The 57,671-nt window shown below is 36.8% G+C and carries 50 protein-coding genes and 1 tRNA gene (1 of these 51 running past the window's edge); 17 read left to right on the forward strand and 34 right to left on the reverse strand.

Annotated features, from left to right (window positions below; translation table 11 throughout):
- Positions 1 to 419: 419 nt before the first annotated feature.
- From J5V48_RS03915 to J5V48_RS03945, 7 genes are all read right to left on the reverse strand, one after another.
- Positions 420 to 2,258, reverse strand: a complete 1,839-nt coding sequence (locus J5V48_RS03915; protein WP_219937257.1) for an ABC transporter ATP-binding protein — start codon at positions 2,256 to 2,258, stop codon at positions 420 to 422.
- Positions 2,259 to 2,261: 3 nt separating this feature from the next.
- Complete coding sequence (locus J5V48_RS03920) at positions 2,262 to 3,203, reverse strand: DUF2333 family protein (protein ID WP_219937258.1); 942 nt, start codon at positions 3,201 to 3,203, stop codon at positions 2,262 to 2,264.
- Positions 3,204 to 3,555: 352 nt separating this feature from the next.
- On the reverse strand, positions 3,556 to 4,752 hold the full coding sequence (locus tag J5V48_RS03925) for an amino acid aminotransferase (protein WP_219937259.1): 1,197 nt from the start codon (positions 4,750 to 4,752) through the stop codon (positions 3,556 to 3,558).
- 99 nt (positions 4,753 to 4,851) lie between these two features.
- Positions 4,852 to 6,240 (reverse strand): MATE family efflux transporter, encoded by a 1,389-nt coding sequence (locus tag J5V48_RS03930; protein ID WP_219937260.1) that lies wholly within the window; start codon positions 6,238 to 6,240, stop codon positions 4,852 to 4,854.
- 158 nt (positions 6,241 to 6,398) lie between these two features.
- Positions 6,399 to 7,118, reverse strand: a complete 720-nt coding sequence (locus tag J5V48_RS03935; RefSeq protein ID WP_219937261.1) for an amino acid ABC transporter ATP-binding protein — start codon at positions 7,116 to 7,118, stop codon at positions 6,399 to 6,401.
- Positions 7,118 to 7,807 carry an amino acid ABC transporter permease gene (locus J5V48_RS03940; protein WP_219937262.1) on the reverse strand — a complete coding sequence of 230 codons (690 nt, stop codon included), beginning with the start codon at positions 7,805 to 7,807 and terminating at the stop codon, positions 7,118 to 7,120. Before J5V48_RS03940 ends, J5V48_RS03935 begins: the two co-directional genes overlap by 1 nt.
- Positions 7,808 to 7,863: 56 nt before the next feature.
- Entirely contained in the window at positions 7,864 to 8,598 is a 735-nt protein-coding gene (locus tag J5V48_RS03945) for a basic amino acid ABC transporter substrate-binding protein (protein WP_219937263.1), read from the reverse strand.
- Between the two features lie 194 nt (positions 8,599 to 8,792).
- Here J5V48_RS03945 and J5V48_RS03950 point away from each other — a divergent pair, with 194 nt between their 5' ends.
- Together J5V48_RS03950 and J5V48_RS03955 are read left to right on the forward strand one after the other, a co-directional pair.
- Positions 8,793 to 9,407: an HAD family hydrolase gene (locus J5V48_RS03950; RefSeq protein WP_219937264.1), complete on the forward strand. Its 615-nt coding sequence runs from the start codon at positions 8,793 to 8,795 to the stop codon at positions 9,405 to 9,407.
- A gap of 53 nt (positions 9,408 to 9,460) precedes the next feature.
- Entirely contained in the window at positions 9,461 to 9,676 is a 216-nt protein-coding gene (locus tag J5V48_RS03955; protein ID WP_219937265.1) for a hypothetical protein, read from the forward strand.
- 131 nt (positions 9,677 to 9,807) lie between these two features.
- Here the strand turns inward: J5V48_RS03955 and J5V48_RS03960 are convergent, their stop codons facing one another.
- From J5V48_RS03960 to malE, 4 genes are all read right to left on the reverse strand, one after another.
- Positions 9,808 to 10,959: an ABC transporter ATP-binding protein gene (locus J5V48_RS03960; protein ID WP_219937266.1), complete on the reverse strand. Its 1,152-nt coding sequence runs from the start codon at positions 10,957 to 10,959 to the stop codon at positions 9,808 to 9,810.
- A 41-nt stretch (positions 10,960 to 11,000) separates the two neighbouring features.
- Entirely contained in the window at positions 11,001 to 12,239 is a 1,239-nt protein-coding gene (gene malG, locus J5V48_RS10015) for a maltose ABC transporter permease MalG (protein WP_336244984.1), read from the reverse strand.
- A gap of 10 nt (positions 12,240 to 12,249) precedes the next feature.
- Positions 12,250 to 13,917: a maltose ABC transporter permease MalF gene (gene malF, locus J5V48_RS03970; protein ID WP_219937267.1), complete on the reverse strand. Its 1,668-nt coding sequence runs from the start codon at positions 13,915 to 13,917 to the stop codon at positions 12,250 to 12,252.
- A gap of 72 nt (positions 13,918 to 13,989) precedes the next feature.
- Complete coding sequence (gene malE / locus J5V48_RS03975) at positions 13,990 to 15,174, reverse strand: maltose/maltodextrin ABC transporter substrate-binding protein MalE (protein WP_219937268.1); 1,185 nt, start codon at positions 15,172 to 15,174, stop codon at positions 13,990 to 13,992.
- Positions 15,175 to 15,525: 351 nt separating this feature from the next.
- On the opposite strand from malE, the gene J5V48_RS03980 reads away from it, so the two are divergent.
- Positions 15,526 to 15,999, forward strand: coding sequence for an aminoacyl-tRNA deacylase (locus tag J5V48_RS03980; protein ID WP_219937269.1), 474 nt, complete (start codon positions 15,526 to 15,528; stop codon positions 15,997 to 15,999).
- Positions 16,000 to 16,308: 309 nt separating this feature from the next.
- On the opposite strand, the gene J5V48_RS03985 is transcribed toward J5V48_RS03980, so the two are convergent.
- From J5V48_RS03985 to J5V48_RS04040, 12 genes are all read right to left on the reverse strand, one after another.
- Positions 16,309 to 17,913, reverse strand: a complete 1,605-nt coding sequence (locus J5V48_RS03985) for a methyl-accepting chemotaxis protein (RefSeq protein ID WP_219937270.1) — start codon at positions 17,911 to 17,913, stop codon at positions 16,309 to 16,311.
- Positions 17,914 to 18,190: 277 nt separating this feature from the next.
- Entirely contained in the window at positions 18,191 to 18,640 is a 450-nt protein-coding gene (locus J5V48_RS03990; protein ID WP_219937271.1) for a metal-dependent transcriptional regulator, read from the reverse strand.
- Positions 18,641 to 18,649: 9 nt separating this feature from the next.
- Entirely contained in the window at positions 18,650 to 19,093 is a 444-nt protein-coding gene (locus J5V48_RS03995) for a transcriptional repressor (protein ID WP_219937272.1), read from the reverse strand.
- Positions 19,094 to 19,171: 78 nt separating this feature from the next.
- On the reverse strand, positions 19,172 to 19,618 hold the full coding sequence (locus J5V48_RS04000; RefSeq protein ID WP_219937273.1) for a hypothetical protein: 447 nt from the start codon (positions 19,616 to 19,618) through the stop codon (positions 19,172 to 19,174).
- Positions 19,611 to 20,678 carry a quinolinate synthase gene (nadA, locus tag J5V48_RS04005; protein WP_255557710.1) on the reverse strand — a complete coding sequence of 356 codons (1,068 nt, stop codon included), beginning with the start codon at positions 20,676 to 20,678 and terminating at the stop codon, positions 19,611 to 19,613. The genes J5V48_RS04000 and nadA overlap by 8 nt, the downstream gene beginning before the upstream one ends.
- A 1-nt stretch (position 20,679) precedes the next feature.
- Positions 20,680 to 21,210 (reverse strand): hypothetical protein, encoded by a 531-nt coding sequence (locus J5V48_RS04010; protein WP_219937274.1) that lies wholly within the window; start codon positions 21,208 to 21,210, stop codon positions 20,680 to 20,682.
- A 3-nt stretch (positions 21,211 to 21,213) separates the two neighbouring features.
- Positions 21,214 to 23,823, reverse strand: coding sequence for a hypothetical protein (locus J5V48_RS04015; RefSeq protein ID WP_219937275.1), 2,610 nt, complete (start codon positions 23,821 to 23,823; stop codon positions 21,214 to 21,216).
- Between the two features lie 124 nt (positions 23,824 to 23,947).
- Positions 23,948 to 25,642 carry a carbon starvation CstA family protein gene (locus J5V48_RS04020; protein WP_219937276.1) on the reverse strand — a complete coding sequence of 565 codons (1,695 nt, stop codon included), beginning with the start codon at positions 25,640 to 25,642 and terminating at the stop codon, positions 23,948 to 23,950.
- Between the two features lie 428 nt (positions 25,643 to 26,070).
- A tRNA-Val gene (locus tag J5V48_RS04025) sits at positions 26,071 to 26,148 on the reverse strand.
- Positions 26,149 to 26,274: 126 nt separating this feature from the next.
- Entirely contained in the window at positions 26,275 to 27,621 is a 1,347-nt protein-coding gene (gene bioA / locus J5V48_RS04030) for an adenosylmethionine--8-amino-7-oxononanoate transaminase (protein WP_219937277.1), read from the reverse strand.
- A complete protein-coding gene (gene bioD, locus J5V48_RS04035; protein ID WP_219937278.1) occupies positions 27,608 to 28,285 on the reverse strand; it encodes a dethiobiotin synthase in 678 nt (225 codons plus the stop codon). The genes bioA and bioD overlap by 14 nt, the downstream gene beginning before the upstream one ends.
- A gap of 40 nt (positions 28,286 to 28,325) precedes the next feature.
- A complete protein-coding gene (locus tag J5V48_RS04040; protein WP_219937279.1) occupies positions 28,326 to 29,222 on the reverse strand; it encodes a flagellin N-terminal helical domain-containing protein in 897 nt (298 codons plus the stop codon).
- 397 nt (positions 29,223 to 29,619) lie between these two features.
- Between J5V48_RS04040 and J5V48_RS04045 the strand changes: the two genes are divergently transcribed.
- The 10 genes from J5V48_RS04045 (at position 29,620) to J5V48_RS04090 (ending at position 40,481) form a co-directional block, all read left to right on the forward strand.
- The gene (locus J5V48_RS04045) at positions 29,620 to 30,096 is read left to right on the forward strand and encodes a hypothetical protein (RefSeq protein ID WP_219937280.1); all 477 of its coding nucleotides are present in this window, start codon (positions 29,620 to 29,622) and stop codon (positions 30,094 to 30,096) included.
- Positions 30,080 to 30,610: a hypothetical protein gene (locus tag J5V48_RS04050; protein WP_219937281.1), complete on the forward strand. Its 531-nt coding sequence runs from the start codon at positions 30,080 to 30,082 to the stop codon at positions 30,608 to 30,610. The genes J5V48_RS04045 and J5V48_RS04050 overlap by 17 nt, the downstream gene beginning before the upstream one ends.
- Positions 30,611 to 30,627: 17 nt before the next feature.
- On the forward strand, positions 30,628 to 32,028 hold the full coding sequence (gene asnS, locus J5V48_RS04055) for an asparagine--tRNA ligase (protein WP_219937282.1): 1,401 nt from the start codon (positions 30,628 to 30,630) through the stop codon (positions 32,026 to 32,028).
- A 334-nt stretch (positions 32,029 to 32,362) separates the two neighbouring features.
- Positions 32,363 to 33,868, forward strand: a complete 1,506-nt coding sequence (locus tag J5V48_RS04060; RefSeq protein WP_219937283.1) for an anthranilate synthase component 1 — start codon at positions 32,363 to 32,365, stop codon at positions 33,866 to 33,868.
- A 1-nt stretch (position 33,869) separates the two neighbouring features.
- On the forward strand, positions 33,870 to 34,469 hold the full coding sequence (locus J5V48_RS04065) for an aminodeoxychorismate/anthranilate synthase component II (RefSeq protein WP_219937284.1): 600 nt from the start codon (positions 33,870 to 33,872) through the stop codon (positions 34,467 to 34,469).
- Between the two features lie 272 nt (positions 34,470 to 34,741).
- Positions 34,742 to 35,761 carry an anthranilate phosphoribosyltransferase gene (gene trpD, locus J5V48_RS04070; RefSeq protein WP_219937285.1) on the forward strand — a complete coding sequence of 340 codons (1,020 nt, stop codon included), beginning with the start codon at positions 34,742 to 34,744 and terminating at the stop codon, positions 35,759 to 35,761.
- Between the two features lie 4 nt (positions 35,762 to 35,765).
- Entirely contained in the window at positions 35,766 to 37,187 is a 1,422-nt protein-coding gene (trpCF, locus tag J5V48_RS04075) for a bifunctional indole-3-glycerol-phosphate synthase TrpC/phosphoribosylanthranilate isomerase TrpF (RefSeq protein ID WP_219937286.1), read from the forward strand.
- 11 nt (positions 37,188 to 37,198) lie between these two features.
- On the forward strand, positions 37,199 to 38,428 hold the full coding sequence (gene trpB, locus J5V48_RS04080; protein WP_219937287.1) for a tryptophan synthase subunit beta: 1,230 nt from the start codon (positions 37,199 to 37,201) through the stop codon (positions 38,426 to 38,428).
- A 10-nt stretch (positions 38,429 to 38,438) separates the two neighbouring features.
- A complete protein-coding gene (trpA, locus tag J5V48_RS04085; protein ID WP_219937288.1) occupies positions 38,439 to 39,254 on the forward strand; it encodes a tryptophan synthase subunit alpha in 816 nt (271 codons plus the stop codon).
- A gap of 54 nt (positions 39,255 to 39,308) precedes the next feature.
- Complete coding sequence (locus J5V48_RS04090; protein WP_219937289.1) at positions 39,309 to 40,481, forward strand: MFS transporter; 1,173 nt, start codon at positions 39,309 to 39,311, stop codon at positions 40,479 to 40,481.
- 51 nt (positions 40,482 to 40,532) lie between these two features.
- On the opposite strand, the gene J5V48_RS04095 is transcribed toward J5V48_RS04090, so the two are convergent.
- From J5V48_RS04095 to J5V48_RS04140, 10 genes are all read right to left on the reverse strand, one after another.
- Entirely contained in the window at positions 40,533 to 41,876 is a 1,344-nt protein-coding gene (locus J5V48_RS04095; RefSeq protein ID WP_219937290.1) for an esterase-like activity of phytase family protein, read from the reverse strand.
- A 77-nt stretch (positions 41,877 to 41,953) separates the two neighbouring features.
- On the reverse strand, positions 41,954 to 42,898 hold the full coding sequence (locus tag J5V48_RS04100) for a hypothetical protein (protein ID WP_219937291.1): 945 nt from the start codon (positions 42,896 to 42,898) through the stop codon (positions 41,954 to 41,956).
- Between the two features lie 323 nt (positions 42,899 to 43,221).
- The gene (serA, locus tag J5V48_RS04105) at positions 43,222 to 44,457 is read right to left on the reverse strand and encodes a phosphoglycerate dehydrogenase (protein WP_219937292.1); all 1,236 of its coding nucleotides are present in this window, start codon (positions 44,455 to 44,457) and stop codon (positions 43,222 to 43,224) included.
- A gap of 62 nt (positions 44,458 to 44,519) precedes the next feature.
- Positions 44,520 to 45,632, reverse strand: a complete 1,113-nt coding sequence (locus J5V48_RS04110; RefSeq protein WP_219937293.1) for a 3-deoxy-7-phosphoheptulonate synthase — start codon at positions 45,630 to 45,632, stop codon at positions 44,520 to 44,522.
- A gap of 267 nt (positions 45,633 to 45,899) precedes the next feature.
- Positions 45,900 to 46,706, reverse strand: a complete 807-nt coding sequence (locus J5V48_RS04115) for an exodeoxyribonuclease III (RefSeq protein ID WP_219937294.1) — start codon at positions 46,704 to 46,706, stop codon at positions 45,900 to 45,902.
- Positions 46,703 to 48,103: a TolC family protein gene (locus J5V48_RS04120; protein WP_219937295.1), complete on the reverse strand. Its 1,401-nt coding sequence runs from the start codon at positions 48,101 to 48,103 to the stop codon at positions 46,703 to 46,705. Before J5V48_RS04120 ends, J5V48_RS04115 begins: the two co-directional genes overlap by 4 nt.
- Positions 48,104 to 48,131: 28 nt before the next feature.
- Positions 48,132 to 49,010 (reverse strand): dTDP-4-dehydrorhamnose reductase, encoded by an 879-nt coding sequence (gene rfbD / locus J5V48_RS04125; protein ID WP_219937296.1) that lies wholly within the window; start codon positions 49,008 to 49,010, stop codon positions 48,132 to 48,134.
- Between the two features lie 8 nt (positions 49,011 to 49,018).
- Positions 49,019 to 50,284, reverse strand: a complete 1,266-nt coding sequence (gene pepT, locus J5V48_RS04130; RefSeq protein WP_219937297.1) for a peptidase T — start codon at positions 50,282 to 50,284, stop codon at positions 49,019 to 49,021.
- 9 nt (positions 50,285 to 50,293) lie between these two features.
- Positions 50,294 to 52,252: a MacB family efflux pump subunit gene (locus J5V48_RS04135; RefSeq protein ID WP_219937298.1), complete on the reverse strand. Its 1,959-nt coding sequence runs from the start codon at positions 52,250 to 52,252 to the stop codon at positions 50,294 to 50,296.
- Positions 52,252 to 53,469, reverse strand: a complete 1,218-nt coding sequence (locus J5V48_RS04140; RefSeq protein ID WP_219937299.1) for an efflux RND transporter periplasmic adaptor subunit — start codon at positions 53,467 to 53,469, stop codon at positions 52,252 to 52,254. Before J5V48_RS04140 ends, J5V48_RS04135 begins: the two co-directional genes overlap by 1 nt.
- 308 nt (positions 53,470 to 53,777) lie before the next feature.
- Here J5V48_RS04140 and J5V48_RS04145 point away from each other — a divergent pair, with 308 nt between their 5' ends.
- Both J5V48_RS04145 and J5V48_RS04150 read left to right on the forward strand, forming a co-directional pair.
- Entirely contained in the window at positions 53,778 to 54,977 is a 1,200-nt protein-coding gene (locus tag J5V48_RS04145; RefSeq protein WP_219937300.1) for a class I SAM-dependent rRNA methyltransferase, read from the forward strand.
- An 8-nt stretch (positions 54,978 to 54,985) separates the two neighbouring features.
- Positions 54,986 to 55,621 carry an MBL fold metallo-hydrolase gene (locus tag J5V48_RS04150; protein WP_219937301.1) on the forward strand — a complete coding sequence of 212 codons (636 nt, stop codon included), beginning with the start codon at positions 54,986 to 54,988 and terminating at the stop codon, positions 55,619 to 55,621.
- A 10-nt stretch (positions 55,622 to 55,631) separates the two neighbouring features.
- On the opposite strand, the gene J5V48_RS04155 is transcribed toward J5V48_RS04150, so the two are convergent.
- Complete coding sequence (locus J5V48_RS04155) at positions 55,632 to 55,958, reverse strand: YcgL domain-containing protein (RefSeq protein ID WP_219937302.1); 327 nt, start codon at positions 55,956 to 55,958, stop codon at positions 55,632 to 55,634.
- A gap of 462 nt (positions 55,959 to 56,420) precedes the next feature.
- On the opposite strand from J5V48_RS04155, the gene minC reads away from it, so the two are divergent.
- Complete coding sequence (gene minC, locus J5V48_RS04160; protein WP_219937303.1) at positions 56,421 to 57,245, forward strand: septum site-determining protein MinC; 825 nt, start codon at positions 56,421 to 56,423, stop codon at positions 57,243 to 57,245.
- 32 nt (positions 57,246 to 57,277) lie between these two features.
- Positions 57,278 to 57,671, forward strand: partial view of a septum site-determining protein MinD gene (gene minD / locus J5V48_RS04165; protein WP_219937304.1) — the start only. Its footprint extends 560 nt past the window's final position; the window shows 394 of its 954 coding nt (coding positions 1–394); it begins with the start codon at positions 57,278 to 57,280; its stop codon lies beyond the right edge, outside the window.

A 57,671-nucleotide genomic window follows, 5' to 3' on the forward strand; every position in this document is an offset into this window, starting at 1 on the left:
TCCCTCTTCCGAGGGCCCACACAGATTGTCCGTACTGATTTTTAAAGATCTGCATTAACGCTTGGTTAATGTTCGTTATCGTTTGTGACAACGGAAATGCATTATAGACTTTTTTTTAAAGCTGTCAAACTTTTTTTTTATATTTTTTTTGAAGCTATATTATATTTATCGTCTCATCAATACGTAAATGGCGTAAATATCATTATTTCACAAGTGTTTTTAAAATAAAACCATTGAACCAGTACATGATATTTTTTTTACAGGCTGTATGAAAAACAAACGATGTACTACATTACAGGAGAAATTCCTAAGCTTGTATAAAGATTCTGAAAAAAAGTTCTTTTACCATTTGAGCAAGGATATGATAAAGATTCTCTTTGAAAATTTGATATTTCATGGAGATGTTTTAAAGCAAAATGTTAGCAGATAAAACCATCTGTCTGCAGATCCCAAAGCTGTTTATACAGGCCCTGCTTTTCAAGAAGCTCACTATGAGATCCGATCTGAACTACTCTTCCATGATCAATCACCACAATAAAGTCCATACTCTTTAGAGTTGACAGTCTGTGGGCTACTGCAATAACAGTTCTGTCTTTCATTATTTTTTCAAGATTTTCCTGAATAATCTTTTCAGATTTAGAATCTAAAGCTGAGGTCGCCTCATCAAGTATGAGAATAGGTGCATTTTTTACCATTACTCTAGCTAAAGCTATTCGCTGTTTCTGTCCACCAGAGAGTTTCACACCTCTATCTCCTACTAATGTGTCAAAGCCGTTGCCACCTCTGTAATCTGAAAGATTTTCAATAAAGGATAATGAATCAGTATCTTTTGCAACCTTTAAAAGCTCACTTTCGTCAAGATCTTCATCACTGCCATATTTGATATTCTGTCCAATGGTTCTGTGCATAAGGCTTGCATCCTGTGTCACCATAGAAAACAGATCACGCAAATCATCCTGTCTGATTTCTCGAATATCAGTTCCATCAATTGAAATTCTTCCGGATTTAACATCAAAGAATCTTAGTAAAAGATTTATTATTGTGGTTTTGCCAGCACCTGATGGACCTACAATACCTACTCTCTGACCTTTTTTAATCTTTAATGAAAAATTCTCAAGAATGTTTGCCTTATCAGCATATGCAAAAGCAACATTCTCAAAAGAAATTGAATCGTTAAAAGTTAGGATCTGTTTTGGAGCATTTGGATCAAGAACACTGATAGGTTTTACAACTGAAGAAATGGCATCATATACCATTCCAAGATTCTCATAGATTGCACCAACCTCAAACATAATCCATCTGGACATATTTATAAGTCTTATTGCAATTGCAATTGCAATTGCAATTGCTCCTGGTGTAACAAGCGTAAATGACCACAGATATAAAGACAGCATAACAAGAGCAATCAGCATTGTGTAATTCATGAGCTGAACGCTTACATCAAACAATGTAAGAACTCTTAAAGCCTTATATTCAGACTGCCTAAATTCATTCATCGCCTCTTTTGCATACTGTTTTTCTCTTCCATGTCCGCCAAAAAGCTTTACAGTAGAAATATTTGTATAACTGTCAACTATGCGGCCAACCATTACAGATCTCTGATCGGATGATACCTTTGAAGCTTTTCTCAAGCGAGGAATAAATACAAATATGGATGCAACATAAAGAGTAAGCCAGATTAAAATAGGAATGCACAATGAAAGATTTGCATTAGCAAGCATCACAAAAATAGTTGCAATATAAACAACTAGATGTACTACCACATCCATAAGTTTCATTACAGCAGTTCTTACAGCCATTGATGTCTGCATAACCTTGTTTGCAAGAGAGCCTGCAAACTGATCGTTGAAAAATGACAGCGACTGATCAAGAAGATGTGTATGCAGCTGATACCTTACAATCATTGCATAATTACTCTGCAGTGTCTGATGAATCAGAAGAGAATGAAAAATAGATGCTATAGGGAGAATTACGCCTGCAGTTAATAGCATGATAAGCAATGAGTTACCATGCTGACTTAAAAAATCATATGGATAAGTTGAAGTTGTCCAGTCAACAATATAACCAAGACTTACAAAGAATAGAGCCTCACCTATTGCTATAAGCGAATTTAAAGATGCTGCTAGAAAGAAAAAGCCATACAGGCCTTTTGAAAAAAACAGTAGAAAACCTGTAAGACTTTTTGGTAGCTGACTTGTTACCTTATAGTTAAAAGGTGAAATCAGATTTTCAAAAAATCTGAATAAATATAAAAGCATGGACTATTTTTCCATGGATGTCATTATGTCGTTAATACGGTTTGATGCAATATCTATATGTCTTGCAATACTTGCTACATGATTTGGAACCATGGTATCACCCTTTTTAGAGCCACCTGCAAAAACATATGTCGGATTAAAATCGCGAATTGAAGTCAGACGCTCTATAGCTGCTGACACATTCTCATTACCGCCTCTTTCAATAACTGATGAATCTACTGCAATAAGACCGCGCAGTACATTCTCAACAACAGAACAGATACCTTTTGCAAAATAGATCTGATTATCAGAATCAAAATGGCCGATATTCACATCATTTAAATTTCCAAGGGCATATTCAAGCATCTGATTGCAGTATTTTAAAATGGCATATACATCATCAGATTTTACATTGTAAATACCTGCATTTTTTGCATTTGTATCTACAGACTGAGCCCAGGAGAGCCAGTTTTTAATACCACTTCTGTATTTGCCCTCAGCATCGTAGATAAACCAAAATCCCCATACATCTGAAGAATAAACAAAATATCTTGAGGTGGCATCAACAAGACGTGAATCTAAAGTATCGTTCTTGCCATAACGTGAAACTGTCTTTGCAATGATATCTGAGGCAGGTCTTGTAGCATAGATAACACCTTTTTGATAATTTGTAGAATTATCAAGGATCTTTGGTACAAACAGAATGTCATTAGGTAACCAGCCGAAAGGAGAATTCAGCTGTTGATCAAGTGCATATGTTAGAGAATTTGCAATCACTATTGCTTTTTCCTGATCTGTGCTTGTCTGTTCAAGTACAGGAGGATCATAAGCTTTAGGACAGGTTGAAGAAATTAAACCTACAACTGTTACATACAGTACATACAAAACTACAAATACAGAAAATATAACAAGACTTAAGAGAAGCTTATTACCTTCTTTTGCTTTTTCCATTATGTTCAGTTTCATATTTTCACCATTTTTTCTCGCCATTCTCATTTATTTTAGCTTTAATATCAAAGCTCTGCCACTACTTGATGAAATTTTTCATAAAAAAGGTGTCGATGCAACAGAAAAAAAAGATCTCACCTAAAGTTAAGGCACTATGAAAATTGAAACAATTTGTAACAATCTAAATGAACTTTCAAAAAATCCAATACTGGTGTAATCGAAGGTCATCTTGTGGTTGGAAATGTTATTGCAAAATACAAAATTATTTTTGCGATTATGATAAACAATAGGTTTTACTATTTTGTTGCAAATATAAAAAAAAGCCCATGACTTAACAAAGACATGAGCTCCTTTTTAGATTATACAAAGATTAGCGCTTTGCTACAGCAGCAATAGCTTCAACAACCTTATCGATGTTGTTAGTATTGATACCAGCAACGCAGATACGGCCAGAAGCAACAGCATAAATACCGAAGTCCTTACGTAATGCCTCAACCTGATCCTTATCAAGACCTGAGAAAGAGAACATACCGTTCTGCTCATTGATGAAATCAAAGTTACCAGCACCAGCTGCCTTTAACTTCTCTGATAATAATGAACGCATCTGCTGAATACGATCGCGCATACCCTTTAATTCATTTTCCCACTTAGCTCTTAAATTCTTGTCAGAAAGAATTGTGGTAACAACCTTTTCACCGTGAGCTGGTGGATTAGAAATAGCTGTACGAACTGCAATCTTAACCTGTGATAATACCTTATCTGCAGCTTCCTTTGATTCGCAAACTACAGTTAAAACACCAACACGCTCGTTGTACAGACCAAAGTTCTTTGAGAATGATGAAGCAATCAGTAATTCCTTGTTGTACTTGGCAATTGTACGAACACCAAAGGCATCCTCTTCAATACCTTTACCGAAGCCCTGGTAAGCAAAGTCAATAAATGGAATTAACTTCTTGTCTGCCAGGAACTTGGCAATCTGCTCCCACTGCTCTTTTGTTGGGTCAATACCAGTTGGGTTGTGGCAGCATGCGTGAAGAAGAACTACATCACCTTCTTTTGCCTGAGACAGAGTTTCTAACATTCTGTCAAAAGCCAGATTGTGGTTTACTCTGTCATAGTATGGATAACGCTCAAACTTCATACCTGCTGAAGTTGCGATCTGGTAGTGGTTTGCCCAAGTTGGATCTGAAATCCAGATTGTGGTAGCTACATTCTGCTGATGTAAAAAGTCAGCGCCAATACGTAAAGCACCGGTACCACCAGGGCAGTGACATGAAATTGCTCTGCCAGATGAAACAAACTCTGAATCCTTACCAAAAATCAGCTCACGGGCTAAAGTACCGTAATCTGCCAGACCTGTGATAGGAAGATATGATTTGGTATCCTCTTTCTCTAACAAAATCTTCTCAGCATCTTTAACTGAGTCTAAAATTACAGTCTTGCCTTCGTTGTTCTGGTAAACACCTACACCTAGGTTAACTTTATTAGGATTTGGATCCTTCTTATAAGCATCTGTTAAACCTAAAATTGGATCTGCAGGAGCAGCTTCGATACGATCAAAAAACATGTTTTCACCTGTTAATTAAAAAATTTGTGACAATATACCACATTTTTTAAATAGATAAAAATTTTATAATTTGCACCAAAATGGAAAATTATGCTGTTTTTATGCAGTTTTAAGCTTTGCATAATTTTTTTTGTAGTATTTTACTGCACGAGAAACCCATGCTTTTGATTTCCATCTTGCAAGCATGATAAGACCTCTTGAGCATTCATCAGCACAAAAACCAATCCAAACACCCAAAAGTCCCATCTGCATGTAAATACCCAAAAAACAGCCAACAGGAACAGATACACCCCACATAGAGAGAATTGCCATATACATTGGAAAACGGGTATCCCCAACAGCTCTTAGAGAGTTGATAATGATGATATTTAATATTCTGCCAACCTCCATTACAACTGAAACGTAAAAGATTGGCTTTGCATATGCAAAAACCTCAGGATCATCTGTAAAGATTGAAAATACAGCAGTACCTAGCCATATAGGAATATTGACAGCAAGTATTGAGGTTATGACAATACCGATTTTTACAGAATGCATAAGCTGTCTGTCAGCCATCTTGAGGTTCATTGAACCAACATGATGTGAAACAAGAATTTCTGTTCCTAATGCTACAGAAATTGAGAACAGCATGATAACACCGCACATCTGAAAATAGATACCCTGTGTTGCAAGTGCAATTGTTCCAAAGGTGCCCACAACTGATGTCATGAAAAGAAACTGCAGCTGCCATGTCAGGTTTTCTCCAGCACCTGGAAGACCTATACTCATGAGCTGAGAGAGAATTTTCTTTTTAAGAACAAAAATATATCTGTAAACAATCTTTACGCCTGTCCTTTTTAGCATTAGATAGTATAAAAAGCCTATAGACAGGAATCTTGAGATTACAACACTTAAAGCTACACCATAGATCCCAAGCTTTGGAGCGCCAAAACTGCCAAACAAGAACAGATAGTTCAAGAAAATAATAAGAATATTACCTGAAACATTGATATACATAGGATCTCTTGTTGCTCCACACCCTCTTAATATAGCTGAGCAGCAAAGATTTACAGCCTCTGCAATAAAACATACAGACAGAATGGACAGGTAAAGTTTTGATGAATCATAAATATCATCTGGAATATTCATGATGTCACATATAATTGATGATCCAAAACAACCAAATGAAGCAATGAGAAATCCAATAACGATATTTATGCCAAGAGACATATGAATTACACGTCTTACAATGGATTTGTTGCCGTTACCTAGAGCCTGAGCTGTTACAACGCATACACCAATATTAATGAAATTGAATATGACAAAGGCAAGCTGGAACATCTGTGAGCCAAGATTTAATTCAGCTACTGCCTTAAGCGATAGCGAGCTGACCATAGCTGTATTTATCACCATAGAAAAAAAGTGCATGCTAAGGTCGATAAAAATAGGCCAGCTTAATGCAAATAGACCTTTTTGCATCATCTGAGACTCATGTGAATTGTATGCCATACAGATATCTCCAATTTCTGAAGAAATTATAAAGGAATTATTTTCAATTGAATATCTGTATATAAAAGAAAATTGCTTTATTAATCAGATAATTAAAAAAGCCAAATCCTGTTTTTTAAGATTCGGCTTTTTAAGATTACACAATTGTAAACAAAAAATTATAGAATTTTCGCCAAAAACTCTTTTGTTCTTTCGTGTTTTGGATTTTCAAACAGCTCTTTTGGAGTGGTATCTTCAAGAATTTTACCCTGATCAACAAACAAGACTCTTGATGCAACCTGCTTTGCAAATCCCATTTCATGAGTAACACACATCATGGTCATACCAGAATGAGCTAAATCCTTCATTACATCCAGTACTTCATTGACCATCTCAGGATCAAGAGCTGATGTAGGCTCATCAAACAGCATTACCTGTGGCTCCATAGCAAGAGCACGTGCAATTGCAACACGTTGCTGCTGACCACCTGACAACTGATCAGGATAAGAGTCTGCCTTAGATTCAAGTCCAACTCTCTTTAAAAGCTCTAATGCCTTTGCATTAGCTTCCTCTTTTGACATCTTTCTTACATTGACAGGAGCAATGGTTATATTTTCAAGAACTGTCATATGAGGGAAAAGATTGAAGTGCTGGAATACCATTCCAACTTCTGCTCTAATGTGATTGATATTTGTTTTTCTTGTAATGGTCTCATTGTTGATAGTAATTGATCCTGAAGTTGGAACATCAAGATAATTTACACAACGTAAAAGTGTACTCTTTCCTGAGCCAGATGGACCTATTACAACAACAACTTCACTCTTTTTGATATGCAGATCTATGCCCTTGAGAATCTCATTAGCTCCATAGCTTTTATGTAAATCTTTAATAACGATCATTATCTATGTCCTTTTGAGTTGTATTTTTTCTCAAGATAAGAAACAAATCTACTTATTGTCAGAGTCATTACAAGATAAATTACTGCAACTGCAGCCCAGATCTCAAATGAACGATAGGTGGCTGCAATAATCAGCTGACCTTTTCTTGTTAACTCTTCAAAACCAATGACAGATACTAATGATGAATCCTTAAGCATGGCAATAAACTCATTTCCAAGCTGAGGGATTGTTCTTCTAAAAGCCTGAGGCACAACAATCATCTTCATTGTCTGAGACCATGTAAGACCAAGAGATCTACCTGCTTCGAACTGACCTTTATCGATTGACTGTATACCAGATCTGAAGATTTCAGCAACATATGCACCTGAATTTATAGAACAGGCTACTACTGCTGCTATATATGGCTCAATACGCATATTTATGATATTTGGCAGTGCAAAATAAATAATAAAAATCTGCACCAAAAGAGGCGTACCTCGGATGATATCAACATAAACCTTAGCTGGTATTCTTAACAATCTGTAGCTTGACAACTCTGCCATACCTACGAAAAGACCAATCAGAACACCAAAGGATACTGCAACAAGAGTAATCTCTAATGTTACGATAGCACCGGTTAAAAGGAGCCATAATGAATTCTTAACAAATTCAAAATCAAGCTCTGAAAAATACTCAATAATACTTGTCATAATAAAAAATCAAAGGCAGTTATTAGCTGCCTTGTATGAAAAAAGAAGAATAGAAATTATTCTTCAACCTTGAACCACTTTACATGGATCTCTTTAAACTTGCCGTTTGCTTTAATTTTTGCAAGACCAGAATTAATCTTCTTTAAAAGCTCCTGGTTCTTTTTGTTAACAACGATGCCGTAATCCTCACCATTGTATAATTCCTTGATTTCAACAAACGCATCTTCCTTCATCTGCTTCAGAAAGTATAGATTTACAGGACGGTCATTGATAACAGCTTCACAGCCCTTTGCGTTTAATTCCATAAACTCTTCAGGAACTGTATTGTAGTTACCAACCTTACCAGAAATCTTTGTTGCTACATTTGAACCTGTTGAGCCAATCTGAGCACATAGTCTTTGTGTAGCTAAATCATCTAAAGAAACATACTTCTCAACATCATCTTTACGGATAACAGCACTGATTCCTGACTTATAGTATGGATCTGAGAAAGCTACCTGCTTTGCTCTTTCTGGAGTAATTGTCATTGCTGCAATAGCACCGTCAATCTGCGATGTAAGTACAGATGGTACTAAAGAATCAAAAGGGAGATTAACAATCTCAACCTCAAAACCTTCAACCTCAGCGATAGCTTTAATAATATCAACGTCATAACCGATGATATTTGATTCTTTATCGGTAAATTCAAAAGGTGCAAATGTTGCCTCTGTACCGAATCTTAACTTTTCAGCATTTGCTGATGATACAAAAGCGCATGCTGCAAAAAGAGCAGCAAATAATGTTTTTTTCATAGTGTCCCCTATAAAAAGGTTTTAACAACGAACATATTTTACCAAAAATATACCAATCTTCAAAATCAGTCAGATCAAATGCTCTCTTTTGTGATATCTGCACAAATTTGAATTCTTTGTGTTTTTTGCTGAAATTATGGACAAATAATTTAATATAATTATCAGACTGTCTGTTAATTAACACGGAGTTTTTTATGGCCATTAAGAATGTGGTTTTTGATTTTGGTGGTGTTCTTTTAGACTGGAATCCGCGCTATTTCTACTCAGAAATTTTCAATGACGATGAAAAAATGGAATACTTTATTCAGAACATCGTTACTACAAAGTGGAACTCACAGATGGACAGAGGCAGAAGTTTTGAAGATTGCATGAATGAACTTGCCAAAGAACACGAAGAGTATAGAGATCAGATTATGCTCTATCGCAAAGGCTGGGAAAAAATGCTCAAGGGCGAAATCAGTTCAGGTATAAAAGTTCTCAAAGCAGTTTTAAATTCTGACAAATACAAAGTATATGGCCTTACAAACTGGTCTGCGGAAACTTTTCCATATGCTTATAACAAATATACCTTTTTACAGCAATTTGAAGGAATAGTTGTATCAGGTGAAGAGAAAATGATTAAACCTGAAAAAGGTATTTACCTGACATTACTTGACAGATATCAGCTAAAACCAGAAGAAACTTTCTTTATGGATGATAACAAGGACAATGTAGCTATGGCAAAATCAAGAGGTATCAACGCACTTGTATTTACAGGTACCGATGAAAATTTAAAAGAAATATCAAAAATTCTCAGTTTGAATATTTAATTTTGAATTTGAATCTGCCGATAACTATACTTGATAGTAAGGAGGGCATAACTATGAGTTCAGTTAACTCAAATTTCGGTATGGAGTCCTTAAGCGTTGCCATGATGAAGCGTCAAAGCGATAATCAGGGCCAGATTGCCCTTGCTATGGTGCAAAGCGCCGCACAGACTGCACAGAGTACCTCTTCTTTAGCTGCACCTCAGCAGACACAGAGTGTTACTCCTGTTGTTGAAGGAAGTAAAGGCGCTAACATCAATACATACGCTTAATCCAGACTACAGCACAGAGGGCATGCAAAGCATGCCCTCTTTCTTTTTAAAATCTAAATCCTGTTTTTCCATACAAAAATGGGAGCCTTTCGGCTCCCAACTTGGCAAATAGACAGATTAGACTGCTGTCATCAGCTTCTCTTGTACACCTGTGTACGAGGGAATGCGATACCTTCAGCATCAAATAAATAACATGCTGCTGCAGGAATTCCAACGCTGAACTCATCGCCTGCAACTACTTCAAGCTCTGAATCAGACTTAACTGTGAAGTCACTGCCAACCTCAGATGCACCAGAATCCATGTAAACATAGAATTCAGCGCCAAGATTCTCAGTAACAATAACTTTTGCGGTTACCTTACCACCATCAGCTGCATCAATATTCTTGGTTAACAAGTGCTCTGGACGAACACCAAGAATAATGCTGTCACCAACCTTACCACGTGTAGCATTTACGCAAGCGGTTACCTTTTCACCAGTAATTAACTTAACAGTACACTTCTCTTCGCTGATGCTTACGATTTCGCCCTTTAAGAAGTTCATCTTAGGTGAACCGATGAAGCCTGCTACGAATAAGTTAACTGGGTGGTTATATAACTCAAGTGGTGAACCAAACTGCTCAAGATTTGACTCTGCACTTGGACGTAATGGGCTTAATACGCAGATCTTGTCAGCTAAAGTCATAGCTTCAACCTGATCGTGGGTAACGTAGATGATGGTTGCGTTTAATTCCTGATGTAACTTTGCAATCTCAAGACGCATCTTAACACGTAAAGCAGCATCAAGGTTTGATAAAGGCTCATCGAATAAGAATACTGATGGATTCTGAACGATACAACGACCGATAGCAACACGCTGTCTCTGACCACCTGATAAAGCCTTTGGTTTACGCTCTAAGAAAGCCTCAAGACCTAAAACGTCAGCAGCCTGAACTACTCTTCTTAGGATCTCTTTTTTGTCCATGTGCTTTAACTTTAGACCGAAAGCCATGTTATCAAATACAGTCATGTGTGGATAAAGAGCATATGACTGGAACACCATACCGATGTTACGCTCTGATGGTGGAACATCATTTACTCTCTTACCGTCGATAAGTAAATCACCATCGGTAATATCCTCTAAACCTGCGATCATACGTAAAAGAGTTGACTTACCACAGCCTGATGGACCAACGAAAACGATGAAGTCACCGTCCTTAATATCTAAGTTAATGTTACGTAATGTATCCTTAAGGATAGCTGGGTTATAGTTTTTTCTAACTTTACTTAATAAAACTTCTGCCATTTTATTTACACTCTTAAAATTCTTTCAAATAAATCTACTTATTAGCCCTTAACACCACCAGCAGTTAAACCGCCTACTAACCAGCGCTGTGCTAGCAAGAATACGATGGTAATTGGAAGGCCTGACAGCACAGCTGCAGCTGCGAAGTCACCCCACAGATAGTTCTGTGGATACAGGTACTGCTGTGAACCTACAGCTAAGGTTAACTCATTCATGTCAAGTAACAGAACTGATGCTACAGGAACCTCAGTAATGGTGCTGATGAATGCAAGAATGAATACAACAGCTAAGATAGGTACTGACAGTGGTAACAGAATTAATCTGAATGCCTGCCATGGAGTTGCACCATCAATAGCAGCAGCTTCTTCTAGTGAAGCATCGATTGTTTCAAAGTAACCCTTGATAGTCCAAATGTGCAGTGCAATACCACCCATGTATGAAAGGATCAGACCACCGTGGGTGTTCAGACCTAACCATGGAATGTACTCACCAATCTTGTCAAAGAGTGCATAGATAGCAACCAAGGCAAGCACAGCAGGGAACATCTGGAAAATCAGCATACCGTTTAAGATTACAGTCTTACCCTTGAACTTCATACGAGCGAATGCATAAGCAGAAGTTGTTGATAAGCAGATAATCAAGAATGCAGTAATGAAAGCAACCTTAATTGAGTTCCACAACCACAGTAATACTGGGAATGGAGGAGGAATAATCTTCTCCTTATAGATACCATATGAGGTGCCTTCCTTGTCGTTCTTATCGATGAAGTACTGAACTGCATCAGAACCTTCACCAAGCTTCATAGCTAATACTGACTCTAAAACAGCATTATTCTCTTTTGCAGTTGAAGCGTCAGCAAACTGAGCAGACTCAGCATCAGAAGTCTGAGTATAGCAGTTAACAACATAAGGAACATCAGCAGAAGCCTTTGCCTTAACGTCGCTAATTGAGAATGGCTCAGTTACATAGTTTCTGAAGCTTGAATCATCTTCAGATCTAACAAGGATCTGATATTTACCGTCATCAGTTTCAACATAGTCAATTGTTGAACCGGTAACACGGTTTAACTGACGAACATTGAAACCTAAAGCAAGTCTCCAGTGATCCAATGTAGATGTAGCAGCTGATGGAATAATATCACCCACAGAGAAGTTACCCTGACGGAATGAAATAGCTACAATCATTAGCAGAGGAAACATAATTGTGCATAAGAAGGCTAAAATAAATGTATGAGCAGCAGCCTTTCTATACTTTAATGATTTTGGTTGTACAATTGCCATTTTCTATCTCCTAACGCTGTGCCTGGCTGTTCTTGGTTAAGCGTAACTGTAACAAGCTTAATAGACCAACCATGATGAAGATCATAGTAGCAACAGCTGCAGCAAGACCGTAGTCATTACCCTTACCACCTTCGAAAGCGATACGATATGTAAAGCTTACTAAGAGGTCTGTGTAACCAGCAGGAGCCTCGGTAGCCTCGATGATGTCAGGACCACCACCAGTTAATAACTGAATCAGAACGAAGTTGTTGAAGTTAAATGCGAATGATGCAATTAACAATGGAGCTAAAGGTTTGATTAGTAATGGTAATGTAATCTTTGTCAGGTTCTGCAGTGGAGTTGCACCTTCAATTGCAGTAGCCTCGTATAGATCGTCTGGAATAGACTTTAAAAGACCCATACATAGAATCATCATGTAAGGATAACCTAACCATGCGTTTACCATTAAGATCATTGCGCGTGCTGCCCAAGGATCGGTAAACCACTCGATAGGAGTCCACTGTGCACCGAACAGATTGTATAAAGGTGCCATTACGATGTTTAAGAATACGTTTAATTCACCGAAGTTCTGGTTGAATAAACCTTTGAAAACCAGAATTGAGATGAATGATGGTACAGCGTATGGAAGAATTAAGAACACACGATAGATGCCCTTGAAACGCAAGAACTCCCACTGTACTAAACAAGCAAGCAGCATACCGATTGCCAGAGTAATGAATACTGTAAAGCCTGAGAAGAATACAGTCCATAAGAAGATCTGGATAAATGGCATACGAATGCTTTCGTTGCTTAAGAACTTGATATAGTTCTTTAAACCAACGCTAACCTTGAAGCCAGGAGAGAACTCTTCACCGAATAACTCGCCTTTCTCGTTAGCATACTGATAGAAACCAGTATCGCCATTTGGCATGAATAACTGCTTAGTTTCGTTATCCCATAATACGTTCTTTGAATCAACAACAAAACCGTTATCAGCTTTCTCACCAACTTTTAATTCTTTAAACTTTTCACTCTTTGCTGAGAACTGGCGGATACCGCTCATTGATAACTTGATTTGTGATTCAGGTACTAAAAGAACAAGGCTCTTTAAGTTGTTACGCAGAGGCATTAAATCCTTCATTGGAAGTAACTTGCCTTCTGGCTGCTGTGTAGCAGCAACTAGCTTAAGCTCTGTTACCTTACCCTGGTTTGCGTTTGCTGTTAACTTAGAATCTTTTAAGTTAATAGCACTCTCAAGAGAATAGGCAACATCACCCTGGGTCAGGTAAATATTGCACATATTGTCTTCAGTTGCGAAGATCTTGTATGCAAAGTCACCACCTTCTGACTTGTAGGTCTTCTGCATATGGAATGCTTTTGCAGACTCTACGGTCATTACGTGAGCGCCTGAATAGTTTGTGAATGAAATCCACAAAGTATAGATTAGAGGGAAGATAATGAATGCACTCATACCTGCCACACTTGGGAAAGCATAGCGTTGAGCGTACATTTTCTTACTTACGAAGATGTAAACACCAGCACCAACAAGAACAAGATCCAAAAGAGGATATGCAATATCACCGTTTGAATACATGCAGATGTCGGCATAGAGGTTTACTAACACAATTAAAGCAACTACAGTCCACTTAAGCAGAGCTTTAGGACCAAGTTTCAAATTATGCATTGCTGACAGTTCCATGTCCAATTCCTAATTTGCCAAACAAAAAAAAAGAAGCCCTTGCACTAGACAAGGGCTAGTTTAAAGAAATTATTATTCGCTTAAGATACGCTTAGCTGCAACTGAGGTAGCCTCATCTACAGACTGACGACCTGAAGTGATGTTCTTAAGAGCAGTCTCGAATGATGACCAGAACTTGCTCATCTCAGGTACTGCAGGCATTGGGTCACCGTTAGATGCGTTAACCTTAGTAGCTGCAATACGTGGATCCTTGTCTAACTTAGCCTGGAAGCTGTTTAAAGCTGCTACGCCAATTGACTTGTCATTGTTAACTGCTTCTAAACCAGCGTCGGTTAATAAGTACTCTTCTAAGAACTGTACTGCTAAGTCCTTGTTAGGTGAAGCTGAGTTTAAAGCCATAGCGGTAACACCAACGAAAGCCTTTGAATCCTTACCACCTAACTTAGGTAACTTGTAAACTGAGAAGTCAACCTTAGCCTGGTCGTAGTTTGGCCAGCCCCATGGGCCGTTGATGATACATGCTGCCTTACCCTTGGTAAACTGAGCTTCCATAACACCGTAGTCAGCACCCTTATCGGTATAACCGTTGTTGATTAAGTCAGCAACGAACTGTAAACCTGCCTTTGCACCTGCATTTGCAACACCGGTATCCTTAACGTCATAGCCGCCTTCAACCTTCTTGAATGCGTAACCGCCCTGAGCTGATAAGAATGGGTATGAGAAGTATGGAGTTGCATAAGCCCAGATGATTGGCTTAACACCATCTTTCTTTAAGGTGTCGCCTAACTTTACTAAATCTTCAAAGTTCTCTGGTGCCTTCTTAACAAACTTGTTGTTACAGATTAAGCTGATTGCTTCGATAGCTACAGGGTAACCAACAATCTTACCGTTAACGGTAACTGCATCCCAACCTACGTGAGCAAACTTTGCCTTGAACTCGTCTGATGGAGTTACAGGAGCAATTAAACCTGCCTGTGCCCACTCACCGAAACGGTCGTGAGCCCACATGATGATATCAGGACCATTCTGAGTTGCAGCAGTCTGCTGGAACTTAACTTCAACCTGATCTGGGTGAGCAACTGTTACCTTGATACCGGTATCAGCAGTGAACTTCTCACCTACCTTAGCAATACCGTTGTAACCCTTATCGCCGTTAACCCAAATTGTTAACTGATCTTTTTCAATGGCTGCATTTGCTGAAATTGATGCGCCTAAAGTTAAAGCACCGATTAATGAAGCCAGAATTGTTTTCTTCATAAAAAATGTCCTTACAAATATCACTTATGTATGTTATTAGAAATAGTCATTTCTAGTTGTTAAAAGGCACTAGGCCTTACTTTTGAACAACCTACTTGTCGGTCATTCAGTAAGTGACATTTTATAGATTTAACAATGCAAAGTTCAAGCATATTTTTTAAATTACCGTGTTTTAGAGTCTGTTTTTATTAAAAAATGTGACTAATAACAGATCTTTTGCATAAACATTTTTTGTTAATAATAGTTATTGTTGCCATATTATGGCCCGATTTGAAACTATTTTAGGCTATTTGGTATAAAATGGACACCTAAATATATACAAATTTAAACTTACGAAAAAAGAGGATCGCAATGCTTACACCAGCCGTAAAATATCTAAAGGATCACAAAATTGATTTCAAAGAATATGAGTACGAATGTACAGTTGATCACGATTATGGCAAATTTGCGGCAAAAGCACTAAATCTCAATCCTAAAATGGTTTACAAATCAATAGTGCTTGTCTTTGAAAAAACATTCATTACTGCAGTGACTCCTGTTGATGCAATGATTTCATTAAAAAGTGCTGCAAGATTACTCAAACTCAAGTCACTTGAAATAGCAAGTCCACAGGATGCTCAAAGAATAACAGGATATGTTATAGGTGGTTTAAGTCCATTTGGTCAAAAAAGACAGACAAAGATCCTTTTGTGTCAGAGTGCTTTAGAGTTTGATGAAATCCTGGTTTCAGGTGGCAGACGAGGATATAGTGTAGGTATAAATCCAAACGATATTGTAAGTGCTACAAATGCAACTGTAGGTGATTTTCTTGATCACAAAAGCTAATTGAAAATTAGTACGTTACATATTTGACAGCTCCCCATGAAAGAAGGCAGTGGCGTCATTTAGCTTTTGAAAATTGCCTGCCATTGAATAGCTCCATTGTTGTTTGTTAAACATTCACACTATTCAATTTAAAGGTTCGGCCTAGGATGGAAACTTAAAACTGAAAAATACGGTTCAAGGAAGAACCGTTCATAATTTTCCTTGTCAGCACATCATTCGGCACAATTTGGTAAAATTACTCTTCTCTAAAAATAAATCAGCACCAAAAAAAAGGTGCTGACAAGTATTTAAAACAAGATTATAAAAGCATTAGACATAGAATCTTGAAACAACACTTAAAAGTCTGCCGATTTCAACATTGGTTCTGTTAATCTGCTTTTCAACAGCCTTAATTTCCTTATAAAGACCATCAGATCCTTCAGTGATTGATTTCATATTCATTGAGATATTTGATGTTGATCTTATCTGCTGTTTTGCAGCATGAGAAATCTCTGTTATCTGTCTGTTAACATTGTCTACCTTTGAGATAACACCATCAAGGATCTCATTTAGCTGACCTGACTGTTCTGAGATGCTGTCCATTTCCTTTACAGAGTCCTGTGTAGCCTCGTTTGCTGCTACCGCATCTGACTGAACCTGTGTCACCATATCAATGATCTTCTGAGTAGATTTACTTGTTCTAGATGCAAGTGAACGGACCTCATCTGCAACCACAGCAAAGCCCTTACCTGCAGATCCAGCTCTTGCTGCTTCAATTGCAGCATTAAGAGCTAACAGATTTGTCTGATTTGCAATATCATCAATAGCACTTACAATATCACCAATTGCAATTGCTCTTTCTGAGAGTTTTGATACAAGTGCAGCATCATGCTTTGACTTTTCAATCTGCATATTCAGTCTTTCAATTGTCTGATTTACTCTTGCTATACCGTTTTGTGTATCCTGTGATGTTTCATCAGATGTATTAGATGCATCTGAACAGTTATGAGCAATTTCCTGAGTTGTATTAACCATTAACTCTGATGCATCAAAAACTGTCTTTGAATAATCCTGATTTTCTGTTGCAGTTTCCTCAATCTGTGTTGATGAATCCTGCAGTCTGCTCATATATTTTGAAATATTCTGACTTACTTCCTTTATCAGAATAACATTTTCATACCAGGATGCTCTCATTTTTTCCATTGCCATAAGCAGTGGCAGGAACTCATCACGGCGCTTAATTTTAATTTCGTTATGAAGATGACCTGATGCTAAGGAATTAGCAACCTTAATAGCAACATTAATTGAGCTTACAATCAGTCTTGGCATCTGTATAACTACTATAAAGGCACAGACAATCTCAAAGAAAATAACCACAATGGAACTTACAAATGGAGTGCTACTGTTTAAAACATTAAGTTTCTCATTAACAATATGCAACTGTTGAGTATTAATTTTTGAAATATTTGACTGCACTGTCAGAATAAGAGGCAACATGCTTGTGTAGTAAATGTCTTTTGCAACATCACTTTCACCAGATGTGCTCTTTTGAACAACACTCTCAGTTAAGGACAGGTATTTTGAAACAGAACTCTTGATAGCTTCAACTTCTGTAGGATATCTTGCAGTCTGTAACTTGTCAGTTGCATACTTTAAATTATCAGAAAGATTTTTGACTTTTTTTAGTGTCTGCTCATCAGTCTTCTTGCTAACTGCAACTTCCCCTAAAATAGTATGAAGATTCAAGAAATAATCAGATGTGTTCTTTACCTTTATGTAACGTTCATCTAAGGTAACATGAGCTTCACTTACAACCTTGCCATTTACAAGAGACATATAAAGACAGATGTAACCTAATCCGATTGATGCGAAAATAAGCATCAGATAGGAAAAAATCATTTTCTGTTTTATGGAAAAACGTTCTAGGAATCTCATACCACACCTATGCAGCCTTGTCTTGTATAGTACTTAAGTGGATCAAATTAAATATCGAAGGAATTTTTATACAACTTAAGCAGTTAATATAAAATTGACGATTAAGATCGCACTTTTTTTATTATTATTCTCAACATACCATATCTAAAATATGGATGTAACTGATTGATACTATATACAATTAGGATCTTTTCTCTAAAGATCTAATTCACAAAATTGATATTTGAATCAATTTTTCTGGCAATGAGCAAATCTTCTTTGAGAAAATGGATAGGTATTATACGATGTCGTTCTTTTTTAGATATTCAATAATACCATTCATGGTATGTTCAGAAATCACATGCTCTACCCTGCATGCATCTGACTCTGCAATATCTGAAGGAACATTGGCTATATGTTTAAAAAATACAGTAAGATACTGATGTCTTTTAAAGATTTTTTCAGCAAGTGCACGACCTTCTTTAGTAAACTCAATATCACCTGCAAGCTCAACACTTATATATCCGCGCTCTTTTAAAAGACTAAGTCCACGAGAAACACTAGGTCTACTTAACCCAAGTTCATTAGCAACGTCAACAGCTCTTACAAGACCGTTTTCTCTACGTTCTTTTATCACATAAATTGCTTCAAGGTAAGTTTCACCTGATTCTGCTAATTCTCCTGCCTTTTTTTGAACAGACTCAGGGACTGCATCTAGTACTGTTGGTGCACTCTTTATTAGTTTCATTATGTGATCCTAGGATATTTGTATATTGATTTTATCGCCTACCAATGATAGTTTGATATTCTCTTCAGCTTTAATTTTACCGCTTGTCATCAGGCCCTGCTTTATTAAAGCTGCAAGCTCCTGAGTTGAACCTTCTTTTTTAATTATGTTACCGGTTTTATCCTTTAAAGTACCAAGTTTTGGCTCTACATTCTGCATACCAAGATTTCTGGCCTTTGAAATGACTCCAATCTGTTCAAGACGGTTGATGAGACGGTAAACAGTTGCAATTCCAAGATCTGGAACATATTCCTTTGCCTCATACCACAGCTCTTTTGGAGAGGTACATTTACTTGAGGTTAGAATTTCAATAATGTGTCGACGCTGAATAGTCATTCTAAGACCGCTCTGCTCGAGTTTTCTTATTGTATCTTCTGTCAGTGCATCAACACTGTATTTCTCGTTCTCATCCATAGATATCTTCTTCCTGTATAGGTTCTATAATAGAAGATGTGGTCTAACGTTATGAATTTCAAGTAGTATTGCAAAATTCTAATTAGACATCAAAAAGCCTACTGTGAAAATACAGAACAGAATCACGCCAATAACCTTGAGTACAAAAGACATCTTTCTTGAATTGCTCTGATTTTTCACATAACGGTCAATTTCATAATGGCTAAGCATATTCTCAAGATCGGATCTTGAATACTCGCCGTTATCATCCTTTTTTGCTGCAAGACAGACTTTTCCTGTAGCCTCATACATCTGAATGGAAAAACCAATTGAATTTCTTTCAAATGGTTTGACTTTTACATCTTTGACACAGTTTCCACCAAAAGACTGAGCTATTGATATGAGTTTGTCCTTTGCCCCCTGTGCAGAACGATGCTCTGCACATATGAGCCTATCAGAACAGTCAATAAGCTCATATTCACTGTTTGTTTCATCGTATATACCATTCTCTATTTCAAGAGAATATCTTATTTCACGATCACTCAAGTATTATTTTTCCTTCTTTAAGATCTCTTGAGAAATCAAGCATTCTTTCAAGAGGTTTTAATGCACCTAATCTTATGTTCTCGTCCACAGACAGTTCATGAGATTTTGGACAATTGAGTGCAGCAATAAGTTTTTCAAGGGTGTTAAGTTCCATCCATGGACAGTTAGCACAGCTTATGCAGTGACCTTTTGTACTTGCCACTGGAGCCTCAATGAATTTCTTATCTTTGCAGGCAAGTGAGAGTTTATAAAAAATATTTCTCTCTGTAGCAATAATAAATTCTTTTGCAGAAGATTGTTTTGCAAAAGCTAGAATTTGTGAAGTAGAACCTACATAATCTGCTTTTGCAACCACACTGGCAGGAGCCTCAGGATGAACTAAAACAAGCGCATCTTTATGCTCTTTCTTTACAAAATCAAGGGCATTGGCCTCAAATGCATCATGCACAATACAGCGACCTGGCCAGCAGTAAATATCAGAATCTGACATATTGGCAATATATGAGCCAAGGTGACGATCTGGAACCCATAAAATAGTCTTTTTTTGCTGAGTTAGATACTTGCCAAGCTCTACAGCAAGTGATGATGTAACAATCCAGTCAGCCTGAGCCTTAACAGCTGCAGATGTATTTGCATATGCAACTACAACAGCATCCTTTACAGATGACTTTACTCTTTTTAAATCCTCAACATTGCAGCATAAATCAAGTGAGCACTCTGCAGATAAATCCGGCATGATAACTGTCTTTTCAGGAGAGAGGATCTTTGCTGTTTCTCCCATAAAGCGCACACCTGCAACTAAAATCAGTTTTTTATCAGAATCTCTTCCTTTTCTTGCCATCTCAAGAGAATCACCGATAAATCCGCCTGAGGCCTCGCAAAGACGCTGCATTGTTTCAGATGTATAGTAGTGTGCAATTAAAAGTGCATCCTTTTGCTTGATTAGCTCTAAAGCCTTATCAAAAAGCATATCGTCTTTTTTCTTCTGCTCTATTGTTAATCTGTCTGGTAAATCAAAAGTCTCTGGTATAGAGACATTATCAATCATATGTAAAGACATTTTATTCAATCCTGAAATTAAGTTCTTTTGCGCCAGCTTTTATCATGGCATCATTAATATTTTCTTTTTGAGTACTAAACTCTCTTATATTTTTAGTGATTTCTTTACAGTCAAGAATAAGCTCTTCATCTGACTCAAGGTAATCATTTAAAGCATCAGCAGATGTATAGCTATCTGAATTGACAGGACCTGTCCCTGCAATTAAAGATGGTAAAAGACAGTCAAGATGTTCAGCCTTTTTAAGTACAGTCACCCAAAAGTCCAGTCCATCAAAATCCTTTAAAGTAAAAGAAAAAATGTCCTGCTCTTTTATATCAAAGCTATCAAAGATAGAAAATTCATCACCAAAAACAGCAGCTTCATGCTCGATTACATATTCTTTGTCTTTGTAAAAAAGAGTTCCTGCACAGCTTTTTGATGAAAATGCAAGTGAAATGATTTTCATTAGTTTTGACAGATTATACTCGCCGTCTACACTTAACAGACGCCATGCTCTTGTATTTTTAATCTGTATTTTCAGAAGATACTGCATATTTTACTGAGTGACGTTTAAGATCACTACGTCCTCTTTTGTATTTTGATCATCAGCTTCCTTTGATTTAACGGAAGTATTTCTTTGTTTAATAATATCAGAAAAATCAGTCTGTTTGAGAAGATATGAAAGAGGATCTTCTGCGTTTGCTGCTTTATTTATCTCATTGAGATAATTCTCATAGTCACACTCAAGAGTATATGCTCTTATACAGTGAAGTGCTTTTGCCTTGATAAAGTGAAGAGTTCTTTCATCCATTTGAAAAAGTGCATCAGACAGAGCGTGCGTAGTATTTGTATAGTATGTAATTACATTCTTATCACCGTTTTTAAGTGATTTGGTTGCACCTAATGAGAGTAAAAGTGAGTAAGAATTTAAAACAGATTCACTACTGCTCTTTATTGCATTTAGTCCTTTTGCACTCTTTACACCTATTACATCCATTATCTGTGAGGATACAATATTGTAAAGACAGATCTGCTCAAGTTCAGTTGTGCCATGTCTCAAGCTGAACATTAGAGCCTCACTTAGTTTTTTGACTTCTTCATAATGAGGATCCTGACTGTCCGTTACCTTACTGTCAACACTGTAAATTTTCCTTAATGATCCAAATGAATTGAGATTAGTCGGAATTGATGGCGGGTACAGCCAGTCACTCTTAAACGATCTAGAATAAAAATCCATATACTCATCAACTGAAGATCCAACTCCAAGCTTTAGTGAACGCTGAATATATTCAGCAATCTTTATATGGTTTTCAGGAAGAAGTGTTGAGTTTTTATAAAACTCAATCATAAGAACACAGGCAGTTGAGCTTACAGCTGACAGTGACTCAATTTTCTCAACTATTTTCATATAAGGAAGAGGATTATACTTATCTTCTTCCCTCTCTGATGCAAGCTCTCTGTATGCATCAGGAATTACATATTCAGATGCAATTCTTAAATATGTATATGCCAAAGGCGGATTTGATTCCTTATAAGCTGAGTACAAGAGCATGAATCCTGCAACAACACCATATGAAATGGCAATTTTTGCATTGACAATACACTGCTCATAATCCTTTTCAAGATAGTAGTCTACAGCAAGATTAAGATAGCCAAAACCGCATCCGTCCTTTGCTGGCTTTTTCCAAAATTCAGTACCACTTGTATCCTTTGACATGCGCTTTTGTTTAGTTGCAAGTATAAATGAAGCCTCTGTCATACCAGCATCTGACATTCTCTTTAAAAGCTCATCTTCTGTTTCAAGATCAAATTCGCTGAATAAAGAGAAGATATTAAGACATTCAAGTGCGAACAGGCCGCCTTTTTTTGCATTGGATACAAAAATGTCTGAAAAGAATTTTAGTGGTTCATCAGGTGTTTTCGCTCTTGGCCTAGATAAGTGATACAACTCCTTGTAAAACCCCTCAAAAACTGACTCATCATAGAAGGTGTAACAAAAAAGCATTATTGCAGATAGCAGATTTATATCTTTTTTGTTTACATTTGCAAGATAACAAATATGGGAGTCGAATCTTGCAAACAAATCAAGTTCATAAAGATCATCTCTTGAGGTCTTTTTCAGGAACAGAGAACTTGAAGCTGTATATTTTAAATATCTAGCTAGACAGTACATTTCATATGAGCTAAAGCCTTCTTGCTCATAGTAGCAAGGATACTCATACAGCTCAGGATGCTTAGTTGAATATGAGGTATTAAGATAAGCATAAAACAGAGTGAATCTTATCTTAAGTGCACACTTAGATAGTTTTTGTTCATCAGAACAGTCAAGATTTGAAAAATGCAGCAAAAATGCCATAAGACATTTGCTATCACCTAAAAGAGCACCATAGGCAAACCACCTGAAAGCCAGCTCCTTATCAAGTGGCAGATATTCGCCATTTAAATAAGCTCTGCCGATGAGGAAAGCTAACTGCGGTGGCAGACACTCTTTTAAAAGAGCACTGTCCATACTCTCATTTTTGTCAATGATACAAAATACTCTCAGATAAAAGACTGTAAGTTCAAAGAAAGTATTCAGATCATAACCGTTGCCAACAGATAGATGCTTATCAGTAAATGACTCTAAAGGAGCGCTTAGCAGCTGCAAAAATATATATCTAAAATTAGGATCAAACTTTTGGCAAGCTGTTTCGACAACATGAAGCAAAGAAGGATTTATAAGTCTTAAGCTCAGATCGGATGAATATACATCAGACGCACCTGTAGCACCTGAAATGAAATTGTCTATATCCGACAGCAGATCATTTAAGTCATCCTCATCGATATTTTTTTTCTCAAAGGATATTGCAGATGGAAAGTAAGTACGCAAAAACAGCTTTCTTTTTTGTCTTACATATTTGCAGATAACGTTATAAGAAGACTTGGAATTGAAATTTACTGCATTAACAAAATGATAGAAAAGATGCTGAGCACATTTTGCATCGAAAAGAGTACCTTTAGCCCCCACACTTGAGTTTGAGATTTTTTCTGACAGCTCATCCTCTGTTATGGTTTTTTCATTAGAATTTTCCTGTATTCCAGAAAATGATAATTCTGTTTCATGTAGTGCATTTAAAAGATTTTCAAACTGCTCTTTTGAGTATTTATTGTTTTTGCGTCTTTTCATTTTTATTATCTTCATCTGTTTATACAGATTCTAACAAAGAAAGAAGAAAATGAAAAACGCAAAATACAGTAAAAAAAATGCGACCATCTCTAGTATGACCGCATCCTTTCATAATATCAGGTGGTTATGCTTTCTTAGCTTGTTTAATGTGGTGTGCAATAACACTTACACCTAAAGCTACAAGAAGAGCTGCCATAACTACAAGAATAACACCTACAATCACGAGAGTCATATTAGCATTCCACTGCTGATTTATAACCTGCAGCACGCCCCAAAGACTCATGATCATCATGAATACCATAGGAATGAATGCAACCAGCCAGTGGGTATTTTTTGAAAGTAGCCATAAGCTGATGATTAACAGAGTGATAGCAGACATAAGCTGATTTGATGCACCAAAAATAGGCCATAATGATGCAGCCTCACCTGAAAGAGCAAGTGCCATTGAAAGTGCAACAATAACAAATGATGCAATGTACTTATTGATAAACAGCTCTCTTACGATATTAACTTTTACAGGCTTTTGTAAAGAGTATTTCTCGTCAGATGTCTGTCTTGGCATAAACAGCTCCTGGCAGATGAAACGGCCAAGTCTTGTTGCTGTATCTAAAGATGTCATCATGAATGCTGAAATTGCAAGAGAGATAAATGTCTTTGCATAACCAACATCAAGATTTAATGCTTCACAGAATGAAGAGATACCTGTTGCAAATGCTGCAGGCGGATTCTTTCCAAGCTCTGTGAATACTTCCTTATCCATTGCCATAACAGCAACCAAAGCCATAATACCTACAACACCTTCAATAAGCATAGCACCATAACCAATTGGAAGTGCATCCTTTTCATTCTTCAGCTGCTTTGATGTTGTACCAGATGCCACAAGAGCATGGAAACCTGAACATGCACCGCAGGCAATGAAGATGAATAATGCAGGAACAAGTGCTGTTGGTTTGCCAGAGCCTGTTACAGATACAAAGCCTTCAAAAGAATTCATCTTGATCTGTGGATTATAGGCAATAATTGAAATTACGCCTAAAGCAAGCATTGCATAAAGAAGCCATGAATTTAAATAATCACGAGGCTGTAACAGATACTGAACAGGCATTACTGATGCTACAAAGATATAAACAGCTAAAACACCTATCCAAACTGATGATACAGACTGAGCTTCAAGATTGAATGCACTTTGAATGTTGAATGGATAATACTGACCTACGTATACACCAATAAAAACAAGAGGAACAAATATGAATGAAGCTTTGAACAGAGAAACTGAAAACTTGCCTGTTACAAGAGCGAATAATGGAGCTAACAGAATAAAGATAATTGATGATGTTGCAACCTCAGGGAATTTTGCAAAAAGACCTGCAATAAGAAGAGTGAAAATAGCAACAACAAGTAAAAGACATAAGAAACAGAATGACAAGAACAGCTGTCTGCCAGTAATACCAAGCATCTTTTCCATAACATATGAAACAGAACGACCTTTGTTTCTTATGGATATTACAAGAGCTGCAAAGTCATGGAAAGCACCAACAAACACGCAACCTACAAGGATCCAGATTAAAGCTGGGAGCCAGCCAAAATATGCAGCCATGATTGGACCAACAATAGGACCAGGTCCTGCAATTGATGCAAAGTGATGACCGAAAAGCACAGCCTTTGATGTAGGAACATAATCTACGCCGTCAAACTGGGTTTCTGATGGAGTTGGATTTTTTGGATCAATACTAAAAAGTCTAGATAAAAAGCCACCGTATAAGAAATATGCCACTACAAAGTAGGCAAGACATATACAGAATAACAAACTGCCTGTCATGATATCTCCTGATATATTCTTTCAAGCTAATAACATTTTTAAGGCTATTATTAGCAATAAAAATACTTAGTCAATAATAGAGGCACTGCAAAACTGACTTTTTTAAGTAATTTAAGAGTTTTTTAATATAGGTGTTTTTTTTTAACTTATTGAATTATAAAAGTTTTACATATTTTTGTTTGCATTAATTGCAACATAATAAATTTTATATTGCAAAATTCAACGCACATATATTGTGCAAACCAAGATCAAATATTTAATGTTGAGACTTCCATTTTGTCTTGAAGCATATCTTATTTCATACGCCTACAGATCTTCTGTTACTTTTGTGTACTGCCACTTTTTTAATATTTCATAGATATTTTCTGAGAGGTAAGAATAAAACAGAGAACTTAGAGGCACAAAAAAAGCAACCCAAGGTTGCTTCGTGGTGGATGCTATAGGACTCGAACCTATGACCCTCTGCTTGTAAGGCAGATGCTCTAACCAGACTGAGCTAAGCATCCATTCAGAAAGTGAGTGCATTATAGTAGTTTGTTTTATGTCTTGCAAGTGCAATTTGTAAAAAAATATTTACAAAACAGAAAAATGCACTCTTCTTTTGCTTATTTAAGCCTTTGGCATCAATTAAATTATTTTATCTTTTCAATGTTGGAAAAGATCACTTCCTGAGCTATATCAAGAGACTTTGTTAAAGTATCTCTATCAATATTCAAAGGAGGATTAAAGTATAGAATATCCCCTATTGGTCTTAAAAGTAAGCCATTTTTCATAGCATCCTGATAGATTGTGTAACCTAAGCGCAGATTTGAATCAAATGATTCTTTTGTATCTCTATCCTTCACTATTTCAATTGCATTGATAAGACCAATGTGTCTGTGCTGACCTATATTCTCGTGAGATGCAAATCTTCTTTCAAACTCTTCTGAAAGCCATTTTGCATTTTCTGAAGCCTGACTTACTACACTGCCTTCATTTAGAATATCTAAAACAGCATTTGCAGCAGCACATGCTAAAGGATTACCTGCATAGGTGTGAGAATGAACAAAAGCCTTCATTTGACTGTAGTCAGCATAAAATGCCTTGTATACCTCATGTGTGGTACAAACAACAGACATTGGCATATATCCGCCTGTAATTGCCTTTGACAGACACATGATGTCAGGAGTAATTTCTGCATGATCGCAGGCGAACATTTTGCCGGTTCTGAAAAATCCTGTTGCAATCTCATCTGCAATAAACAAAACACCATACTCTCTGCAAAGGTCATAAAGCCCTTTTAAATATTCCTTTGGATAGATCCTCATGCCGGCTGCGCCCTGTAAAATTGGCTCAACTATAAGAGCGCATAGCTCATGACCATGTTTTTCAAAGAGTTTTCTTGCCTTTTGAAGAGTAGATTCAACATCTGTATTTCTGTACATATCAGGAACAGGAATATGAATATTATCCATCATCATTGGCTTGTAAATCTTTGAATAAAGATCCATTGCACCTACAGAGAGTGCACCTATGGTTTCACCATGATAGTCCTCATCAAGACATGCAAAACGAACTCTTTTTGTCTGCCCTATCTGATGCTGATACTGGAAAGCGATTTTTAGAGCCATTTCAACACTTGATGATCCGTTATCTGCAAAGTTGAAATGCTCTATTCCCTTTGGAACGATTTTTAGGAGCTTTTCTACAAGTTCTATAGCGCCAGGATGTGTGAAATTTGCAAAAATCACATGCTCAAGCTCAAAAAGCTGCTTACTTACAGAAGATGAAATCTCATCATTACAGTGACCTAATAGATTACACCACCAGGAACTTACAATATCAATGATTTCCCTGTTATCCTGAGTATAAAGAATACATCCTTTAGCTTTAGCAACCTCAACAGGAGGAAATGACTCATAATCTTTCATCTGAGCTGCAGGATGCCAGATATGAGCTCTGTCAAAATCTGCTCTTTGCTTTATTTCATTTGCATTCATCAAAGTAATCTTCCATATTCTTATATCGCATAACAAGTTCCATTGAATTTTTGTAAACCACCGCGATGACTTTGTTTTGTGTAATCTTCTCAACCATGACTAGATTATCCTCATGCATGATATTGCCAGGCTCAAAATTGTTAAGAATTACGCCTTGAACCTTTATTCCATGCTCTTTTAGATAAAAAACTGTTAAAACAGTATGATTGATAGTACCAAGACCTGCATCTGCAACTACAACACAAGGAAGATTAAGCTCCTTTATGATGTCCTCATACATGATCTTTTTATTATCCTCATAAACTACAGGACAAATAATTCCACCGGCACCTTCAGAGAGTACATAGTCATAGCATTGCTTTAATGAACCAAATGCTTCTTTTATCTTTTCCATTGATGCAAAGCGGTTTTCAAGCCTTGCTGCAAGATGTGGAGATAATGGTCTTTGATAAAGATATGACAGAAGCGTATTTTCATCCTGCAAAAGATCTGCACTGTCATGAACAAATCCTGCATCAGATGTTTTTACGCTTTTTGCACCACTGACTGCTGCCTTGTAGTAGGCAAGATTAAGATCTTTTTTTCTAAGATAGCGGGCAATCGCCGCACTAACATAGGTTTTACCGATATCTGTACCGGTACCTGTAACAAATAATCCTTTCATACAATATCCTTTGATTATGGATATTGTAACACTAAAGAAATTAACCTTGCAGTAAAGATAGAATTATTGATTTACTCTGCATAATTCTTGGTATTAAGGATGCGCATACCTGCTGCTGAACGGTAAGTCTTGCAAGGTTTGCAGCCTCTTCAGCATAGTCAGTATCGCGTATTCTTGATCTTGCATCAGACAGATTCTCTTCCATGACACTATTTAGTCTTATGACACTTTCAAATCTGTTCTGAATACCGCCAAGCGTGCCTCTGTATGAATCAATACTGCCTATATATTTATCAATATCCTTTAAAAGATCCTGAGCATTTTGTGCTGATGTTAAGGAAAAAGATACATTTCCATTACCATCCTTTTTCACGAAACTTGCAGAGCTTAAATTTAAAGCTGTGCATAAACCAGATAAAGAGAATCCGTTTTCTGTACCTGGAATTGAAATAACATCTCCTGCCTGACCTGAAACCAGAATATCAATGTTTCCATTTGCATTGAAAAGGCCTATATCATTTCTATCAAGAATAGGAGAGCCTGCATATGTAGTCTTTTTAGCAATTCTTGTGATCTCAAGGCACAACTGCTTTACCTCTTCATCCATGGTCAATCTTTCAAAGGTTGCATATGTACCGTTTGCAGCTTGCAGGGCAAGCACTCTTATTCTCTGAAGCATATTGACGCTTTCGTCTAAAGCTCCTTCCATACACTGTGCAAGAGCAAGACCGTCATTTGCATTTCTGCGGCCCTGTTTGTAACCGTTGATCTGAGAGGTAAGTCTGTTGGCTATCTGAAAGCCGGCAGGATCATCTTTTGCTGAATTTATTCGAAAACCTGAGGAAAGACGCTTGTATACTGTGTCAAGCTGTGAAGTAACATTTGACATAGTTCTGTTTGCATGCATCAGTGAAATATTAGTCAGATACAGCGCCATACCAAGTTCTCTCCGATAGATTATTATTATATTTTTTTGTTTATATACTTTTATCGGATAATTGAATTTTCACTTTAGAACTTTTTGATTTTTAGGAAGAATTTTTGTTTTTATCAGTAATAATTATCATATGCACTAGGATAAATACAGTTGCACAAACAGTGTTTTTTAGATCAATGGCACTTTTTTTTGTATTATAATTCTGTATGATATTTATGAATTCTAGCTAAAGCTTAATTCGTAATGATTTTTTCCTAGGTTATGCTTCGCTCTTGCGAAGCATTTTTTTTACATTGTCATAAAGTAAAAAAACGCACCTTTTGTAACGTATCATTTGTTCTGAGTCAAAGTTGCGTTATAATATTAAAAATTATTTTCCTACATTTACAAGATTGCTATGAAACTGTTATTTAAGCTTTTTTTACTGTTCTTTTTTGCAATTAACATAAATGCCTGCAGCTCAGTTCCTGAAGGCGCCAGAAAAATGGATATCAGCATTGAGGATCTGTCTTTTGCAAATATCAACAATACTGAAGGTTTTAAAATATGCTTTAACGTACATCACAGCTCCTTTGAGCCAATGCCTTTAGAACAGATTAAAATTCAGGTTTTTGTAAACGGCAAGGAAGCAGCCTTATATACAGACAATGAAAAGAAATTATTACCAAACAGAATGAACAACCGTTTTAATCTGTTTATTGATGCAAACAAACTATCATCTGTTGCAAAAAACAGTCTGAAAAAGACACCTATGCTTCAGATAAAGGCAAAAGCTATTGTAAGTCTGATTGTTGAAGATGATCTTGAAGATCCTGACAGCAAATTCAATCAGAGCGCAGAATATGAAGGAGTAATTCATGCCTCAGCTAACTAATTCAGAATACAGAAGAAATTCATTTGAACCAAGAATAGCTGTTGTACAGCTTATTTTCGGTGTTATATATGCATTTGTTACAGTTATTGGTGTCTATCTTGCCTTTAAGGTAACACAAGCTGGCGGAAATGCGATTTTACAGTATTTCTTTGTTCTTCTGTTTGCAGTCATGGCAGGTAAATCCTTCTTCATTTTTGCAAATACAAGAATTGCTCAGAATACTGGTGTTCATACAACCGCCACCGTTGAGAACATTATCCCAACACATGGCATTACCATCATTGAAGGTCAGCTTAACATGCCAGATGGTACCACACTGCCAATTGAAAGCAGATTTGCAGGCGAATCTGTTGCACATGAGTTAAAAAGATTTTTAGATGACAACAAAACCAAAAAACTTCCAGCTTTACTTGTAAACAAGGATACTAAAAGACCTAAGGGACAGTTCCTTGTAAAGACAAGAGCAGGTCATCTGAATACAGAATATCTAAACAGTTTGAAAACAAATAAGTAATCGGGAATATAGACATTATGAGTCTTTTAAGTACAAAAGAGATCCTATCAGGAAAAGCATTGGTAGGACAGGAAGTAACTCTTGCAGGCTGGATCCGTACAAGACGTGATTCAAAGGCAGGATTCTCATTTTTAGCTGTAAACGACGGTTCAGGTTTTGACAGCGTTCAGGTTATTGCAAACAACACTCTTGAAAACTATGAATCAGACGTTTTAAAACTTACAACATCATGCGGTGTTGTAGTTGACGGCATTGTTCAGGAGTCACAAGGTCAGGGCCAGAGCGTCGAGGTTGTAGCAAAGAAGATTGTTGTTACAGGCTTTGTTGAAGATCCTGATACCTATCCTATGTCTGCAAAGCGTCACTCAGTTGAATATCTGCGTGAATATGCACACCTAAGACCACGTACAAATCTTATGGGTGCAGTTATGCGTATCCGCAACACCCTTGCTTATGCTATTCATTCTTTCTTCCAGCAAAACGGTTTTATGTGGGTTGCAACTCCACTTATCACAGGTTCTGACTGCGAAGGTGCAGGCGAGATGTTCACTGTTACAAACTTTGATCTGAACAATGTACCAAAAGATGATAAGGGCAATGCAGACTTTTCAAAAGATTTCTTCGGCAAGCATACATATATGACTGTATCAGGTCAGCTAAACGTTGAAACCTATGCCTGCGCATTCTCAAAAGTTTATACATTCGGTCCTACATTCAGAGCTGAAAACTCAAATACAACACGTCATTTAGCTGAGTTCTGGATGATTGAGCCTGAAATGGCATTTACCGATCTTAACGGCTGTGCTCAAACTGCAGAAAAACTTCTAAAGTATGTTTTCAAAGAGGTTTTAGAAAAGCGTGCTGATGATATGAACTTCATCGTACAGCGCGTTGATAAGGATGCAATCAGCCGTCTTGAGCATTTTATAAACTCTGACTTTGCTCAGGTTGACTATACAGATGCTATTGAAATTCTAAAGAATGCTGACAAGAAGTTTGAGTACCCTGTTGAGTGGGGTATCGATCTTCAGTCAGAGCATGAAAGATATCTTGCAGAAGAACACTTCAAGGCTCCTGTGGTTGTCAAGAACTATCCAAAGGATATCAAGGCTTTCTATATGAAGCAGAATGATGATGGCAAGACTGTTGCTGCAATGGATGTTCTAGCTCCTGGTATTGGTGAGATCATTGGTGGTTCTCAGCGTGAGGACAGCCTTGAAAAACTTGATAAGAGAATGGATGAGCTTGGACTTAACAAAGACAGTTACTACTGGTATAGAGACTTGCGTCGCTATGGCTCAGTTCCACACTCTGGCTTCGGTTTAGGCTTTGAGAGACTGATTGTTTATATCACTGGTGTTGGTAACGTTCGTGATGCAATTCCATTCCCTCGTACACCACACAACGCTGAATTCTAATTGTGAATTCCAATAATTAAAGGCCAGAGCAATGCTCTGGCTTTTTAGCTTATATAACAATTTGTGGCTCTTAAATGTAATCACTATTTGAAGATAATTTCACTAATTGAGAGCATTTTTTATTTTCAGAAAAATTTTCTTGATTTTTGCTATTTTCTAGGACTATTATAAAAATAACTTGAAAAAAGGATATTTTTAAAATGATTTTCTTTAATACAAACAAATCAGCTAAGTTATGGTGGTGCCTCGTTTAATGCGGGGTTTTTGTGTTTGTATTTACAGATTTCTAAAAGGCCCGCAGATTGCGGGCCTTTTTCGTTATTAAGGACTTATTATGAAAAATATAATTTTCGAAACAAAATACCTTAAAGCACCTCATCTTTTTTATAAGGACTTTTGTAACAAGGAAAATACAATTCTATTTGAATCAGCTGAAATTGTAGATAAAAGCGGTGTACAGAGTCTTATTGGCTTATCAACAGCATTAAAAATTACCTGCGATGATTTGAAAGTTACTGTAAAGGCACTAAATGAAAACGGCACTGCTCTGTTAAAGCTGATATCAGATGATCTTAATATAACTACTTGTGACAGCTCTTTTTCAATTTGCTATACAAGACCTAGTAAAAATCTTGATGAATATTCAAGATTGAAGAGTGATGGTCCTTTTAGTGTACTACGTGTTCTGCAAAAACATATAAAGGATTGTAATGACATCTTTATTGGAGGTACCATTGCATTTGACTTTATAAACAATTATGAATACATAGGTGATGTTCCAAAAGGTGAAAATCCATGCTCTGACTACACATTCTATGTATTTGACGTTTCTGTAAGAGTAAACCATATTGAAAAGACAACAAAGGTAAATGCCTACATTTTTGCAGAAAATGCATACAAAGACACAGCTTTTACAGCTCTCTCCATAAAAGAGGCTTTAGATGATTTTGATAAAGAGGATACTCTTGATATAAGCTTCAGTGTAAAGCCAGAGATTACCCCAGATCTAAATGATCAGGAATTTTCAAAAATCGTTTGTGCAATTAAAGAGCATATAATCAAAGGTGATGCGTTCCAGGTAGTTCCATCAAGAACATTCTCTCTTGACTGTAAAAATTCTTTACTTGCGTATACCTATCTTAAAAAACTCAATCCATCCCCTTATATGTACTTTATCCATGACGAGAACTTTACACTCTTTGGAGCCTCTCCTGAATATGCCGTACGCTATGAGGCTCATAACAGACAGGTTTCAATAAGTCCCATTGCAGGAACAAGAGCAAGAGGTCTTAACGCTGACGGTACTGTTAACAGAGAGCTTGATTCAAGAATCGAGCTTGAACTTAGAACAGACAGAAAAGAGGTAGCTGAACATCTTATGCTAGTTGATCTTGCAAGAAACGATATTGCAAGAATCTCAAAGCCTGGCACAAGATATGTTGATAACATGCTGCATGTTGATAAATACCAGTCAGTTATGCATCTTGTATCAGATGTACATGGAACATTAAGAGACGATCTTGACGGACTGCATGCATACCTTGCATGCATGAACATGGGTACACTCTCAGGTGCACCAAAAATCAAAGCTCATGAGCTTATTTACAGATATGAAGGTAAAAAAAGAGGATCTTATGGCGGTACTGTATGCATTCTCTCAAATGATGGATCGCTAGACAGCTGTATTGCTATCAGATCAGCTTTCGTAAAAAATGATAAAGCCTACGTTCAGGCCGGATGCGGTGTGGTATTCGACTCAGATATCAGTGCAGAGTGTCTTGAGACAGTAAACAAGGCAAAGTCAGTATTAACAGCAATTACAATGGCAAAGGCAGAATAAAATGGCAACAATAATCTTCATAGATAATTTCGATTCTTTTACATATAACCTTGTTGACGAATTCAGAGTATTAAATCATGAAGTACTGGTGTACAGAAATGATGCTGATATTGATTTTATCAGTAATCTTGCAAAGCAAAAGCAAGAGAATGGTGAAAAAGTACTTTTTGTTCTCTCACCAGGACCATCATCTCCATCAGATGCAAACAATCTAATTGGAATAATCAAAAGCAATCTTGGTAAATATCCTATGCTTGGAATCTGCCTTGGTCATCAGGCTTTAGGTCAGGTATTAGGCGGCAAGGTAGTAAGAGCAGATAAAATCGTACATGGAAAAAGCTCTATGATAAATCATGTCAATAAGATTTGCTTTTCAAATCTTCCAAATCCACTTAAGGTTGCAAGATATCACTCTCTTGTTGTAGAAGATCTGCCAGAGGATGTTGATGTTTTATCAAGTGTTGATAATATGTGTATGTCTCTATACAGCAAAAAGTACAATGTTTTAGGTTTTCAGTTTCATCCTGAATCTATAATGTCTACCTATGGAAGAGTACTTTTAGATAACGCCATCACTTGTCTTATCGGAAAAAACATGTAAAACTGTTTCAATTTGGTGCAGATTAGCTACTGTAATAAAATAAATTTAGATTTTTGTTTACAGCAGATAAATTTTGAGTAATACTGCTATCAAAAGATATTTTCACGGAATTAAATTTAAAATGACATTTTTCAATACAAACAATTCAGCTAAGTTATGGTGGTGCCTCGTTTAATGCGGGGTATTTGTGTTTGTATTTACAGATTTAATAAAAGGCCCGCAAATTTGCGGGCCTTTTTCGTTTCAGATTAAAAATTTAAAGGACAAAAAAAATGAAAGATATTATCGAAAAACTTTACAACAAAGATAACTTAAGCTTTGATGAGACAAAAACAATTTTTGAGGAAATCTTTGCAGGTAAACTTGATCCTATCGTATTCTCATCAGTACTTACTGCAATGAAGATTAAAGGCTACTGCTCTGACGAGCTTGGTGGTGCAGCAAATGCAATGATTAGTGCAGCTCTACCATTCAACCGTAACCGTGATATCTGCGTAGGTGAAATCGTAGGTACCGGCGGTGACAAATTAAAAACAATCAATATTTCAACAATCAGTGCAATTGTCTGCGCTTCATTAGGCTTACATGTTGCAAAACATGGTAATACAGCAGTAAGTTCAAAGTCAGGCGCATCAGATGTTCTAACACAGTTAGGTTACAACATTAGAGCTGAGCAAAAGGATACTTTACGTGCACTTGAAGAGCAGGGATTTGCTTTCTTCTTTGCGCAGAAATATCACACAGGCATGAAATACGCAGCTCCTGTAAGAAAGGCTCTTGGCACCTCAACAATCTTCAATATATTAGGACCAATCTGTAACCCTGCACACGTTGATTATGAGCTTTTAGGCTGTTATGACGAAAATCTTCTTGAGGATATGGCTTTAGCATTAAAACTCAACAATGTTAAAAGAGCTATGGTAATCAATGGCAACGGTATGGACGAGATTTCAATCTTCGGTCAAACAAAGGTTTGTGAGTTACTAGAAAACGGAGATACAAGAAAATATACTCTCACAAATGAGGATTTTGGTATCAAGGGCAACTATACACAATCTGATTTAACAGGCGGTGATGCTGTTGAAAATGCAAAGACAGCAAAGCAGATCCTATCTGGCAAGGGTTGCGATGCTCACAATGCAGTAATTGCAGCAAATACTTCTGCAATGCTCTATTTAGCTGGCAAAACAGACAATTTCAAGAGCGGTTTTGAAATGGCATTAGAAGAAATTAAATCAGGTCGCGCTCTGAACAGATTTGAGAAAATTGCAAAAATCTCTATGGGTCTTTAATAAAATGCTGCAAAAAGAACCACTAACAGAACAGGCAAAGTCTTTTAAAGGTCTTAATATTGCAGGTATTGAAAACACAGTACTTGCAACCATCGTGAACAGAAAAGTTCAGGATGTAAAAGAGCTAAAAGTTACAGGCAAAAGAACAGCACCTTTAGTTTCCTTTAAAAAGGCTTTAAGTGATAGAACTAAAAAGAATTTTATTTTAGAGTGCAAGAAGTCATCTCCAACTCTTGGAAATTTCTGCAAGGATTTTAACCTGGATAGAATCACTAACTGCTACAACACAAGAGCTAGTGCAATATCTGTTCTGTGTGAAAAGCATTTTTTCAACGGATCAAGTGAATATTTAAGCTATGTTAAAAGCAAAACTGCTCTGCCTGTTCTTTACAAGGATTTTGTAATCTGTAAAGAGCAGATTGATGATGCCTATGTAAGTGGAGCTGATGCTGTACTGCTAATGCTTTCCTTACTTGATAATGATACCTATCTTTCTTTGTACAGCTATGCAAAATCATTAAATCTTGATGTGCTAACAGAGGTTGACAATGAAGAACAGGCTAGATTTGCTAAATCTCAAAAGATAGACATCGTTGGTATTAACAACAGAGATTTGAGAACCTTAAAGATTGATATTAGCAATGCTAAAAAAATAGCCAGGATTTTTGACTCTGATACCATCGTAGTTTCAGAATCTGGTATCAATGAACACTCTGATCTGTTTTATCTTCGAGATATCAGCTGCTTTTTAATCGGATCATCACTTACAAAGTCTGATGATATCGTATTTAAAGCAAACTCAATGCTCTATGGTACCAACAAAATATGCGGTATCACAACCAAAGAGGCACTTGCAGCAGCCATTGATGTTCATGCATCTATTGCAGGATTTATCTTCTTTGAAAAATCAGTAAGAAACATAAGTGCTGATAAAGCTGCTGAATTTGCAGATTTTGCAAGAGGCAAAATCCGATTTGCAGGTGTATTTGTAAATGAAACATTAGATACTGTTGAATTGATAGCTAAAAAGGTTGGTCTTGATTATATTCAGCTTCATGGCAGTGAAGATGCCGAATATATAAATGAGCTAAAAAGAAGATTAGAAAATATAAAAATCATTAAGGCTCTTAATATAGAATCATCTGATGATTTTTCAAAAATTGACAACTACATTCAAACATGTGAATACATCATTTTAGATTCAAAAACCCCAGGCTCAGGCAGCTCTTTTGACTGGAATACAATCCCTGATTCATATGACAAATCAAAAATTCTTCTGTCAGGCGGTATTGGACCTGACAATGTAGAAAAGGCTCTATCACTTGGATTTGCAGGACTTGATCTGAACTCAAAGCTTGAAGAGACAAAAGGTATTAAATCAGTTACTAAAATTCTGAATACATTCAGAATAATAAACAATTTCTAACAGGAGTTATTATGACTATTCTAAATCCATTTTTCGGTAAATACGGCGGACAGTATGTTCCTGAAGTTCTTATTCCAGCTTTAGACGAACTTGAAAAAACATTTATTGAGTGCAGAGATGATCCTACCTTTAAAAAGGAGTTATCCGATCTGTTAAACAAATATGCAGGCAGACCAACTCCACTTACTCTTTGCAGAAACCTGACAAAAGGTACCAAAACAAAAATCTATTTAAAGCGTGAAGACTTACTTCATGGCGGTGCACACAAGACAAACCAGGTTTTAGGTCAGGCTCTTCTTGCAAAAAGAATGGGTAAAACAAGAATCATTGCAGAAACAGGTGCAGGTCAGCACGGTGTTGCTACAGCACTAATTTGTGCTCTTTTAGGCTTCAAGTGTACCATCTACATGGGTGCAACAGATACTCAAAGACAGAAGCCTAACGTATTTCGCATGAGACTTATGGGTGCTGAGGTTATCCCTGTATCTGTAGGAGCTGCTACATTGAAGGAAGCCTGCAATGAAGCTCTTCGTGATTATGCTGCAAACTTCAAGGATACACACTATATGATTGGTACTGCTGCAGGCCCTCATCCATTCCCAACTATCGTAAGAGAGTTCCAGAAGATCATAGGTGAGGAAATTCATCAGCAGATACTTGAAGAGGAAGGCAGACTTCCTGACGCATGTATTGCATGCGTTGGCGGTGGCTCAAATGCAATTGGCGTATTCACTGATTTTCTTGATACAGATGTACCACTTTATGGTGTTGAACCATATGGTCTTGGTATCGATACAGAAAAACACGGTGCTACCTTGAACAAGGGCGATGACTGTATCTTCTTTGGTGCATACTCAAAATGCCTTCAGAACAAAGACGGTCAGATCAATGAATCCTACTCTATATCAGCAGGTCTTGATTTCCCATCTGTAGGGCCACAGCATGCTTATTTAAGAGACACTGGCCGAGTAAAATACGTTGGTGCAACCGATGACGATGCTTTAAATGCATTTGTTGAACTTTCACAAAAGGAAGGCATCATCCCGGCACTTGAATCATCTCATGCGCTTGCATATGCTCTAAGACTTATGAGGCAGAATCCTGACAAGGAGCAGATCCTGGTTGTTAATATTTCAGGTCGCGGCGACAAGGATATCTTCAATGTATCAGAAATTCTTGAGAAGAAAGGATGTATTGAAGATGACAGAGTTGATACATCAAAATTAAAGATCACATTATAAGGAGAAAGACATGACACAGCGTTTTGAAAATACCTTTGCAAAGCTTGAAAAACTCAATGAAGGTGCCTTTATGCCTTTCGTTTCACTTTGTGATCCAAACTTTGATACAAGCCTTGAAATATTAAAGACTGTTATTGACTCTGGTGCTGATGCTTTAGAGCTAGGTTTTCCATTCTCTGATCCAAGTGCTGACGGTCCTGTTATTCAGCAGTCCGACAAGAGAGCATTAAATTCAGGAGCAAATACTGATGACTTTTTCAGAATCATCAAGAAAATGCGTGAGTATAACAATGAAATTCCTATAAGTATTCTTGTATATGCCAATGTTGTGCTTGCAAGAGGAATCAACAGATTCTACAAGGATGCAGCAGATGCTGGTATCGATGCTGTTCTTATACCAGATATTCCTTGCAATATGCTAAATACATGTGACGATTTTGAAAAGTGCGCAAAGGACAATGATGTTGATCTTGTTCTTATCGCTCCACCTAATGCATCAGAAGATACAATCAAAACTATCTGCAGCAAGTCAAAAGGTTATACCTATGTAGTATCACGTTTTGGTATTACCGGTACTGACAGCGAATCTGGCTACCCTGTAGAGGTTATTGAATCTGTTAAAATGAACAATGGCCCTGCACCTGTACTTGGTTTTGGTATATCAAAGCCAGATCATGTAAGATCTGCTATCAAGGCTGGCGCAAAAGGTGCTATTTCAGGCTCTGCAATTGTTAAGATAATTGCAAATAATCTTGATAACACTAATAAAATGAAATCCGAAATATCAAGCTTTATAAAGGCAATGAAAGAAGCTACCAAGCAGTAAGTAAAAAGGCAATGGCAAAACCATTGCCTGATTTTTAATTTAAGAAGAGACTTTATGAAAATACTATCAGGCAAAGATTCACTACTTTTAAGTGCTGGTCACTTTGCAACAGACATCAATCACGGCTCACTGCCAATTATTCTCGCTTATCTATATCAGAATAATATTCTGACATCATATTCACAGGTTGCTCTTTTAATGATGGCAAATACTATTTTAAATGCCATCATTCAGCCACTAGCTGGAAATCTGTCAGATAAAGAGGCAAGACCTTATCTTATGAGCGTTGGAATATTTCTGGCTTTTTCAGGAGTAATGTTCATAGGTTTTATAGATAATATCTACCTTCTGTATGCCCTTATCTGTCTTAACGGAGTTGGTTCTGCAATTTTCCATCCTGCAGGCGGAAAGATGTCACATATTATAGGTGGTGCAAGACAAGGCAAGAGCATGTCTTTGTTCTCTGTTGGCGGTAATGCAGGAATGGCTGCAGGACCATTTTATTTTACATTCCTTTATATGTTCTTCTCGCTAAAAGCTACACTTGCAATGTGTATTCCAGGCCTTGTCGTTATTGCACTGCTTATGTTAAAGAACAGATACTATACTTTAAAGACAATGCATCATGACAATCTTGTGAAAAAAGACAAGAACAGCACACAAAAGGAAAATGTAAAAGGCTTTATCTATCTTGTATCAGTTTTATTTATCAGATCAACTGCTTGGTTTACATTCATTTCATTCATTTCACTGTATTTTATGCATCTTATGAATGTTAAGGATGAAACTGCAACTCTTATCAATGGCTTTATCTGCCTTACAGGTGCAATTGCAACATTCACAGGAGGCACATTCTCAGATAAGCTTGGCTATAAGAGACTGATTATGATCTGCTCATCTATGAGTGCATTATGTTTCATTGTGTTCCTTTTCACAAAGACACCATTATTTGCAGTGATTTCTTTACTGCCATTTGCTTTTTGTTTCTTTATGTCAATGTCACCTTATGTTGTGATAGGACAGAAACTTCTGTGCAGACATGTAGGTATGGCAACAGGATTTACCATTGGTCTTTCTATGAGTTTTGGCGGACTTATGTCACCACTGCTTGGCAAACTTGGAGACACTTACGGTCTTGATGTGACAATGAAAACTGTTGCAATATTCATTGTATTAGAAGCTCTAGGTACTATTTTCTTACCTAAAGTTGATAATAAAAAACAGTAAAAAAAACTGCCATAATTATTTATGGCAGCTTCATTATTTTTTTTAATTCAATTACAGTTTTTCATCAAGCTTTATAAAGAAGAGCTCATTTACACTTTCTTCATCACTTAAATAGCTGAACTTGATTTTTGCATCTGACATCAGGCTATCAAAGTACAGCTGTTTATTTGAATCAACAGTATAATCTGTTATTTTCTCCTTACGCTTCTTATCCTTGATTTTTACATCAAGACCAAAATCATTGTCATTGATTACAACAAGAGTCTGTCTATCATCAAGAAGAGCAAGACCTTCTGCCTTTTCATGCACATAGCCAAGTGCTCTTAAATCAGCAACTAAAGTCTTCTCGCCAATAACAATATCAGCGCTGTCCTGATAGAACTCAGGTTCAAAACCATCCTTATAAAAATCAGTAATATCAGTAGCATTTGAAAAATCTACCTTATAAATAAGGTTTCTCATTTTCTTATTCTTGTCTTTGCCTTGTTCAATAATCAAAAATTCAGTATCAGACAGAGCAAGAATATCTCCAAGCTTTGCATCCTTTGTCTTTTTGTACTCATCAGCATCTATTGGATATGCATATGTTCTGAATTTACCGGTGTTTGGATCGGTTAAAACAACTCGGGTGAACTTGGCTGTTGGTGATGATTTTTTACCATCTCGTTTGATTTCAAGAACACTCTGCTCTAAAACAGCAAGCTCGCCTGATGGTGTAATAGAAATGCCCTCACAGCCTCTGTTCTCGATTCTGTACTTAAGGATCTCAGGAAGTCCGTTTCCTGGATAAAAACGATTTAACTCTTTACCATCTTTTGAATACTTGATAACAAAAGGACCATATTCATCGCAAATATAGAAATTACCGTCCTTATCAATTGTTATACCTTCAGGATCAAGTCCTTTATTATCAAAAGGCAATATTTCAAGTGAATCTGTCAAACCAACTTCGTTTGTTGTTCCAATCTTTCCTTTTGGAATTGGTAAACCTGAAATCTTATTTGAATTCTGATCTTTTAAAGTAATTACCTTTTCAATTGTAGCCTTATTCTTTTCAACTCTGATAAGACCAATCTGAGGTGTAAAATCTGGAGCTAAAAAGAATTTTGATGCACTTTCAGAGCCATCTTTGGCTTTAAAGTTTGGAGCATCGCCATTAGGACCTCTATCTGTCAGTCCATAAAAATACAGCTCTCCATGATCTCCCATTTTGTAATAGGTTAAAGATGAGCCAAAGCCTGTTTTAAAACCATTTTTCAGTGACTTGTTACTGCCACTGTATTTCACATACTGAGATTTATCAAGCTCGATATTTATCTTACTTATTTCAATTGCCTGAGCACTTAAAGCAAGAAAAGGAAGAGATGTTATAAACAGTTTTGAGATGAATTTCATAAAAAATACTCCTTTATCTATAGGAGTATTATCTAAAAATATAGTTAAATTGAGATTGTTAAATGGTTAATAATCTGTTAATTCGAACTGTTTTTTACAGCATTTCCATCAGAATCAATAGCCATTTCAGTTGCTGTACCTAAAGATTCCTCTTTTGGAGTCTCTGTAATAGGTTTTCCATCTTCACCAATTGAAGCCTCCTCTCCACCTGGCGTAAAGAGTTTTAGTTCAGGCTCTTTTTGCTCTTCTTTAGCAGGTTCAACAACAGAATCGACAGCTGGAGTTTCCTCCTCATCTTTTGCAAGACCATCTGATGGAATTTTTGGTTTTAATGAGAAATCCTTCTCTACTGCATCAACCGGCTCTTTTGTAATATAGTCAGGAAGAAGTTTCACCTCACCACGGTGATTCTGTGCAATTGAATTTAATCTTACACAGTCGTTTAAAACAATCTTTGAATACTCAAGAAAACCTTCAAGCGGAATTGTATATATTCTTGGTTTGAAGCCTTTTCCCTGTAAAAGACCGATGGTAAGCTTTCCACCTTCTGCTAACTGAAGATATAAATCTGATAATGCTCTTTTCTGTGGCGCCGTAATAGGTGCGAAAACAAGTCTACTAGGTGCAACAACCTGAGCTCTTAAAGAATATTCTCTGCCTCTGTCTACAAGGAATCTTGCAAAGGAAAAACCTCTTATCTTGTCATTTACTGATATATCAAGAGTTGGTACGTGCAGTTCAAATGCAGGAGTTGCACTTTGATACATGCATGCTGCCTTGAAGGTAAATTTGTTTGTCAGTGAATTATGAATAGTTATACTTGCCTGACGGTTTTCTATTGTTCTGTCAAGCTCGATAATCTTAGCTGCAGATCCTTTTGTAAAGGAATAAGATCCTGAATCATATATACGCCATATATATGAAGAAGATATAGACCAGCCTGAAGTCATGACAGCACAGGCCGGTGCTGCGACAAAAGGTAGAGCTAAAAGCAGATGTTTAAAAATATTCTTGCACTTCATGCCTTTATTCTAATATAGATTTTAAATTCTTTAAAAATAAAAATTGAATTATGTTGGCTTTTGTGAAGGCGGAAACACATATACAGTATAAAATTTGTTTATTACGAGAGGAGTGAAGAAATTTTGTTTATAACAATGGTCTTGAACTCTTTGCAAAAAGTAAAAATTATTATCAAATAAAGGCAAACTTAAAAATACAAATTGAATTGTGTTTTAAAGAAAACACTTCTTTTTGAAGTAAACAAAAAGGGAACTAAGATTTAATCTTTAGCCCCCTTTTTTTACAGCGATAAACATTTATCGCTATTTTATTCATTAAGATCTTAGTAAAGAATACGGCACTTTAATGTACCATCAATCTTCTTGAGCTGTGATACTACAGATGCAGGATCTGCTGAGTGGATATCCATAACAACGTAACCGATATCAGCATTTGTCTGCAGATACTGAGCTGCAACGTTGATGTTTTCCTTAGCAAAGATCTCATTGATCTGACGCATAACACCAGGAACATTCTTATGAATGTGCAGTAGACGAGATACATCCTCACGAATTGCAGGTAGTGAAACCTCAGGGAAGTTTACAGCAGTAAGTGTTGAGCCGTTATCTGAGTATAAAGCAAGCTTCTCTGCAACCTCAGTACCAATGTTACGCTGAGCTTCCTCAGTACCAGCACCGATGTGTGGTGTAAGAATTACATTATCAAACTCACGAAGAGGAGTTACAAACTCTTCACCGTTCTTTGAAGGCTCCTTTGGATATACGTCAACAGCTGCACCTGCAACCTTACCTGAACGTAATGCATCAGCAAGAGCATTGATATCTACAACAGTACCACGTGATGCATTAATGAAGCGAACTCTATCCTTCATCTTTGCAAACTGCTCTGCTCCTATCATACCCTTTGTATTTGCAGTCTCAGGAACATGCAGAGTAACGATATCTGACTGAGCTAATAACTCATCTAATGATTCAACCTGCTTTGCATTACCTAAAACCATCTTGTTTTCTGTATCGTAGAAGATAACAGAAAGGCCTAAAGCTTCAGCAAGAATACCAACCTGAGTACCGATATGACCGTAGCCAATGATACCTAAAGTCTTACCACGAGCCTCATGACAGCCTGTAGCTGACTTATCCCAGCCACCTCTGTGCAACAGAGCATTTCTTGCAGGGATATCACGAAGTAACTGTAAGTATTCACCTGTTACAAGCTCAGCAACAGAACGTGTATTTGAGAAAGGTGCGTTAAATACAGGAATACCAAATTCAGCTGCAGCCTTTAAATCAACCTGGTTAGTACCGATACAGAAACAACCGATACCGATTAGCTTCTTTGCGTGAGACAAAACCTCACGGGTAAGATGAGTACGGGAGCGGATACCGATAAAATGAACATTTTCGATTTTATCTAAAAGCTCCTGACCATCTAAAGCTTTCTTCAGGTACTCAACGGAGGTGTAACCTGACTTTTTTAAAGCCTCAACAGCACTAGGATCAACACCCTCTAATAACAGGATTTTAATCTTTGATTTTTCTAAAGATAATGATGGATGCATGATTTCCTCTTTTTTACTTGGTACAAGCAAAAATGCCCAGCACTATCGCTGGGCACTATTAACTATTTAGCCTGATTCTTCTTTCTGCGCTCAAGCACTGCCTGATTCAGAATCTCACAGATTTCCTCTGTATCATCTATATTGATACATGCATCTGTAATTGACTGACCGTATACAAGGTTACGTAAATCCTTTGGCAGATCCTGACGACCTTCAACAAGATTTGACTCAAGCATTAAACCGAAGATGCGGTTATCGCCGTTTGCAATCTGATTTGCAACATCCTTTGATACGTCAACCTGCTTCTTGAACTGCTTGTTTGAATTTGAGTGAGATGCGTCAATCATAACCATAGGCTTTAAGTTTGCCTTAATAAGAGCCTGACAGGTCTTTTCAACATCAGCAGCTGAGTAGTTAGGCTCATGGCCGCCACGTAAAATTACGTGACAGTCTTCGTTACCCTTTGTATGAACAATAGCAACGTGGCCCATCTTTGTTACAGACATGAATGTATGCTCATTCTCAGCAGCGATAGTAGCATCAATAGCAATCTTAACTGAACCGTCGGTTGCATTCTTGAAACCGATTGGGCAGCTGATACCTGAAGCTAACTGTCTGTGTAGCTGAGACTCAGTAGTTCTTGCACCGATTGCACCCCATGAAATGAAGTCATCGATATACTGAACTGTAATTGGATCTAAAAACTCGGTTGCAGCTGGCATGCCAAGTGAGTTGATATCGCATAAAAGCTTGCGGGCAATTCTTAAACCGCTGTTGATATCATGTGAATCATCAAGACTAGGATCATTGATTAAGCCCTTCCAGCCAACAGTTGTACGTGGCTTTTCAAAGTATACACGCATGATGATAACAAGCTGCTTTTCATACTTCTGACGAAGCTTCATCAGACGGTTTGCGTAGTCGATTGCAGCCTGAGTATCATGTACAGAACATGGGCCTGCAATAACAACTAGACGGTCATCAACACCGTTGAAAATATTATGAATATCAGTTCTTGCCTTTGAGACAACCTGATTTGTAAATTCTGTTGCTGGGAATTTCTCTATTACAGCAATTGGAGGTAGCACCTGGTACATTTCACTAATTCTCGTATCTACAATACCGTGCCCTGCCTCATTAGGCGGGGTCAGGTTTAAATTCTTATCAATGGTCATATAGCATTCCGCCTAATTATTTAAAAAGAATAAAATCGCCAGTAATAATAGGATACACCAGCTTTCTGTGACTTTAACATGCTGTTAGATGAGCCAATAGATAGCACTGTATTTTTTATATCTTTATTACTGTTCACGATAGTTTCCTAAAAAATAAAAAATGGTAATTTCCATTACCACAAAAAAAAATAAAAACGTTCCTAATTATAATGACGATCAGTGTTAATAATCAATACTTGAAAGGAAATTATGTCACCATCATTTGTCTTATAAGTCAAGAACCAAAGTTACAGGACAGTGATCAGATCCTGTTACATTTGTTTCAACTCTTGCATCCTTAATACAGTCTTTAAGTTCATCAGATACGAAGAAGTAATCAATTCTCCATCCTATGTTCTTGGGTCTTGCAAAAGACTTGTATGACCACCAGCTGTATACATCCTTTACATCGCCGTTTACAAATCTGAATGTATCTATATATCCGTTATTTACAAGCTTATCTAAAAAAGCGCGCTCATTTGGCAGAAAACCTGTGTTTTTCATATTTGTCTTAGGTCTTGCCAGATCAATTTCTCTGTGAGCGATATTAAAGTCACCGCATACGACAATAGGCTTGTCTTTTCGAAGTTTCTGTGCATATTCAAAGAAAGCATCAAAAAAAGCCATCTTGTATGGAACTCTTTTAAACTCACCTGTAGGTTTACCTGATTCATCCAAAATTGCAGCACCGCCATTTGGGAAATAACCGTTGAAAAAATGGAATTTTTCAAACTCAAGGTGAACTATTCTTCCTTCACCTTTAAACTCCTCATATGGAAGTTCAAGCTCTACACACAGCGGTTTTATTTTTGTAAATACAGCTGTGCCTGAGTAACCTTTTTTAACAGTTGATGAACAGAAAAAGCTGTCATAGCCATCTTTTGTTCTTATTGAATCATCAAGCTGGCTTTCATCTGCCTTAGTTTCCTGAAAACTTATGATGTCATAATCAGTATTGGTAAACCAGGAAAAACCTTCTTTTTGAGAACAGGCTCTAATTCCGTTCACATTCCATGAGCTTAAAGTAATTGTCATTGATTTGTAAGTCCTTGTATATCCATCGAAGTTCCACCACCTAAAGCAGTAATAAGATCAACAGACTTTGTAAGTCTTGAAAGCTTTGCCTCAAGGTAATTTATCTTGGCTGTTCGCTTGTTGTCAGCAGATGTAATAAAATCATTCAAGGATACCAATCCTGCCTGATATCTTTCAAAATATCTTCTGTAATTATTCTCAGCAAGAGTTAAAGACTCCTCACTAATCTTAAGATTCCTGCTGCAGTAATCTAAAGCTGCTATGTTGTCATAAACCTCAGATACAGCATTTATATATCCGTCAACAAATGCAAGTTCAGCAATCTGTATATCTGTAAGTGCCTGCTTTCTTTTGATATTAAGAGAATTGAAGTTTAAAAAAGGCATGGTTACAGCAGCACCCAGTGTTGCAACAGGATTTTCAAGGAATCTGAAAAATGTATCTGTTTCTCCTGATGATAAGGATGCCTTTAAGGTAAAGTCAGGGAAGAAGTCCATCTTTGCCTTATTGTAAAGGGCATACGTTTTTCTCAGATTTGCTTCATTCTTTTTAAGATCAGGTCTGTTTTCTAAAAGTTTTGCAGGAACTGAAAGTGAAAAATCCATTATGCTGCTATCTTCAAGATTTGATGTTTCAATTCTTTCAATAACAGTATTTCCTAACAGTACGTTAAGTGCATTTGATGCATTCTTAAGATTCTGAACTCGTAAGAACAGCTGCTTTTTAACCTTCAGATGATTTATTCTTGCATCGTCCAGATCAAGTGAGTCAGCCGCACCTGCACTGTACTTGTTCTCAACAAGTTTCAATCTTGTTTCACTATCTGCTAAATCCTCTTTTGCAATCTTCAATGCCTGTCTTGCAAAAGCAAGATTCCAGTATGCCTTGAGTGTTGTTGCAATAACAGTATTTTTCATAGCAAGATACTCATATGCTGTTGCATTAAATGACTGCAGTGCAGCATCATCTGATGCTTCAAGCTTTGAGAACAGATCTACTTGATAGGCTGCGGAGAAATTAGCAGAAGATCGTTTTACAGAATGATCATGATAATCAGTATGTCTGCTGCTTGATGATGATAAGCTTCCTGATAAATCAATATTATGATCAGATGATGCAAGATCGATATTTAATAAAGCTTTTTTTACGTTAAGATATGATGACTTCAATGAAATATTGTTCAAAAGCGCTTTTTTGACTATCTCATTGAGTTTCTCATCATTAAAAGCAAGATAATAGTTCTCCTCTATTAAAGATCCGTTATAGCGGGAAGAGCCTTTAAAAAATGTCTCTTTTTCAAATTCCGGCTCTTTGTAATCTGTAAAAAAAGTAGAACAAGAAGCTAATAAAAAAGAAACGAATGCAAATGAAAGTGCAACGGATGCTTTTTTTAACATATAACTCCTTTAATCTTGTTCTTTATATCTATTCAGCAGACAGAGTCTCATCTAGATAATAAGACCAGTCTCTCATTTTTACATTGAATGTTTTTTCAAATTTGTCACAGCTCATTCTTGAATCATTTGGTCTTTGAGCTTTTGCGCCAAACTCTTTTTGAGTGGTCATCAGGACATCTACACGATGGTCAACAAGACCTAGTTTTGCAGCTCTGTCTATAATTATCTTTGCAAAATCATTTCTGTTGATTGCAGGTGTACAGCAGTAATTATAAATACCAAAGTCATCAAAGTCTGTTTTGAAAATAAGATTTGCAATCATGCCAATATCTTCAGCTAAAGCTCTTGCAGATGTCGGATTGCCAAGCTCGTCTGCAACGACCTTTAAAGAATCTCTTGTTTTTGCAAGATTTCTCATTGCCTTAACAAAATTCTTTCCATATCGACCGAAAATCCAAGATGATCTTAAAATTACATATTTACAGCCGGATTCTAAAATAAATCTTTCGCCAAACAGTTTTGTTCTGCCATACTCACAATGGGTAGCAACCTCATCATTTTCCGTATGCTCTTTTTGTGTATTATTGTCATAAACATAATCAGTGGAAATATGAATTAGAGGAATGTCATACTTTATGCACTCTCTTGCTAAAAGCTTTGGACCTAAAGCATTTACGGCATAGCAAAGTTCTTTTTCATCCTCTGCCTTATCAACAGCTGTATAAGCTGCACTGTTAATGACAAGATCAATCTTTGATGATTCAAATAAGGATGAAATCTCCTGCTCATTTGTAATATCAAGATCACTGTGAGAGCATGCTAAAACCTTAAAGCCCTGCTCTAAAAGAACCTGATTGAGTTCAAGACCGACCTGACCTTTTGCACCTGTAAGTAAAACTAATGGCATTTTTATTCCTAAGACAGTTTATGCATGGATGTTACAAGATTTCTTACAACAGAATATGCCTTGTTAAATGAGGATACAACAAGGCATTCATACGGACCGTGACAGTTAAGTCCACCTGTGAATATATTAGGAGTTGGAAGTCCTCTGTTTGAAAGATTTGAGCCGTCAGTGCCGCCTCTTACCTTATTTAGTGAAACTTTCACTCCAGCATCTTTGTAAGCATCTTTAATTAAAGAAATATAATCCTCATGATCCTTTAAAACGTCCGCCATATTAGCATACTGGAAGGTAAATTTGGCATCTACTGTATCTTTTGAGTATCTGTTATTTAAAAAGGATATTATTGACCTTACAGTTTCAAGCCTCTGTTCCATGCCTTCTTTTGTAAAGTCTCTTATTATCATTTTTAGTGTTGCACTATCTGTAGAGCCTGACAGATCATGAATATGATAAAAACCTTCATCACCTAAAGTTGTCTCAGGTCTTTGCGATGCTGGGAGCATATTTATAAACTCATTTGCAATCATAAGTGCATTGTGAAGTGTCTTGTATGCAACAGCAGTATGAACACTTCTGCCTTTAAAATTGACAACTGCTCCATAGGCATTGAAAGTTGCAATATCAAGCTCACCTTCTTTTGTACCGTCAACAGTTACACCGTAATTGCAATCAATATCTGAAACACTTAGATGATCTGTGGATTTACCAATTTCCTCATCTACAGAAAAAATAATCTTTAATGGTCCGTGCTTTAAATTTGAATCCACACAGATTTCATGCATCAGTCGAAGTAGTATTGCAATGCCAGCCTTATCATCTGCACCTAAAAGTGTATTTCCATCTGTAACAATGATGTCCTGACCTTTAAATTCCTTTAATGCACAAGATACACTCTCATCAATGACAAGGGAGTTTGCAAGTCTTATTCCACTGCCATCATAATTCTTTACAAGAGCAGGCTTTATATCTGCACCAGATTTATCAGGTGCTGTATCCATATGAGCAAGAAGACAAAGTGATTTTACATTTTCCATCCCCTCACTTGCAGGTATAGAGACACTAACTACACCGTTATTATCCTGCACGCCTTTAAGACCTAGCTTATTGATAGCAGAAAGAAGATAGGCGCCGAATCTTAACTGTCCTACTGATGATGGTACAGTTGTTGAATCAGGATCAGCTTTAGTATCATATGAGATAAGCTCACAAAATGTATTTACAAGAGGATCTACACCACATAGGTTTTCAAGATCCAAAACTGAACTTTCCTGCATATAAACTCCTTATTCTCTTGCTAGTGCATCTATAGGATTTAGTCTTGCTGCCTTTCTTGCAGGAGCATAGCCAAAGGCCACACCGATTGCCATGGATGTAACAACAGCAACAATGATTGATCCTATTGAAAATGATAACGGGATTGCAGGGGCAAGATAAAAAAGAACCAAACCTGTAAGCAAGGATAGACTTACACCTAGAAGACCGCCTACAATACAGACCGTGACAGATTCAATTAAAAACTGAGACATTATATCCCTCTCTCTTGCACCTACAGCCATTCTGATTCCGATTTCCCTGGTGCGCTCTGTAACAGATACAAGCATGATATTCATAACACCTATACCGCCAACTAATAAAGAAATGACTGCAATTGCAGATATAAGAACCGTAAAGGTTCCTGTTGTCTCTGATATGGATTTCATGATGGTATCAGAACTCATCATAAAAAAGTCTTTTCTTCCATGTCTGTTTTTCAAAAGTGAGGTAATAGATGCCTCTGCTACAGCAGGAGAGAAACCGTCCTTTGTTCTTACAATTATAGATGAAATATAGTTCTGTTTTATGATTCTGTTCATCAGAGTAGTATAAGGTACATAGATATTGAGACTGTCCCTTCTTGTAAAGGCAATCTCCTTATCTGTAAGTACTCCTACAACAGTTATGGGTTTACCCATGACAAAGATCCTTTTTCCTATCGGCTCTTCAAATGGGAACAAGGTTTTCTTTGTCATATTGTCAATCACACCTATCTGAGGTGCCATAACTGACTCATATGAATTAAAGAATCTGCCTTTTGCTATTTGCATACCATATACTCTAAAGTACTCATCCGATACGCCCATAACAGTTGCAGTAGCATCAATATTTCCTTTTTGTACAAGTCCGCTGTTTTGAACTGTAGGGGATGCTGAATCAACATAAGGCTGACCTTTTAATGCCTTTAAATCCTTAACATTGAGTGTTCTGAATCTGCCTGATCGCATATCGCCCATTTTCGCACCAGGCATAATGGTAATAGTGTTGGTTCCCATTGAGGAGATATTTTCGATAACCTTGTCAGATGCACCTCTTGCCAAAGCTACCACACATACTACCGACATGATACCGATGATAATACCGAGCATGGTCAGTAATGTTCTCATTCTGTTAGCAACCATTGCTCTTATTGCCATTGTAAAAGCTTCTTTAAAACTCTCTACAAAGGCTGAGATAATATTCAGCTTTTTAGATGATTCAAATGATTCATGATTATCACAATCACAATAGTCAGGAACATCCTCATTTATTCTGTCAGATTCAATTTTTCCATCAGCAATTGTAATAACTCTGTGCGCATGCGCTGCAATTCTTGGATCATGGGTTACCATGATAATGGTATGCCCCTTTTTATTTAGATCAGATAAAATGCGCATCACCTCTGATCCTGATTTTGAATCAAGCGCACCAGTTGGCTCATCTGCTAAAATAATCTGTCCGCCATTCATCAGTGCTCTTGCAATTGAAACTCTCTGCTGCTGACCGCCTGATAGCTCTGATGGTTTTGACTGTGTCTTGTTTTCAAGACCAAGCATTGATAGAAGCTCTACAGATCTGCTCTCTCTTTGGGCCTTGTCTGTCAGTGCATAGACTGATGGGACCTGAACATTCTCTGTTGCACTTAAATGTCCTAAAAGATGGTATCTTTGGAAAATGAATCCAAAGAAGCCTCGTCTTAAAGATGCAAGTTCATCTGGCTGCATATTAAATGTGTTCTTGTCACCTACAAAGTAAGAACCTTCAGATGGTGTATCAAGACAGCCTATAATATTCATTAAAGTTGATTTACCAGATCCTGAAGGACCAATAATGGCTACAAGTTCACCACGTCTGATATCAAGATCAATGCCATGAAGAACCTCAACCCTGGCACTGTCTGAACCATAGGATTTTTTTATTCCCTTAAGCGACAGAATGACCTCAGACATTAAAATGGGCCTCTTCTGTTTCTGCTGTTTTCCTGAGCCTTTGCTTCAGCACTTTTCACATCATCGCCGATAACAACTTCATCATCTGCACTAAGGCCTGAAACAATCTGAATGAACTGATCATCTTTAAGACCTATCTGAACTTCCTTTTCTTTTACACTTCCATCTAAAAGCACAAATACAGTACCTGTCTTATCATGTATTTTTCTCATAGCAGACAGAGGTAAAGACAGAACATTCTTTGCATTTGCAATTTCTATTGTCACATCAGCTGTCATATCAATTCTAAGTATTCTGTCCTTATTCTCTGCAATAATGTCAGAATTGTAGTAAACAGCTGTTGAGCTGCCTGACTGAGAAGATGAATTAGATGATGACTGACTTGCTGACTCATAGGAAGATGGTGCAGGATCAATTCTGTCTAGCTTTCCTTTAAATACTCTAAATGGAAGACCTAAAACAGTAAATGAACAGTCCATTCCAGGAACAACATTTACAACATCCGCCTCTGAAATCTCTGTTTTTACCTTCATCTTATCTAATGTTGCAAGACGCAGAATTGTAGGAGTTGTCTGATTTGCATTAACAGTCTGACCTTCTGTTACAACTGTTGCATATACAGTACCATCCATTGGTGCAAGTATCTTTGTATAACCAAGATTTGTTATGGCGTCATCTACACTTAACTGTGCTTTTGCTCTTTGAGCATTTAACTCTTTTAAGGATGCTAAAGCCATCTGATAGCTAGCTTCTGAAACCTCCATATCCTGCTTTGATGTGGCATCAAGTTTCACGAGACGTTTTTGTCTGTCATACTCAAGACGCAGTTTTTTAAGTTCGGCCTGTTTTGATGAAATCTGAGCATCTATGATCTCTACTTGTGCCTTTGCTGTTTTTAGTGCTGTTTCCTGAATTTTCGGATCAATTTCGCAAAGAAGCTGACCTTTTTTAACATCATCACCAGTATTTACATAAAGCTTTAAAATCTGGCCTGATACCTGTGCACCGACATCTACTTGTGTTACACCTGCAATAGTACCTGTTGCAAAAACCTTTTTAGAAATATCTCTGTTCTTTGCGGTCACAGTCATATAACTTGGAGCATCGCTTTTAAAAAACTGACAGCTAGCAAAAGAAAGGGCAAGAGCTGATACAACACTAATGACAAGATATTTTTTAAACTTCTTATGTTTTGTAAATTTATTTAAATCTATCATGGATTATCCGTAATACAGTAACTATTTAGTTTTGGTTACATACAATCGATATAAACAAACTTTAATTTTACTTTATTTTAATTTTGCCAAAAAACTAAGTCAAAGACACAAAAAACAGAATTGTATGTATATACAAAAATAGTAAAAAATATGACATCAAAATGTTATATATATGTTTGAAATATGCAAAATGAGCAAATCAAATATAATCAGCAGCTGTGATACAATACGAACAATGATTTAATATTGTCTTTTCTGACTGCTAAAGGCATATACCCATCAGTTAATTTTATTTTTCAGGAAACAAAATGTCTGACTCCATTTATACTCTAACCTTAAATGAAGGTCGTGAAAAATCTCTTCTACGCCGTCATCCATGGATTTTCTCAAAGGCTTTATCTTCAATTCCATCCGATCTTTCATCTGGTGATAGCGTAAAGGTTGTATCAAGTCAGGGTGAGTTTCTCTGTTATGGTCTTGCATCACCAAAGTCTCAGATAACTGTAAGAGCAATCTCTTTTGATGAGAATATCAAGATTACTGATGAGCTTATTGCAGACAGAATAAGACAGGCTGTATCACTTAGAAAAAATGTTTTTGACAGAGGCAACGACGGTGTCAGACTTGTAAGTTCTGAAGGTGATCTGCTGCCAGGACTTATTGCTGACAAATATAATGAGTTTATCGTATATTCCATTTCATCCGCTGGAATGGAAAGATTCAAAGATGTCATTACAAAAACATTCAATGAGATTTATCCAAACTGCTCTATCTATGAGAGATCGGATACCAAATCTAGATTAAAGGAAGGCTTAAAACCAAGATGCGGCGTTGTATGCGGTAAAGAGCCTGATGATTGCATATATGTCAAAGAAGAAGGTCAGGTATATATTCCTGTAGACATTAAAAACGGCCACAAAACAGGCGCTTATCTTGATCAGCGTCTTAGCAGAATAAAGGCATCAACACTATCTAAAAATGCTGAGGTTCTAAACTGCTTCTCCTATACAGGCGGCTTTGGATTATGGGCCCTTAAAGGCGGAGCAAAAAGAATTGAGAATGTTGATGTATCAGAAAATGCTCTGTCGAAGGCAAAAGCTGGTGTTGTATTCAATCATCTTGATCCGGGTCGCTGCAGATTCCTAAAAAAGGATGTTTTTGCCTATTTAAGAGAACAGGTTGAAAAGGGAGTTAAATACGATCTTGTTATTCTTGATCCTCCTAAGTTTGCTGAAAGTGCAGCAAATCTTAAAAAAGCATGCAGAGGTTATCAGGATATTAACAGACTGGGTCTAAAACTGGTGAGAAAAGGTGGTAGATTACTTACTTTCTCATGCTCAGGGCTTGTTGATTCTGCTTTATTCCAAAAAATAGTATCTGATGCAGCTCTTGATGCTGGTGTTGACGGTAGAATTATCTCTACACTAAGACAGGATGCTGATCATGTCGTATCACTGCCATGCCCAGAAACATTCTATCTTAAGGGCCTTGAAATAGCTGTAATGTAGGATTTTTTATGGCAATAGCTTATCAGAGGATATGTGTAACTCCATTCATGCAAAACTGCAGAATATTTGTAGATGATGAAAGTCTAGAGTGTTTTGCTGTTGATGTTGGCGGCAGTGCTTTGCAGATAGCAGATTTTATTAAAAAGAATGGCCTAAAACTAAAGACTATTCTCATTACACATATGCATCTTGATCATGTAGGTGGTGTTTATGAACTTGCTAAGCTTACAGGCGCAAAAATAATGGGTCCTGAAATTGAAGATGCACCTCTTTTACAGAATATAAGAATGCAGGCTCAGGCATTTGGTCTACCTGAATGTGAACAGTTCAACACTCAGTATCTGAATGATGGGGATATTATTATTCCAATTGAAGGATTCTCTTTAAAGGTTATTCACACTCCTGGACATACACCAGGTGGAGTTTGCTACTATTCAGAGGCTAAAAAATTCGTATTAACAGGTGATACTCTGTTTGCAGGATCAATTGGAAGAACAGATTTTCCTCTTGGCAGTTACGATGCGATTATCAGTAGCATAAAAGAAAAGCTGTACACTCTTGATAAAAGTACAGCTATTCTTCCAGGTCATGGTGAAGATTCTACAATCGAAGATGAAATCAGAGAAAATCCTTACACGGTCTAAGTGTTAGATTTTACTTGAACATATCATCAAGCTCTTCTTTTGACAAAGGAGCAAGGCCTCTGTACTTTCGCTCCTGATTTATCAGGTTTTCTTCATCTGATAAAAGATCAATTCTTATGAAATAACCTTTCTCATCAAGTGCTTTTTCAAGCTCTTGTACACTTATCTTCTCAATTTTCTTGTGCTTTGATAAGGCAAACATCATTACATACTTTAATGGACCGAAAGCATTTAACAATTCATTTGGAACTAAAGAAAACATATCCTTGTTCTTAAGATAAAGGTACCGACCGCTCTTTTTCTCACTTTTATATACATAAACAAGTGTATCACTCATCTTGTTATCCTTTTTTTTACTCCACTCTTTTATATATTCATCAACCGTATTATATAAAACACAAAATATGCACACAAACTGACACAATGAACTTGAAATTATGGCAGATTGCTTTTGTGATACACATCAAAATTCTGATATTTGTCATATTATTTATTTTGGAATAAAAATTATAGAGTTTTTCATTTTTTAAATGTTTGCTAAAGGATATTTTCATTTGATGTGAATATAGTGAACCGGTCCTGTTTGTTTAGACATAAGCACTTTATCAATCTAATTCTGTTCTAAGTAATTTAATGCAAAATTTTCACGCGGTATAAAAACAGACGTTTTTTATGTCTTACCATACTGTTTTTAATGACAAATATATGCACTTAAGCAATTCTTTGTGGCTTATTTTTATATTAACTTGTGATAAAATTAACTGATTTCATGACAGGTTAAAAGGATAAGAAAGTAAATATGGACAATACAAACAGCAACAGTCTAAATTCTGCTGCAAGTATGTCTCGAACAGGTTATTCGTTCAATACTGTAACTCTCTTATCTGGTTCTGTAAAAGAGCTTAGAGAATTTCTTGAAAGCAAGATAAAACCAAATCAGGAGGCATATTTAAATACTCCTGTAGTTATCGATATTTCGATGGTTAATTATCTTAACGATCTTGATTACAGTATGCTTGTAAAAACCTGTAGGGAATATGGTCTGTTTCTTATCGGACTTTCTGGTGCTGTAAATGAGCAGCGTGCAAATACACTAATTTCCATGGGAATTCCTGTGGTAAATTCAAGCAGGTTTGCAAGAATGCGAGAAGAAAACTTCAAGCCAAAGGTAATTACAAAGACACTTGAAGTTCAGGTTCCTGTACATATTAAAGAACCTTACGAAGTAAGAGTTCCTTATGAAGTCAAGGTTAGTGAACCTGTTATTGTGATAAATCGCAACATCAGAGCCGGTGAACAGATAAATGCTGTAGACAATTCCGTTGTTGTCTTTGGTAACGTCGGAAGAACAGCAAGAATAGTAGCATCCCATAATGTTTTCATTTATGGTGATATGCAAGGTGAAGTTTATGCAGGTTCACCTAAAAATAAAGATTGCAGTGGAATGAAAGATGCGTTTATATATATAAACGGAACTTTCAGACCGACTCTTGTTGCTATTGCAGGTCAGTATCAGACTGCAGATGACATGGAACAGATTGAAAGTGTCAGCAAGCTGTGCAACAAGAAAGTTGATCTGAAAATTACATTAAATGAACGATCATTGTGCTACTGTGAACTATAAGTTTTTATATCAACAAATTACGGATAAAAAGTATGTCAGAACTTGAAAAGAAAGACGAAGAATTAAAAGAACAGACACAGGAAACTGCTGAAGTTAAGAGTGAAGCTAAAGAAGAAAAGAAAGAAACTGTGACAGAAGAGAAAAAAGAAGAATCTACAAAGAAAGAGCCTTTTAAGAATATCCACGTTATCGTTGTAACATCAGGTAAGGGTGGTGTTGGCAAGACAACATCATCAGCAGCTATTGCAACTGGTATTGCTAAAAAAGGACACAAAACTGCTGTTATCGATTTTGACGTTGGTCTTAGAAACCTCGACCTTATCATGGGCTGCGAGCGCCGTGTTGTTTACGATTTCATCAACGTAATTCAGGGTGAAGCAAAACTCAATCAGGCGCTAATCAAAGATCGCCACGTAGATAATCTTT

It is taken from the genome of Succinivibrio faecicola (genome assembly GCF_019448115.1).
GTDB classification, from domain to species: Bacteria; Pseudomonadota; Gammaproteobacteria; order Enterobacterales; family Succinivibrionaceae; genus Succinivibrio; species Succinivibrio faecicola.

Excerpts from the sequence above, each read along its gene's own strand:
- J5V48_RS03915 (WP_219937257.1), bottom strand. The coding sequence starts at position 2,258 with ATGCTTTTATATTTATTCAGATTTTTTGAAAATCTGATTTCACCTTTT.
- J5V48_RS03920 (WP_219937258.1), bottom strand. The coding sequence starts at position 3,203 with ATGAAACTGAACATAATGGAAAAAGCAAAAGAAGGTAATAAGCTTCTC.
- J5V48_RS03925 (WP_219937259.1), bottom strand. The coding sequence starts at position 4,752 with ATGTTTTTTGATCGTATCGAAGCTGCTCCTGCAGATCCAATTTTAGGT.
- J5V48_RS03930 (WP_219937260.1), bottom strand. The coding sequence starts at position 6,240 with ATGGCATACAATTCACATGAGTCTCAGATGATGCAAAAAGGTCTATTT.
- J5V48_RS03935 (WP_219937261.1), bottom strand. The coding sequence starts at position 7,118 with ATGATCGTTATTAAAGATTTACATAAAAGCTATGGAGCTAATGAGATT.
- J5V48_RS03940 (WP_219937262.1), bottom strand. The coding sequence starts at position 7,807 with ATGACAAGTATTATTGAGTATTTTTCAGAGCTTGATTTTGAATTTGTT.
- J5V48_RS03945 (WP_219937263.1), bottom strand. The coding sequence starts at position 8,598 with ATGAAAAAAACATTATTTGCTGCTCTTTTTGCAGCATGCGCTTTTGTA.
- J5V48_RS03950 (WP_219937264.1), top strand. The coding sequence starts at position 8,793 with ATGGCCATTAAGAATGTGGTTTTTGATTTTGGTGGTGTTCTTTTAGAC.
- J5V48_RS03955 (WP_219937265.1), top strand. The coding sequence starts at position 9,461 with ATGAGTTCAGTTAACTCAAATTTCGGTATGGAGTCCTTAAGCGTTGCC.
- J5V48_RS03960 (WP_219937266.1), bottom strand. The coding sequence starts at position 10,959 with ATGGCAGAAGTTTTATTAAGTAAAGTTAGAAAAAACTATAACCCAGCT.
- malG (WP_336244984.1), bottom strand. The coding sequence starts at position 12,239 with ATGGCAATTGTACAACCAAAATCATTAAAGTATAGAAAGGCTGCTGCT.
- malF (WP_219937267.1), bottom strand. The coding sequence starts at position 13,917 with ATGGAACTGTCAGCAATGCATAATTTGAAACTTGGTCCTAAAGCTCTG.
- malE (WP_219937268.1), bottom strand. The coding sequence starts at position 15,174 with ATGAAGAAAACAATTCTGGCTTCATTAATCGGTGCTTTAACTTTAGGC.
- J5V48_RS03980 (WP_219937269.1), top strand. The coding sequence starts at position 15,526 with ATGCTTACACCAGCCGTAAAATATCTAAAGGATCACAAAATTGATTTC.
- J5V48_RS03985 (WP_219937270.1), bottom strand. The coding sequence starts at position 17,913 with ATGAGATTCCTAGAACGTTTTTCCATAAAACAGAAAATGATTTTTTCC.
- J5V48_RS03990 (WP_219937271.1), bottom strand. The coding sequence starts at position 18,640 with ATGAAACTAATAAAGAGTGCACCAACAGTACTAGATGCAGTCCCTGAG.
- J5V48_RS03995 (WP_219937272.1), bottom strand. The coding sequence starts at position 19,093 with ATGGATGAGAACGAGAAATACAGTGTTGATGCACTGACAGAAGATACA.
- nadA (WP_255557710.1), bottom strand. The coding sequence starts at position 20,678 with ATGTCTTTACATATGATTGATAATGTCTCTATACCAGAGACTTTTGAT.
- J5V48_RS04010 (WP_219937274.1), bottom strand. The coding sequence starts at position 21,210 with ATGCAGTATCTTCTGAAAATACAGATTAAAAATACAAGAGCATGGCGT.
- J5V48_RS04015 (WP_219937275.1), bottom strand. The coding sequence starts at position 23,823 with ATGAAAAGACGCAAAAACAATAAATACTCAAAAGAGCAGTTTGAAAAT.
- J5V48_RS04020 (WP_219937276.1), bottom strand. The coding sequence starts at position 25,642 with ATGACAGGCAGTTTGTTATTCTGTATATGTCTTGCCTACTTTGTAGTG.
- bioA (WP_219937277.1), bottom strand. The coding sequence starts at position 27,621 with ATGAATGCAAATGAAATAAAGCAAAGAGCAGATTTTGACAGAGCTCAT.
- bioD (WP_219937278.1), bottom strand. The coding sequence starts at position 28,285 with ATGAAAGGATTATTTGTTACAGGTACCGGTACAGATATCGGTAAAACC.
- J5V48_RS04040 (WP_219937279.1), bottom strand. The coding sequence starts at position 29,222 with ATGGCGCTGTATCTGACTAATATTTCACTGATGCATGCAAACAGAACT.
- J5V48_RS04045 (WP_219937280.1), top strand. The coding sequence starts at position 29,620 with ATGAAACTGTTATTTAAGCTTTTTTTACTGTTCTTTTTTGCAATTAAC.
- J5V48_RS04050 (WP_219937281.1), top strand. The coding sequence starts at position 30,080 with ATGCCTCAGCTAACTAATTCAGAATACAGAAGAAATTCATTTGAACCA.
- asnS (WP_219937282.1), top strand. The coding sequence starts at position 30,628 with ATGAGTCTTTTAAGTACAAAAGAGATCCTATCAGGAAAAGCATTGGTA.
- J5V48_RS04060 (WP_219937283.1), top strand. The coding sequence starts at position 32,363 with ATGAAAAATATAATTTTCGAAACAAAATACCTTAAAGCACCTCATCTT.
- J5V48_RS04065 (WP_219937284.1), top strand. The coding sequence starts at position 33,870 with ATGGCAACAATAATCTTCATAGATAATTTCGATTCTTTTACATATAAC.
- trpD (WP_219937285.1), top strand. The coding sequence starts at position 34,742 with ATGAAAGATATTATCGAAAAACTTTACAACAAAGATAACTTAAGCTTT.
- trpCF (WP_219937286.1), top strand. The coding sequence starts at position 35,766 with ATGCTGCAAAAAGAACCACTAACAGAACAGGCAAAGTCTTTTAAAGGT.
- trpB (WP_219937287.1), top strand. The coding sequence starts at position 37,199 with ATGACTATTCTAAATCCATTTTTCGGTAAATACGGCGGACAGTATGTT.
- trpA (WP_219937288.1), top strand. The coding sequence starts at position 38,439 with ATGACACAGCGTTTTGAAAATACCTTTGCAAAGCTTGAAAAACTCAAT.
- J5V48_RS04090 (WP_219937289.1), top strand. The coding sequence starts at position 39,309 with ATGAAAATACTATCAGGCAAAGATTCACTACTTTTAAGTGCTGGTCAC.
- J5V48_RS04095 (WP_219937290.1), bottom strand. The coding sequence starts at position 41,876 with ATGAAATTCATCTCAAAACTGTTTATAACATCTCTTCCTTTTCTTGCT.
- J5V48_RS04100 (WP_219937291.1), bottom strand. The coding sequence starts at position 42,898 with ATGAAGTGCAAGAATATTTTTAAACATCTGCTTTTAGCTCTACCTTTT.
- serA (WP_219937292.1), bottom strand. The coding sequence starts at position 44,457 with ATGCATCCATCATTATCTTTAGAAAAATCAAAGATTAAAATCCTGTTA.
- J5V48_RS04110 (WP_219937293.1), bottom strand. The coding sequence starts at position 45,632 with ATGACCATTGATAAGAATTTAAACCTGACCCCGCCTAATGAGGCAGGG.
- J5V48_RS04115 (WP_219937294.1), bottom strand. The coding sequence starts at position 46,706 with ATGACAATTACTTTAAGCTCATGGAATGTGAACGGAATTAGAGCCTGT.
- J5V48_RS04120 (WP_219937295.1), bottom strand. The coding sequence starts at position 48,103 with ATGTTAAAAAAAGCATCCGTTGCACTTTCATTTGCATTCGTTTCTTTT.
- rfbD (WP_219937296.1), bottom strand. The coding sequence starts at position 49,010 with ATGCCATTAGTTTTACTTACAGGTGCAAAAGGTCAGGTCGGTCTTGAA.
- pepT (WP_219937297.1), bottom strand. The coding sequence starts at position 50,284 with ATGCAGGAAAGTTCAGTTTTGGATCTTGAAAACCTATGTGGTGTAGAT.
- J5V48_RS04135 (WP_219937298.1), bottom strand. The coding sequence starts at position 52,252 with ATGTCTGAGGTCATTCTGTCGCTTAAGGGAATAAAAAAATCCTATGGT.
- J5V48_RS04140 (WP_219937299.1), bottom strand. The coding sequence starts at position 53,469 with ATGATAGATTTAAATAAATTTACAAAACATAAGAAGTTTAAAAAATAT.
- J5V48_RS04145 (WP_219937300.1), top strand. The coding sequence starts at position 53,778 with ATGTCTGACTCCATTTATACTCTAACCTTAAATGAAGGTCGTGAAAAA.
- J5V48_RS04150 (WP_219937301.1), top strand. The coding sequence starts at position 54,986 with ATGGCAATAGCTTATCAGAGGATATGTGTAACTCCATTCATGCAAAAC.
- J5V48_RS04155 (WP_219937302.1), bottom strand. The coding sequence starts at position 55,958 with ATGAGTGATACACTTGTTTATGTATATAAAAGTGAGAAAAAGAGCGGT.
- minC (WP_219937303.1), top strand. The coding sequence starts at position 56,421 with ATGGACAATACAAACAGCAACAGTCTAAATTCTGCTGCAAGTATGTCT.